The organism is Azotosporobacter soli (genome assembly GCF_030542965.1).
Taxonomy (GTDB): domain Bacteria; phylum Bacillota; class Negativicutes; order SG130; family SG130; genus Azotosporobacter; species Azotosporobacter soli.
The window spans coordinates 1-57,671 of the sequence record NZ_JAUAOA010000021.1 but is presented as its reverse complement, the minus strand read 5'-3'; the positions used below and the strand labels follow the sequence as shown (position 1 = coordinate 57,671).

General features: G+C 50.5%; 54 protein-coding genes and 6 tRNA genes (1 of these 60 running past the window's edge). 3 read left to right on the top strand and 57 right to left on the bottom strand.

Translation table 11 applies throughout. The features are described from left to right. The 5 genes from QTL79_RS14910 to QTL79_RS14890 all read right to left on the bottom strand — a co-directional run. Positions 1–479, bottom strand: partial view of an amino acid adenylation domain-containing protein gene (locus QTL79_RS14910; protein ID WP_346355761.1) — the beginning only. 7,369 nt of this gene lie to the left of the window's left edge; only the first 479 of its 7,848 coding nucleotides appear in the window; it begins with the start codon at positions 477–479; its stop codon lies off the left edge, out of view. Between the two features lie 350 nt (positions 480–829). Next, entirely contained in the window at positions 830–2,212 is a 1,383-nt protein-coding gene (locus QTL79_RS14905) for a mannose-1-phosphate guanylyltransferase/mannose-6-phosphate isomerase (RefSeq protein WP_346355760.1), read from the bottom strand. Then, positions 2,209–3,279 carry a glycosyltransferase gene (locus QTL79_RS14900; protein ID WP_346355759.1) on the bottom strand — a complete coding sequence of 357 codons (1,071 nt, stop codon included), beginning with the start codon at positions 3,277–3,279 and terminating at the stop codon, positions 2,209–2,211. Before QTL79_RS14900 ends, QTL79_RS14905 begins: the two co-directional genes overlap by 4 nt. Further along, on the bottom strand, positions 3,276–4,601 hold the full coding sequence (locus QTL79_RS14895; RefSeq protein WP_346355758.1) for a glycosyltransferase family 4 protein: 1,326 nt from the start codon (positions 4,599–4,601) through the stop codon (positions 3,276–3,278). The genes QTL79_RS14900 and QTL79_RS14895 overlap by 4 nt, the downstream gene beginning before the upstream one ends. 92 nt (positions 4,602–4,693) lie before the next feature. Continuing rightward, positions 4,694–5,701: a glycoside hydrolase family 130 protein gene (locus QTL79_RS14890; protein WP_346355757.1), complete on the bottom strand. Its 1,008-nt coding sequence runs from the start codon at positions 5,699–5,701 to the stop codon at positions 4,694–4,696. Positions 5,702–5,963: 262 nt separating this feature from the next. On the opposite strand from QTL79_RS14890, the gene QTL79_RS14885 reads away from it, so the two are divergent. Beyond that, the gene (locus QTL79_RS14885) at positions 5,964–6,902 is read left to right on the top strand and encodes a glycoside hydrolase family 130 protein (protein ID WP_346355756.1); all 939 of its coding nucleotides are present in this window, start codon (positions 5,964–5,966) and stop codon (positions 6,900–6,902) included. A 12-nt stretch (positions 6,903–6,914) separates the two neighbouring features. Here QTL79_RS14885 and QTL79_RS14880 read toward each other — a convergent pair whose 3' ends face one another. The 16 genes from QTL79_RS14880 to QTL79_RS14805 all read right to left on the bottom strand — a co-directional run bounded on the left by QTL79_RS14880 (position 6,915) and on the right by QTL79_RS14805 (position 23,673). Beyond that, on the bottom strand, positions 6,915–8,294 hold the full coding sequence (locus QTL79_RS14880) for a phosphohexomutase domain-containing protein (protein WP_346355755.1): 1,380 nt from the start codon (positions 8,292–8,294) through the stop codon (positions 6,915–6,917). After that, positions 8,291–9,307 carry a glycosyltransferase family 4 protein gene (locus tag QTL79_RS14875; protein ID WP_346355754.1) on the bottom strand — a complete coding sequence of 339 codons (1,017 nt, stop codon included), beginning with the start codon at positions 9,305–9,307 and terminating at the stop codon, positions 8,291–8,293. The genes QTL79_RS14880 and QTL79_RS14875 overlap by 4 nt, the downstream gene beginning before the upstream one ends. A 224-nt stretch (positions 9,308–9,531) precedes the next feature. Next, positions 9,532–9,648 carry a hypothetical protein gene (locus tag QTL79_RS14870; protein WP_346355753.1) on the bottom strand — a complete coding sequence of 39 codons (117 nt, stop codon included), beginning with the start codon at positions 9,646–9,648 and terminating at the stop codon, positions 9,532–9,534. Positions 9,649–9,736: 88 nt separating this feature from the next. Then, positions 9,737–10,366 (bottom strand): RNA polymerase sigma factor, encoded by a 630-nt coding sequence (locus tag QTL79_RS14865; RefSeq protein ID WP_346355752.1) that lies wholly within the window; start codon positions 10,364–10,366, stop codon positions 9,737–9,739. Between the two features lie 20 nt (positions 10,367–10,386). Continuing rightward, on the bottom strand, positions 10,387–11,232 hold the full coding sequence (locus QTL79_RS14860; protein WP_346355751.1) for a dioxygenase family protein: 846 nt from the start codon (positions 11,230–11,232) through the stop codon (positions 10,387–10,389). Positions 11,233–11,361: 129 nt separating this feature from the next. Next, positions 11,362–12,021 carry an inorganic diphosphatase gene (locus QTL79_RS14855; protein WP_346355750.1) on the bottom strand — a complete coding sequence of 220 codons (660 nt, stop codon included), beginning with the start codon at positions 12,019–12,021 and terminating at the stop codon, positions 11,362–11,364. 164 nt (positions 12,022–12,185) lie between these two features. After that, a complete protein-coding gene (locus QTL79_RS14850) occupies positions 12,186–13,862 on the bottom strand; it encodes a hybrid sensor histidine kinase/response regulator (protein ID WP_346355749.1) in 1,677 nt (558 codons plus the stop codon). Positions 13,863–13,921: 59 nt separating this feature from the next. After that, on the bottom strand, positions 13,922–15,319 hold the full coding sequence (locus QTL79_RS14845) for an HD domain-containing phosphohydrolase (protein ID WP_346355748.1): 1,398 nt from the start codon (positions 15,317–15,319) through the stop codon (positions 13,922–13,924). A 56-nt stretch (positions 15,320–15,375) separates the two neighbouring features. Beyond that, complete coding sequence (locus QTL79_RS14840) at positions 15,376–17,202, bottom strand: ATP-binding protein (protein ID WP_346355747.1); 1,827 nt, start codon at positions 17,200–17,202, stop codon at positions 15,376–15,378. Further along, positions 17,189–18,250 carry a uroporphyrinogen decarboxylase family protein gene (locus QTL79_RS14835; RefSeq protein ID WP_346355746.1) on the bottom strand — a complete coding sequence of 354 codons (1,062 nt, stop codon included), beginning with the start codon at positions 18,248–18,250 and terminating at the stop codon, positions 17,189–17,191. Before QTL79_RS14835 ends, QTL79_RS14840 begins: the two co-directional genes overlap by 14 nt. Next, positions 18,247–18,921: a cobalamin B12-binding domain-containing protein gene (locus QTL79_RS14830; RefSeq protein ID WP_346355745.1), complete on the bottom strand. Its 675-nt coding sequence runs from the start codon at positions 18,919–18,921 to the stop codon at positions 18,247–18,249. The genes QTL79_RS14835 and QTL79_RS14830 overlap by 4 nt, the downstream gene beginning before the upstream one ends. 195 nt (positions 18,922–19,116) lie before the next feature. Next, entirely contained in the window at positions 19,117–19,968 is an 852-nt protein-coding gene (locus tag QTL79_RS14825) for a patatin-like phospholipase family protein (RefSeq protein WP_346355744.1), read from the bottom strand. 29 nt (positions 19,969–19,997) lie between these two features. Then, complete coding sequence (gene larB / locus QTL79_RS14820; protein ID WP_346355743.1) at positions 19,998–20,744, bottom strand: nickel pincer cofactor biosynthesis protein LarB; 747 nt, start codon at positions 20,742–20,744, stop codon at positions 19,998–20,000. After that, positions 20,737–21,561: an ATP-dependent sacrificial sulfur transferase LarE gene (gene larE, locus QTL79_RS14815; RefSeq protein ID WP_346355742.1), complete on the bottom strand. Its 825-nt coding sequence runs from the start codon at positions 21,559–21,561 to the stop codon at positions 20,737–20,739. The genes larB and larE overlap by 8 nt, the downstream gene beginning before the upstream one ends. Further along, positions 21,542–22,831, bottom strand: a complete 1,290-nt coding sequence (gene larC / locus QTL79_RS14810; protein ID WP_346355741.1) for a nickel pincer cofactor biosynthesis protein LarC — start codon at positions 22,829–22,831, stop codon at positions 21,542–21,544. The genes larE and larC overlap by 20 nt, the downstream gene beginning before the upstream one ends. Before the next feature lie 236 nt (positions 22,832–23,067). Continuing rightward, a complete protein-coding gene (locus QTL79_RS14805; RefSeq protein ID WP_346355740.1) occupies positions 23,068–23,673 on the bottom strand; it encodes a GGDEF domain-containing protein in 606 nt (201 codons plus the stop codon). A gap of 209 nt (positions 23,674–23,882) precedes the next feature. Between QTL79_RS14805 and QTL79_RS14800 the strand changes: the two genes are divergently transcribed. Further along, positions 23,883–24,824, top strand: coding sequence for an aromatic acid exporter family protein (locus QTL79_RS14800; protein ID WP_346355739.1), 942 nt, complete (start codon positions 23,883–23,885; stop codon positions 24,822–24,824). Positions 24,825–24,923: 99 nt separating this feature from the next. Here the strand turns inward: QTL79_RS14800 and QTL79_RS14795 are convergent, their stop codons facing one another. From QTL79_RS14795 to QTL79_RS14645, 31 genes are all read right to left on the bottom strand, one after another. Next, positions 24,924–25,313, bottom strand: a complete 390-nt coding sequence (locus tag QTL79_RS14795) for a secondary thiamine-phosphate synthase enzyme YjbQ (protein ID WP_346355738.1) — start codon at positions 25,311–25,313, stop codon at positions 24,924–24,926. A gap of 15 nt (positions 25,314–25,328) precedes the next feature. Then, positions 25,329–25,883 (bottom strand): 3'-5' exonuclease, encoded by a 555-nt coding sequence (locus QTL79_RS14790; protein WP_346355737.1) that lies wholly within the window; start codon positions 25,881–25,883, stop codon positions 25,329–25,331. Further along, complete coding sequence (locus QTL79_RS14785) at positions 25,871–26,728, bottom strand: aminotransferase class IV (protein ID WP_346355736.1); 858 nt, start codon at positions 26,726–26,728, stop codon at positions 25,871–25,873. The genes QTL79_RS14790 and QTL79_RS14785 overlap by 13 nt, the downstream gene beginning before the upstream one ends. Positions 26,729–26,740: 12 nt before the next feature. After that, on the bottom strand, positions 26,741–28,138 hold the full coding sequence (gene pabB / locus QTL79_RS14780) for an aminodeoxychorismate synthase component I (RefSeq protein ID WP_346355735.1): 1,398 nt from the start codon (positions 28,136–28,138) through the stop codon (positions 26,741–26,743). Between the two features lie 71 nt (positions 28,139–28,209). After that, complete coding sequence (locus tag QTL79_RS14775; RefSeq protein ID WP_346355734.1) at positions 28,210–28,776, bottom strand: anthranilate synthase component II; 567 nt, start codon at positions 28,774–28,776, stop codon at positions 28,210–28,212. 185 nt (positions 28,777–28,961) lie between these two features. Then, positions 28,962–30,362 (bottom strand): NADPH-dependent glutamate synthase, encoded by a 1,401-nt coding sequence (gene gltA, locus QTL79_RS14770; RefSeq protein ID WP_346355733.1) that lies wholly within the window; start codon positions 30,360–30,362, stop codon positions 28,962–28,964. Further along, the gene (locus QTL79_RS14765) at positions 30,347–31,192 is read right to left on the bottom strand and encodes a sulfide/dihydroorotate dehydrogenase-like FAD/NAD-binding protein (protein WP_346355732.1); all 846 of its coding nucleotides are present in this window, start codon (positions 31,190–31,192) and stop codon (positions 30,347–30,349) included. The genes gltA and QTL79_RS14765 overlap by 16 nt, the downstream gene beginning before the upstream one ends. A gap of 14 nt (positions 31,193–31,206) precedes the next feature. Further along, on the bottom strand, positions 31,207–31,962 hold the full coding sequence (locus QTL79_RS14760) for a methylenetetrahydrofolate reductase (protein ID WP_346355731.1): 756 nt from the start codon (positions 31,960–31,962) through the stop codon (positions 31,207–31,209). Between the two features lie 24 nt (positions 31,963–31,986). Then, complete coding sequence (locus QTL79_RS14755) at positions 31,987–33,654, bottom strand: formate--tetrahydrofolate ligase (protein WP_346355730.1); 1,668 nt, start codon at positions 33,652–33,654, stop codon at positions 31,987–31,989. Positions 33,655–33,673: 19 nt separating this feature from the next. Beyond that, positions 33,674–34,537 carry a bifunctional methylenetetrahydrofolate dehydrogenase/methenyltetrahydrofolate cyclohydrolase FolD gene (gene folD, locus QTL79_RS14750; protein ID WP_346355729.1) on the bottom strand — a complete coding sequence of 288 codons (864 nt, stop codon included), beginning with the start codon at positions 34,535–34,537 and terminating at the stop codon, positions 33,674–33,676. A 49-nt stretch (positions 34,538–34,586) separates the two neighbouring features. Beyond that, complete coding sequence (locus QTL79_RS14745) at positions 34,587–35,435, bottom strand: UbiA-like polyprenyltransferase (RefSeq protein ID WP_346355728.1); 849 nt, start codon at positions 35,433–35,435, stop codon at positions 34,587–34,589. After that, entirely contained in the window at positions 35,428–36,888 is a 1,461-nt protein-coding gene (locus QTL79_RS14740) for a menaquinone biosynthesis decarboxylase (protein ID WP_346355727.1), read from the bottom strand. The genes QTL79_RS14745 and QTL79_RS14740 overlap by 8 nt, the downstream gene beginning before the upstream one ends. A 22-nt stretch (positions 36,889–36,910) precedes the next feature. Continuing rightward, positions 36,911–37,684, bottom strand: coding sequence for a twin-arginine translocase subunit TatC (gene tatC / locus QTL79_RS14735; RefSeq protein WP_346355726.1), 774 nt, complete (start codon positions 37,682–37,684; stop codon positions 36,911–36,913). Positions 37,685–37,693: 9 nt separating this feature from the next. Then, the gene (tatA, locus tag QTL79_RS14730) at positions 37,694–37,897 is read right to left on the bottom strand and encodes a twin-arginine translocase TatA/TatE family subunit (protein WP_346355725.1); all 204 of its coding nucleotides are present in this window, start codon (positions 37,895–37,897) and stop codon (positions 37,694–37,696) included. A gap of 146 nt (positions 37,898–38,043) precedes the next feature. Continuing rightward, complete coding sequence (locus QTL79_RS14725; RefSeq protein ID WP_346355724.1) at positions 38,044–38,901, bottom strand: CoB--CoM heterodisulfide reductase iron-sulfur subunit B family protein; 858 nt, start codon at positions 38,899–38,901, stop codon at positions 38,044–38,046. After that, positions 38,898–39,842: a succinate dehydrogenase/fumarate reductase iron-sulfur subunit gene (locus QTL79_RS14720; RefSeq protein ID WP_346355723.1), complete on the bottom strand. Its 945-nt coding sequence runs from the start codon at positions 39,840–39,842 to the stop codon at positions 38,898–38,900. Before QTL79_RS14720 ends, QTL79_RS14725 begins: the two co-directional genes overlap by 4 nt. A gap of 1 nt (position 39,843) precedes the next feature. Further along, positions 39,844–41,667 (bottom strand): FAD-dependent oxidoreductase, encoded by a 1,824-nt coding sequence (locus tag QTL79_RS14715; protein ID WP_346355765.1) that lies wholly within the window; start codon positions 41,665–41,667, stop codon positions 39,844–39,846. 77 nt (positions 41,668–41,744) lie between these two features. Further along, positions 41,745–41,903: a twin-arginine translocase TatA/TatE family subunit gene (gene tatA / locus QTL79_RS14710; RefSeq protein ID WP_346355722.1), complete on the bottom strand. Its 159-nt coding sequence runs from the start codon at positions 41,901–41,903 to the stop codon at positions 41,745–41,747. Between the two features lie 175 nt (positions 41,904–42,078). Then, complete coding sequence (locus QTL79_RS14705) at positions 42,079–43,047, bottom strand: polyprenyl synthetase family protein (RefSeq protein ID WP_346355721.1); 969 nt, start codon at positions 43,045–43,047, stop codon at positions 42,079–42,081. 124 nt (positions 43,048–43,171) lie between these two features. Further along, positions 43,172–44,806 carry an L-lactate permease gene (locus QTL79_RS14700; protein WP_346355720.1) on the bottom strand — a complete coding sequence of 545 codons (1,635 nt, stop codon included), beginning with the start codon at positions 44,804–44,806 and terminating at the stop codon, positions 43,172–43,174. Positions 44,807–45,204: 398 nt separating this feature from the next. Beyond that, positions 45,205–46,095: a phosphate butyryltransferase gene (locus QTL79_RS14695; RefSeq protein ID WP_346355719.1), complete on the bottom strand. Its 891-nt coding sequence runs from the start codon at positions 46,093–46,095 to the stop codon at positions 45,205–45,207. Next, a complete protein-coding gene (ahbB, locus tag QTL79_RS14690) occupies positions 46,092–46,577 on the bottom strand; it encodes a siroheme decarboxylase subunit beta (protein WP_346355718.1) in 486 nt (161 codons plus the stop codon). Before ahbB ends, QTL79_RS14695 begins: the two co-directional genes overlap by 4 nt. 9 nt (positions 46,578–46,586) lie before the next feature. Beyond that, complete coding sequence (gene ahbA / locus QTL79_RS14685; protein WP_346355717.1) at positions 46,587–47,036, bottom strand: siroheme decarboxylase subunit alpha; 450 nt, start codon at positions 47,034–47,036, stop codon at positions 46,587–46,589. Between the two features lie 105 nt (positions 47,037–47,141). Then, the gene (gene yihA / locus QTL79_RS14680) at positions 47,142–47,765 is read right to left on the bottom strand and encodes a ribosome biogenesis GTP-binding protein YihA/YsxC (RefSeq protein WP_346355716.1); all 624 of its coding nucleotides are present in this window, start codon (positions 47,763–47,765) and stop codon (positions 47,142–47,144) included. Beyond that, a complete protein-coding gene (lon, locus tag QTL79_RS14675) occupies positions 47,758–50,079 on the bottom strand; it encodes an endopeptidase La (protein WP_346355715.1) in 2,322 nt (773 codons plus the stop codon). The genes yihA and lon overlap by 8 nt, the downstream gene beginning before the upstream one ends. A gap of 119 nt (positions 50,080–50,198) precedes the next feature. Then, positions 50,199–51,515, bottom strand: a complete 1,317-nt coding sequence (gene clpX, locus QTL79_RS14670; protein ID WP_346355714.1) for an ATP-dependent Clp protease ATP-binding subunit ClpX — start codon at positions 51,513–51,515, stop codon at positions 50,199–50,201. A gap of 16 nt (positions 51,516–51,531) precedes the next feature. Then, entirely contained in the window at positions 51,532–52,137 is a 606-nt protein-coding gene (gene clpP / locus QTL79_RS14665) for an ATP-dependent Clp endopeptidase proteolytic subunit ClpP (RefSeq protein WP_346355713.1), read from the bottom strand. Positions 52,138–52,166: 29 nt separating this feature from the next. Next, positions 52,167–53,456, bottom strand: a complete 1,290-nt coding sequence (gene tig / locus QTL79_RS14660) for a trigger factor (RefSeq protein WP_346355712.1) — start codon at positions 53,454–53,456, stop codon at positions 52,167–52,169. A 160-nt stretch (positions 53,457–53,616) separates the two neighbouring features. Next, a tRNA-Gly gene (locus tag QTL79_RS14655) sits at positions 53,617–53,691 on the bottom strand. A gap of 23 nt (positions 53,692–53,714) precedes the next feature. Continuing rightward, a tRNA-Gly gene (locus tag QTL79_RS14650) sits at positions 53,715–53,789 on the bottom strand. Positions 53,790–53,810: 21 nt separating this feature from the next. After that, positions 53,811–53,966: a hypothetical protein gene (locus tag QTL79_RS14645; RefSeq protein ID WP_346355711.1), complete on the bottom strand. Its 156-nt coding sequence runs from the start codon at positions 53,964–53,966 to the stop codon at positions 53,811–53,813. 267 nt (positions 53,967–54,233) lie between these two features. Here QTL79_RS14645 and QTL79_RS14640 point away from each other — a divergent pair, with 267 nt between their 5' ends. Next, complete coding sequence (locus QTL79_RS14640; protein WP_346355710.1) at positions 54,234–56,078, top strand: APC family permease; 1,845 nt, start codon at positions 54,234–54,236, stop codon at positions 56,076–56,078. 404 nt (positions 56,079–56,482) lie between these two features. On the opposite strand, the gene QTL79_RS14635 is transcribed toward QTL79_RS14640, so the two are convergent. The 5 genes from QTL79_RS14635 to tnpA all read right to left on the bottom strand — a co-directional run bounded on the left by QTL79_RS14635 (position 56,483) and on the right by tnpA (position 57,557). Continuing rightward, a tRNA-Leu gene (locus tag QTL79_RS14635) sits at positions 56,483–56,564 on the bottom strand. A gap of 19 nt (positions 56,565–56,583) precedes the next feature. Further along, positions 56,584–56,659: transfer RNA gene (locus QTL79_RS14630), tRNA-Lys, on the bottom strand. A 4-nt stretch (positions 56,660–56,663) separates the two neighbouring features. Beyond that, positions 56,664–56,739, bottom strand: a tRNA-Gln gene (locus QTL79_RS14625). Between the two features lie 24 nt (positions 56,740–56,763). Beyond that, positions 56,764–56,839, bottom strand: a tRNA-His gene (locus QTL79_RS14620). A 247-nt stretch (positions 56,840–57,086) separates the two neighbouring features. Next, the gene (gene tnpA, locus QTL79_RS14615) at positions 57,087–57,557 is read right to left on the bottom strand and encodes an IS200/IS605 family transposase (RefSeq protein ID WP_346353254.1); all 471 of its coding nucleotides are present in this window, start codon (positions 57,555–57,557) and stop codon (positions 57,087–57,089) included. Positions 57,558–57,671: the final 114 nt, after the last annotated feature.

The window sequence follows — 57,671 nt, the reverse complement described above, 5'->3', positions numbered from 1 at the left end:
TCTTGCCCTGTATACCGCTCCTGCACCTGTCGAATAAAATTATATAGCGAACCATTGTCGCAGATCACATGATGCGCAACGAGTAACAGTACAAGCCGCCCCTGGCAGCGCGCCAACAGGATGCGGTACAACTTCTGATCATACAGGTAAAACGGCGTTTCAACCGCCGTATGGATCCAGTCGTCCAACTGCGCCTGCGTCGCAAGCTCGGTAACTTGAAACGATTGAACGCTGCCCGACGCAACATACTGGAGCGTTTCACCACTTACTGCATCACGCTTCAGTCGCAAACGAAAAGCATCATTACAGTCCAGTACCGCATTGATGCTTTCTTTTAAGCGCTCTATCTCCCAATCGCCCGGCAAATCAAAAGCCGCCGCCAAATTGGCGAAATTAGTTCCTGGATGAAATTCTTCGCCATACATGATTCGTCGCTGGGCATGCGTCAGCGTTACTAACTGTTCGGATTGAGCTTTCATCACTCAGGCACCTCCACGTAATTTTATCACTCTTCCGTATTCCAATACGAGACTATCCTTCTTTGCTAAAATAGACGGGTTTTTCATAAAAACCGCAAGATTACTCTGCATTGCTTGTCCAAGCTCCGCTGACGCCTCTGAAACGATTGCTCGCAGCGCGGAACAATTCCACCCGTGCAGATCATAAAACAGCGTCAGAATGCTCCTTGTATTTGCGCTCTTGTAACTTACGTTATTCCATGGGGATTTCCCCCACTCCTGCCTTTTTACAAAATTTTCTGCCATTCATTCTAATAACCTAAGCTAAGAAAAAGCAGTTGAAGACGCACTGCGTCTCCAACTGCTTTTTCCTAGTTTCTTCCGTAGCGATCCTCATAACGGACAATGTCGTCCTCGTCCAGATAGCTGCCGTTTTGCACCTCGATAATTTGCAGCGGCAATCTGCCGGGATTTTCAAGCCGATGCTTCGTCGTCTGCGGCACAAAAACGCTTTCGTTTTCATGCACCATCTGTTCTTTTTCGCCAATCGTCACCTTAGCCGTACCGCCGATCACGATCCAATGTTCGCTGCGATGATAATGCATTTGTAGGCTAAGGATTTCATCGGGATTTACTACGATCTTCTTCATTTTGTAGCCTGGCCCGGAACCAAGCACGGTATAATAGCCCCACGGTCGATAAATCGTCGTATGCTGATCGGCCTCGATCCGGCCGCGCGCTTTCAAGTCAGACACCAGCTCTTTGACTTTTTGCGACTCGCCTTTCTTTGCGACGACGATCACGTCATCCGTTTCGACAACCAGGATATCCTCAAGACCGATTCCGGCGATCAGGCGACTGTGCGCCAGAATCAACGAGTTACTGCACTCAATTGGCAGGCAATCTCCTTTTAATGCATTGCCGTTCTCATCTTTAGCCAACGCATCGTAGATGGCGTCCCATGAGCCGATATCATTCCAGCGCGCTGTGATCGGCAGCATCACCATCGATGTTGATTTTTCCGCAATCGCATAGTCAAAGGAAATATTGGGCAGTTCGGCAAAAATTTCCGTCATCGCCGCCAGGCCGCTCTCCGTCGCTTCATAAAGTTCCGTTTGATACGCTTTTAGTTCCGTCATAAAACGCTGCATCGTAAAGGCGAACATGCCCGCATTCCAATAATAGTTGCCTGCCGCAAGATACGACTCTGCCGTTGTTTGATCCGGCTTCTCACGAAACGATTGTACCGTAAAACCGTTCTCAAATGCCGGCCCGGCCTGAATATAACCATACCCCGTTTCCGGATGGTCCGGCCGTATGCCGAGCGTGACGATCTTGTCGAGCTTTGCCAGTTCGACTGCTTGCCGGACATTGACAATAAACAGGTCCACCGGTTCGATCAGATGATCGGCCGGCGTCACATATAAAATCTCGTCGTCTGCGCAGCCCAATTCTTCTCTGCAGTACTGAACGGCAAACGCGATCGCCGGCGCGGTATTTCGCGCCACGGGTTCGAGCAGGATGTGCGCTTCCGGCGCACCAACGGCAATCAATTCCGTTTTCACCAGATGGATGTATTCCTGATTGGTCACGACGATCATATCCGCCGCTTTGACCACTGGAAGAAAGCGGGCTATCGTCTGCGCGAGCAGCGACGTATCACCGTTCAGTTTTAAAAATTGCTTGGGAAATAAACTGCGCGACAGCGGGAAAAGGCGGCTGCCGCCGCCGCCTGCGAGAATGATGATTTTCATCGACTGCTTCCTCCTTTTCTCAGCCGGGCCGAAGCATGGCGCAACGTTTTATCCAGCGACAATCCGGCGATACAATAGCCGACAATGCTTTCCGCGCCCTGATTGCGATTTATGCCCTCTGCCATAATGCCGTCATAGCAGCCGCCTGTTTCAGGATTTATCATGCTCTCGCCGCAGGAATTCGCTCCCGCATACCAGGCGAAGCTCCGTTTGGCCGCTGCCAATAAACTGACCTCGCCGGTAACGTCGTATGCGGCCAAATGAGCCAGAGTAGACATTGACGCCTCCAGCGGCTGTTGGTCGTATAACGCAGGTTTCGCACCGCGCTGCCACCACCCCTGACAGCCAACCGGACGATAAAAGTCGTCCCGGAACGCATCCTGATCAAGAAAATTTAAGCTTTGCTGCGCGATTGTCAGAAAGCGCGGCTCGCCGGTTCGTCGGGCCGCCACGAACATCGCCCATGGCAAGAGCGCATTGTCATACGTCAGACTGTTTTCAAACCAGCGCCACTCGCTGTCTGCGGCGCATTGCTCAAAGCATACGGCAATCGCATTCGCAATTTTGCCGCTGCATTCTTCACTCATGCTTCTGCTGATCAGATCAAGACCAAGCAAGGCGTAGGCCTGTCCACGCAGGTGCTGAAGTAAGGCTGCTTGCGGCAGAGCAAGGCGAATTGCGCTGGCACAGGCGGCTTTTACTCCGTTTGGCATCAGAGAAGAAGCCAACGTATAGCCAAGCGCCCAAAGACAGCGCCCAAAACATTCTTCCGAACCTTGTTTTTCAGTAAACTGCCGTCCGTAAGTCATGAAGTTGCGAAAATGGCCGCTTTCCGTCTGCGCATGCAGAAGGAATGCCAGGTAACGGTAAATCAGCGTAAGATAGGCCGGTTTCGGCTCCGTTTCATAGAGCATAACGGCCATGATCAGCGCGCGTGCGTTGTCGTCGGTCGTATACCCTTTTGCCAAGTCCGGCACATCATAGCGTGTATGCTGAAACATACCGGTATCGTCGGTCATGCGAAAAATATGGGCGTCATCAAAGCGAGAGCTGAATTTAGCCTTCATTCGCTTTTCATCGCCTTACAGCTCAGCAGCGCAGGATAGTCTCGCATCATGACTTCCGCGTCGTTTCTTTTTGGCACGCGCTGCGCCGCAACGGCAATACGCTCCGGCACTTTCGTCAGCGACGGCCGAAGAATCCGACTCGTGTCTTCACGCAACATCTTAGCCTCGTCCTCGATGATCCGCTTACTCAATTGCGCATACTGCGCAGCTACTTTCGCCCAAGTCATCGTTTCGCCGACTGCCAGCGTCCGCGCCTCCATCGCCTGCTTACGCTTTGCATCGCCGAGTACGATCCGGATACAGCTTGCGATTGAATCGGCATCCTTGAATTCGGCGAGCAGACCGCGCCCCTCGCCCAGCATTTCTTCGGCATAGCGGTAAGGCGTCGATATGATGACCCGCCCGCAGCCGACCGCGTAGGCCAGCGTTCCGCTGACCGCCTGTTCCTTCGAAAGATACGGCGTCAGGTACATATCCGACAAGTGCAGGTACGTCATCACTTCTTCCTTGCTGAGATACTTGTCGATAAAGCGAATATTATCCTGCACGCCAAGGCTGGTCGCTAAATCGATCAGGCTTTGCCGATATGTCTCACCCATTGCATCCTTGACGCAAGGGTGCGTCTTGCCAAGGATCAGGTAGACGAGATCCGGATGCTCGGCTGCCGCTTTTGCCACTGCTTCAATGCCGTATTCAAGCCCTTTGGCCGGACTGATAAGGCCAAAACTGCTGATGACCTGCTTGTCCGCCAAACCGTATTCCTCTTTCAGTGTTTCGCGCGCTTTGACCTGCATATCCGGTACGCCATGCGGAATGAAAACGATCTTCTCCGCTGCAATCTCATACATATTCTCCAATATTGCGATCGAACTTTCCGCCATCGTCACCACTTTCGCGCTGAGATCGCCCAAATCGCGCAAAACTCTTCGCTGCTTGGCGGACGGTTCCAAGAGTACCGTATGCGTCGTAACGATAAAGGGAATTCGTAATTCCCTTGCCAAGTCAAGAATGTATTCGCCGCACTCGCCGCCGAAGATGCCGTATTCATGTTCGATGACCAGCAGATCGACATTGTCGTTCGCCCAAAGCGCCGCCAACTGGTAACTCGCTCGATCATGTTGGTTCAGCTTATATTTTACCTGGGTATTCGAATGCGGTTTGGCATAAGCGTCTTTATCGACTACCGCGATGACGCTGGGCCTGATCCAGGTTAACTTATCAATTTCAGTCAGCAAATCTTCGGTAAAGGTGGCTAAACCGCACTCACGCGGCGGATAGGTGCTTAAAAAAGCAATCTTTCTTATTTTCGTTGTTGTAATCATTTTATCTCTCCTTCTTTCTCTCAACGCTTCCGCTGCTTCAAGTTCTGCTGTTTATTGCCTGCCGGCAGAATCTTTTCCTGACAGCGGTTGTCCTAATAAAGCGTCGCATCGATCGCTTCCGGACAGCGTTTGAGATACTCCAGCAACTCGCTTACATTGGCGGTTGCCAGTGCGATGCAGGAATCTGCGCCGCCATAATACATCTTCAGCACACCCGTCTTTTCATCGACGACGCAGCCGCTGGGAAAAACGACATCGTCAACATCGCCTTCGCGCTCGTACCACTCGGTTGGCCCAAAGACCCATTCATCACTGCGGTGCAGCACCTTCAGCGGATTATCAAGATCGAGCAGCGCCATGCCAAGGCGATAGATCGATCCGGAAGCCGTCAGGCGCACACCATGGTAAAGTAGAATCCAACCTTCGGACGTTTCGATCGGCGGCGCAGCCAGACCGATTTTTCCGCCATCCCACCAGCCGCCGCGACGCGCATGCATCAATACCTGGCGTTCTCCCCACTGGGAAAAGTCATCGGTGACAGAAAGCCAAATATGAGCGCCCGGCACATAGTTTGCTGTAATCGGTCGATGAATTAACGCCCATTTCCCATTAATCCGGCGCGGAAAAAGCGCCGCATCCTTATCTTCCGGCGGCATAATCGGGCCGTAGCGCTCAAATTTGATGAAATCGCTCGTCAGCGCCATTGCCACGAGCGGTCCGCCGCGCGAATAGGCCGTGTAAACAATGGCCCATTTCTCTAATTCAGCCAGCCAAGTAATCCGCGGATCTTCAATGCCCCACTGCTCTTCCGGGTAGTGCTCCGGATCCGGTTCAAGCGTCGGCACACGTTCAATCTGCCAATTGCTCACGCCATCATCACTGATCGCCTTCGTCAGATGTGAAAAACCCCGCCGGTCTTCGACCCGGGCCAACAGCAACACCTTGCCGTGAAACATCGTTGCCGCCGGGTTGAACACGGTATTTGCCGGGTAAGGCCAGCCTTTGGCTGTCAGGATCGGATTATTGGGATAACGCTGAAACAACTCTTTATATGTATTGTTTTCGCTCTTTAACTTTGATTCAAACCTGTTTTTGCCCATAAAAAAAAACCTCCTACGTCTGGGTATTCGGCGGATGCCGGCAAGTGTGATAGGTCACACCAATCCCTATATTCCGTGGCGGTTATGCATAGTATTGATTTGTCGCTGCTACCGATAGCGTCTAACGAGCCGTAGTTAATTATACACCATTTTTTTCCATTCGTCAAATCGGTGTTTTCTCGTTGTAAACAATTGTATATTTAAATTAGACATTGTAGTATGATGAGCCAAATAACAAGCAAGCAGAAGGAGGGCATCCATCATGCATGATCCGATCGTAACACGCTATCCCGGCAACCCGATATTGACTAGGCAAGATGTTCCTTACGACGTCCACACCGTACATAACGCCGGCGTTGCCAAATACCGCTCCGTGTATTACATGCTTTTCCGTTCGCATCTTGCAACCGGTCGTTCGATTATCGGCTTGGCGGAAAGCAGGGACGGTTATTCGTTTACGGTGCGGCCTGAGCCATTCATTGTCCCTGCAAGCGAAGGAATTTTCCAAAAATATGAAGCGTTCGGCGTGGAAGACCCCCGCATTTCATGCATTGACGGCGAACACTACATCACCTACAGCGCCTATTCCAAATACGGCGTACGCATCGTACTGGCAAAAACTTCTGACTTCACTTCATTGGAGCGCATCGCGCTGATTACTGAGGCGGATTATCGCAACATCGTCTTGTTTCCAGAAAAAATAAACGGCCGCTACGTGCGTCTCGACCGTCCTCATTCTGAAATTTCGCCCTGGGCGATTTGGATCAGCTATTCGCCTGACCTCGTCTATTGGGGCGAAGCGGAATTGATCATGCTGCCGGAGGCGTATCACTGGGATGAAATGAAGATCGGCCCCGGAGCGCCGCCGATCAAGACAGAGCAGGGCTGGCTGTCGATCTATCACGGCGTTTTTCCTACCATGGCCGGCGCCGTATACCGGCTTGGAGTCGCCTTGCATCAGCTCGATGATCCGTCTGTCATTCTCGGCGTCAGCGATCGTTGGATTTTGCAGCCGGAAGATGCTTGGGAAGTGACCGGCTATGTGCCAAACGTCGTATTCAGCTGCGGCGCCGTCGCGGAAGACGACGGCAGCGTCAAAATCTACTGGGGGGCCGCCGATTCTGTAATGTGCGTAGGTACCGCCAAGCTTAACGATCTAGTGGATCTTTGTCTTAACCACAGTCGAGCCGCGCTTCCCTGAGCAACGCTTTCGCTATTCGCCGCGAATCACGCGCAGCAATTCCGCTGTTTTTTCCGTCACCAGGGCTTTATCGCCGCGACTTTCCACATTGAGACGCAGCAGTGGTTCCGTATTGGATGTGCGAAGGTTGAAGCGCCACTGTTCATATTCCACGCTAAGGCCATCGGTACGATCCACGTTAAGCGCCTTGGGAATGTAGCTTTCTTCAATTTTCCGCATGACTTGCTCCGCATCCTGCACCGTACTGTTGATCTCACCGCTGACCGGAAAGGCAGCCATCCGTGCGGCCACCAATTGCGACAGCGTTTTTCCGCTTGCGCTGATAAGCCCGGCCACCAGCAGCCAGGGTATCATACCGCTGTCGCAATAGGCAAAGTCTTTGAAATAGTGATGCGCAGACATTTCGCCGCCATAGACCGCGTCTTCCTGACGCATGCGTTCCTTGATAAATGCATGACCGGTCTTGCTCTGAATCGCCTGTCCGCCCGCCGCCTTCACCATTTCAATCGTATTCCAGGTCAGGCGCGGGTCATGGATGATTTTTGCGCCAGGCTGGTGCTGTAAAAACGCTTCTGCCAACAGACCAACCATGTAGTAGCCCTCGATGAATTCCCCCTGTTCATCAAATAGGAAACAGCGGTCAAAATCACCGTCCCAGGCAATACCAAAATCAGCGTTCGCTTCCCGTACGGCGTTAGCTGTCGCCGCACGATTTTCAGGCAGCAACGGATTGGGAATGCCATTGGGAAACGTGCCGTCCGGTTCATGGTTCAATTTGACGAAATGAAACGGCAAGTGTCTTTCCAGCGCGTCCAGCGCCGGTCCGGCGCAGCCGTTGCCGGCATTGACGACGATTTTCAGCGGTTTTAGCCGTTCAACATTGACATAGCGCAGCAAATGCGCAATATAGTCCGGCATGATGTCAAAAGCGTCAACCATTCCCGGAAGTGTATGTGCGTCAAGCGGCCAGACGTGCGCCGCATCGACAACGAACTCCTCTAACTTGCGCAAACCGGTATCGCCGCTAACGGGCCTTGCTCCGGCACGCACCAGTTTCAGTCCGTTGTAATCGATCGGATTATGGCTTGCCGTAACCATGATGCCGCCGTCCAGCTCCAGATGCTGCGCGGCAAAATAGATCATTTCCGTACCGCAAAGCCCTAAGTCAAGTACCTGGCAGCCCATCGCCTGCAAACCGCGAATCAGCGATTGCGTCAACGCTTCGCTCGACAAACGAATATCGCGTCCAACCGCCACGCGTTTTGCCGCAAAGAGTTCTGCGAAAGCCTGTCCAATCCGGTACGTCATCGCCTCATTCAGCTCATCTGGAACCCGCCCCCGGATATCGTACGCTTTAAACGCGTCGCGCTTCATGCGCTGCGCCGCCTTCATCGCCCACGCTCCTGTAGAATTTCTTTATAGACGTCGATATAGTCTTTCACCATGCGCGTTTGCGAAAAATTGTCTTGCACTGTTTTGCGGCAGTCTTCCCGTTTCAGCGCGCCGACCGCTTTGCACTTTTCCGCCATCTCCGACACATTATCGACGAGAAAGCCATTGACGCCGTTTTGGATAATTTCCGGCATTGAGCCTTTTTTGAACGCCAGTACCGGCGTACCGCAGGCCATCGCCTCAACGACGCTGAGGCCGAACGGCTCGGCAAAATGAATCGGATGCAGAAGCGCACAGGCATGGCCCAGTACTTCATTGCGTTGCTCCGGTCCGACAGAACCGATATAGCGAATATCTTCATTCAGCTGTGGTTTGACCTGCGTCTCATAATATTCATGGTCTTGAACGATGCCGGCAAGTACCAGTTTCATCTTCGCCCGTTTAGCGACTTCGATCGCCTCTCTTGTTCCCTTATCCTTATGGATTCTGCCGAAGTAGACTAAATAATCGCCGCGTTCTTTCTGAAAATCAAATTCCGCCAGATCGATGCCGTGGTGCACGGTTCGTACATAATCAAGCGTCGGACTGCGGTCGGCATCGCTGATTGAAACATAATGCGTCTTTTTATTGTACCGCTCATAGACCGGCATAATCTTCGTCGAAGAAAAGCCGTGTATCGTCGTAAGCAGCGGCGTTTTGATCAGTCCGCTGTAAGTCAGCGGCAGAAAATCATAATGGTTGTGAATGAGGTCAAATTCAGTGGCGTGTTCCATGATTGACGCAATATGCAACGCCTCCCATACTTTCGCGTCAATCTTCCGGTTTTCCTCATACGGCGTTTCGCATACGCTGCGCAGCGTCGCAGATGTCAGGGAATCTCCTGTGGCATAGAGCGTCACATCGATTCCTTCCTGGACAAGCCCTTCCGTCAATAAGGAAACAACCCTTTCCCACGGTCCATAATGTCGCGGCGGCGTACGCCACGCAATCGGTGATAGAATCGCGATTTTCATAAACGCCTCAATTCAGGCAAAACATTTGGCAACTTTTTTCTCTTTTTCCATGTTCTGCATTTTTATTACTTCGACACCGCCCTCCCCTATGCCTCTATAATAAAAAGCACGCTCGGCGTCCAAAGGCAGACTGATCATATTTGCTCAGCTAAAAGCAAGTTAAAACAGCGCAAAGAAAAACAGCCGGGCGTTTACTATGCCCCGGCTGTTTTTCTCTTTGTGCGTTACTTTTTCTGCATTGCCTGCCCGCAGCAATGAATCTCTGGATTGCCGCCAGCCTTCGTCACCGTGACTTCATTGCCGCAGAGCGGACAAATAAAAACTTCTCCTGCTTGTGCCATTATCGCTAACCTCCCCTCTGTTATGTTTAAAGGGCCATATCCGTTCCTATCATTAGTCTTCATCCTCAGAGCAAAGGATACGGCCTGTTCACATTATTTTTCCGTTTTCCGTTTCGGAGTAGACACCGACGCCGACGCCTTCCATTCCTTTGACTACGAAACCGCTGCTGATAACCCGGCGCAAAGCGGCGCGGCCGCGCTGCAGCCTGGCTTTGGCGGCGCTGAGCGGAATAGCGAGAATTTTAGCGGCATCAGGCACGGAAAGGCCTTCGAGATCATGCAGCACTAAAATAATTCGCTGCGTATCCGGCAATTTCAAAATGGCCTGCTGAATTAAAAATTGGTTGTATTTTGTCTCGCACATTTTGTCAGGATCTTCATTCGGTCGTTCGAGCGGCAGCAGCGCCGACTGAAGCGCGTCATTCCATTCCACCTGGTTTTGGCTGAGGCTGCGTTTCTTGCGAAAATTCAGGCAGACATTGGTGCTTAAGCGATAAGCCCAAGTGTAGAGCGACGCCTCGCCTTTGAAATTTTTCAACGAACGATGTACCTGCAGCAAAATGTCCTGCAGTGCATCGACCGCATCATCATGGTTGCCCAGCATCCGGTAAGCCAGTGAATAGAGCCTGGATTGGTATTGGTCGGCAAACAAGCGCAAAGCGCGCTCGCTGTCGGCAGCATTATATGCATCAAGAATTTTTTTATCTTCTTCACTCATCTCATTCACCTCTTGCTTCTTCAATGAACGATGCCGCGCGGCATTCGCTTCAGCACCTCTTCCTCGCTTTCACTATACCCCGAATCGTCAAATTCGACAACGCCCAATCCGACGCCCGGCATTGCTTCATACGCTTTGACTTCGCCTTTGGCGGTGGAGCCAAGTGCGCCAAGCAGGATATAAAGATCACGGAATGCGCCTTCGGGTTTGGCGAGTTCGACCAGTTTTTCATCCAGTTCCAATACCGCCATGCCGTTACCGGAGCTCAATAGGTCGAGCACCTGACGATCAAATTCGCCGTGTTCGCGTCGGCTGCGTCCGGTCATGAGCGTACGCAGATCATGCGATAGCGAGCCGGATACGAGCAGCAGCGTCTTGCCGCCCCATTCGCGCAGTGCGCCGCCCAAAGCGCGCCCCCAGCGAAACGCATCAATTGGCGAGCCGGCAACCGACAGCGGCACGACAGGCACATCCCGCTCGGGAAACATGAAATGAAGCGGAATGGTCACTGCGTGGTCAACGCCGTGCTTCGCATTTTGCGGAAACACTAAACTTTTCGCTCCGGCAGCCAGCAGCCGGTTCGCAAGCTCCCTCTGCCCGGCGACATCATATTCCACTTCGCTGCGAAAGCCGTAGTAATCGGTCACGGTCTTATGCGCATCCGCTGCATCGAGCGCAAAGTTTGCGCCGGTCTGCCAATGCGTCGTAACGGCGATAACCGCTTCGACGCCCCACTCTTTCAAACGTTTGCCGCTGTCGCGCAGGGCATTGACCACCGCATTGTCCTTGCCGTCGAGTTCGTCTTCGAGCAGCGTTGGTGCATGCGGCACAATCATGCCATATAGGTTCGAATTTAATTTCATCATATTCGTTCATCCCTTTCAAACAACCTTTAGCAACTTAGTACACCGTTGTCGCGAAAAGGATACTGGCACCGCAAAAAATAGACCGCCCCGCAAAAAACGGTTCGGTCTATTTTATAATTGGGAGTTACCTTATCTTTTAAAATTTAAGATTCCGTTTGCCAGAATTTCTTGCGCTCTGCCAACGTCATCAAAGCCGTTCGATTTCATTTTACCGATGCCGTTGTAGTTCGTGAACCACGTTTCGATAATCGTCGTTACGCCGGGAAATTTTTTATCAAGTTCCGTCAGGCTGTTCACCTGATAGAGGGGGCTACCTTCCTGAACGGCAATCAATTTGTCTGTTTCAACGTTCTTGGTGTTGATCAGCTTAATGCTGCCGATGATCTTAGCCTTAACCACAGCGCCGCGTTGCACCGAGTCGCCGAGAACCAGCACAGCCAGAACCTCTTTATCGTTTCCGACGGTTCTAGGCACGATGCCGAAGTTTCCCGGATAGCCAAGATAATTGATCACGCGCGGTTTGCCGTCGCGCAGTTCAATGCTAAGTCCGCCAGTCCTCTCATCCACTTCCCACTTCGGCGTCGTTCCGGCTGGGATCGCGATCACGGCATTGATCGTGCCGCCTTCATTCAGCGGTAAAACTCCCGTGTACAGGTTTTTTTCACTGACGATGGTATACGCGTCTTTGAATTTCAGACCGGACGCCAAATTGTCCTTGGGTGCGTCGGCGGCAAAAGCCGTTGCGAGAAAACAGAACGACAGGGCTAAAAGCAAACTGATTTTTTTCATTGAAAATCCCCCTCTACTTTTTTACTATTTCGAATATTCCGCAACAAAATAGTATCATAATAAAGGAGGCCTAAACAATAGTTCGGCAGGGATTATGGTTATCATATTAATGGATTGACGTCAATCAATTTGCCTGATGGCAGCATACCTTCATGCGCAACCACTTAAGAAAACTCCTTATCTGTGGCATCTATGGGCAATTGAATCGTAAATGTCGTTCCTTCGCCAAGCACAGAATCGACATCGATTATACCTTTGTGTAAGTTTACAATAATATCATTGCAAATACTCAACCCCAGACCGGTTCCTTTTCCCGCCGGTTTTGTGGTGAAAAACGGATCGAAAATAGCTTTGCGAATCTGTTCGGGAATGCCGGTACCATTATCTTGTATCGAACAGTAGACAAAGCTGTCGTCATGCCAGGTCGTAATCGAGATGCAGCCGCCGGAGGAGCGCTCGCTCTCTTCAACGGCATGCACGGCATTTACGATGAGATTTAATAAAACTTGGTTAATCTTATTGGCAATCGCCTGGATCAACGGCAGCGGTACGAGACTTGTTTTTACCTCGATCGAATATTTTGTTTCATTTCTGGTCATGATCAAAGTGTTTTCAATCCCCTGATTCAGATCATAGTCGCTGAAAGCAGCATCGTCTTTACGGGAAAAGAGCCGCAACGCCTTAACGATGCTCAAAATCCGCTCAAAACCATCTTTGGATTCCTTAAAAAGATCATCAATATCTTCCATAAGCGTATTCACATGCGCCCGTTGACACAGCCTTTCGACATCATCACATTCTTCGAGCAACGCCGCCGGATAGTTTTCTTTCAGTTTAGCAAATAATTGTTGATAAGCTCGCAGTATCTCGGTAAAGGTCGTAAAGTAATCCTGCAACACAGAAAAGTTGCTGTTAACAAAGCCAAGCGGCGTATTTATTTCATGAGCAACGCCTGCGGCCAGCTGACCGAGCGCCGCCATTTTTTCCTGTTGAAGCAAACTTTCCTGCGTTTGCTTTAAAGCCTGCAACGCACTTGCCAGTTCTTCATTGTTTGCGCGCAATTGCAGTTCCACTTCTTTCAACGTGGTTATATCTTGTTGCGTAACAACATAGCCGGAAATTTCGCCTTCTGCGCCATGTAGCGGCACTGCGGAAGACAGGGCCCAATACGTTTGGCCGTCTCCTCTCTTGTTTTGAATTTCTCCCCGCCAAATCTGATCGCTGGTGACAGCCGCCCAAAGCGCATTGCAGTCCGTTTCGGAATATAACGCTAAATCCTCTAAATTGAGCTCATAGCCGATAATTTCTTCCGACGTTTGTCCGCTAAAAGAAGCGATGCATTTATTCACATACTGTACACGCCCCTGCCTGTCTATGATCAGGACAAGAATCGGGCTCTGCTCAATAATGCCGGACAGCGTGTTGACTTTTTCAATATAACTTTGAATTTTTTTCGCCTCACGCCGCACCTTTACTTCATACAATTCCCTTTCAATTGCAGGTGCAAGACGTTGTAAACGATCTTTCATTACATAGTCATTTGCGCCTGCTTTCATCGCGCTTACCGCAATTTCTTCGCTAATCGTTCCGGTCACTATGATAAACGGCAGATCGAGACCGGACGCATGCAAAATGCGTAGCGCGGCAATGGCATTGAAACCAGGTAACGTATAATCGGACAATACCAAATCCCATTTCCGCTCAGAAAGCGCTGCCGTTAACGCAGCCGCATTGTCAACGCGCGTCTGGCTGACGCTGTAGCCCGCATTTTCCAATTCGTAGAGAATGACGGCCGCATCGTCTTCGGAATCTTCCACAAGCAGTACGCGAAGCTCCCTCATTTCCATCCCCCTCATTCGGCCAATATTTCCGAATGGCTTTTTCAGCCTCTCTTTCAGGCTTAGGAATTCGACTCATCTGTGGGAAAAGAAAACGACTTTTCTTCAAACAGTTTCAGACAAGCCGCCACGACATCATGGTCATAACGTTTTCCCTTCCCCTGTCTTATTTCATCCAGCGCTTTATCAATGCCGAGTGCAGCACGGTAAGGTCGGTGTCCTGACATGGCTTCTACGACATCCGCAACCGCAATGATCTTTGCTTCCAGAAGAATTTCTCCATCGACTAGTTTGCGCGGATAACCGGAGCCATCGATTCGTTCATGGTGCTGGTAGATGATCTCCGCGATATTCCATGGGAGCTCGGCATTTCGCAATATTTCATAACCGGCTTCGGCATGGGTTTTGATCAACTCAAACTCCGCCGTCGACAATTTGCCGCTTTTGCTCAGTATTTCTCCCGGAATCTTCAGCTTGCCAATATCGTGAATAAACGAAGCCATCTTAAGTCCCATCAACGCATCGCCGGACATTGCCAGTTTTTCGCCGATCGCCCCAGATAGCGCAGCCACTCTTTTTTGATGTCCGGAGGTATATACGTCTTTCGCCTCAACAGCATCGGATAATACCTTAATCGTCTGCTCCCAGGCAAATTGCAGCTGCGTTAAGCGCTTTTCCAATTCCAGTTCGATTTTCTTTTTTTCCGTAATATCGCGACTGAGACCGACAATACCTACGACTTCGCCGCTTTTAGACAAGAGCGGTACTTTTATTGTATCAAAGTAAGAACTTGCGCCATTCTTACAGATAAACCGTTCTTCACGCCTCAACAATCCCGACTCTATTGTGTTACGATCGGTTTGCTGGACTTCAGCAGCTAATGAGGGCTCAACCAATAGGTAATCCGTTTGATTAATGATTTCTGTACGAAGCAGGCCAACAAATTTTTCGAATGCCGAATTCACCATCTGATAACGCCCATTCAAATCTTTAACAAAAAAGATATCCGGCAGCATCTCAACAACCGTCTCCAGTTTAGTCGCTGCCAGTTCCATTTCCGTTTCTGCCTGCACCCGCTCATACCGCGTCGCCGCTTCACGCAGTTCGCGTTCAATCGCCGGCGCCAGGCGGCGTAATTTGTCTTTCATGATGTAGTCGCTGGCGCCCGCTTTCATTGCGGCCACCGCCGTTTCGTCATCAATCGATCCAGTTACAATGATAAATGGAATGTCCAGTCCTTTGGATTTTAGCAGGGCCAGCGCCGGAATCGCCCCAAATCCAGGCACCGTATAATCCGCCAAAATCAAATCCCACTTTTCTTCCTGCAGCGCCAATTCCATTTGTAGCGCCGTCTCAATCCGTCTTCCTTTTATGGAAAAACCGCCTTTTTCCAATTCTAACATGATTACAGTAGCGTCATCTTCCGAGTCTTCAATAATCATCACTTTTAGCTCCAGCATAACGGATACCTCCTTTCCTCTGATTTTTCAAATGACGCGTAACTCATTGCGCCAAACTAATTTGCACCCAGGTGAAAGTAAAAGGTAGCTCCTTCTTCTAACGCCGCTACGGCCCAGATTTCGCCGCCATGGCGGCGAATGACGCGCAATGCCGTCGCTAATCCAATCCCCGTTCCAGGATAATCCGCCGCCGCATGCAAACGCTGAAACGGCGCAAAAAGTTTATCGGCCAGCGTCATGTCAAAGCCGGCTCCATTGTCGCGTATAAAGAAAGCAAGCTTTCCGTTTATTTCCGTCTGCCCAAACGCAATCATGGCATTCGGATTCTTCGCGCTAAATTTCCACGCGTTGCCAAGCAAGTTTTGCAGCATAATTCGAAGCAACGCTGGATCGCCCTTAACAAAGAGACCTTCTTGGACGCACAAGCTGATGCTGCGTTCTGGCTCGCTTTCCTGCAACTCGCGCAAAAGTGCTTCCACGATTTCACTGAGATTGACTTCGCGCAGATTAAGCGCGGTACGCCCGACGCGCGACAAGGTCAACATGTCACGAATAAGCACGCCCATTTTTTGCGAGCAAGCTTGTACGCGCAGCAGATAATAGGCGCCTTTTTCATCCAACTTGGGCGCATAACGCTCCAGAAGAATCTGCGTAAAAACGTCCATGTTTCTAAGCGGCGCGCACAAATCATGCGAAACCGAGTAGCTGAACGACTCCAAGTCTCCATTCACGACGGCTAGATTTTGATTCGCCAAAAACAATTCTTGCGACTGCTCTTCCAACTGAAAAACACTATTTTGCAATGCTTCATTGAGATCTCTGTTCTTTTTGTACGCCCTAGCAATCGCGATGGCCATAGAGCACACTTTGCCCAAATTCAAGGCAAGATTGAAATAATATTGACGATACTGCGGAAAATCAAACTGCCCCAATTCAATACTTCCTATCGTATTTTCCTTCTCGCCAATGCGCATACGAAAGCCGTCATCGCCATTAATCCACTCATATTCAGCCGGAATTTCAAGCAAATGCGGCACTATCTTCGTCACAATCGTCTCGTCGCTGTTCAACGTGTAAATCAAGGTATCGGCATCATTCAACAGCAAGAAACGAATTGTCGCAGCGCCGAACAACTGATGAAACAGGCGCATGATGTTTTCGACGACTACCGCTTCCTCGCTTAATTGCGTCCATGTTCCCACGACGTCAAGCGCCATTGCATAATCGGCAGCTTGCTGTTCTAATTTCCCTCTTTCCTCCCGCCTATATGTTAGGGATTCTTCACTGAATCTCGCAGTTACAATCCGACTGACAAATAAACGAATAAAGTCGAGTCCAATCGGGATTATCTCAAATGGCCGATCAATCCATTCTGCCATTTGCCTCAGTTTTTCGCCGCTTTTCACACTGACAGCCGTATCAATCAACACCAACTTCGTACAAGATTCGGCAAAAAATTCACGGATACCACTGCCGTCAAAGCCCAGTTGCTGCAAATGCGTTTGCCAATGATCGAGCCAGCCGGAACTTAATAAATAGGCTCCTTGTTGTAAATAATGATCGGTAAGAGTCTTGCCGATCAATGGATAAAAACACTGCCCTTGTTCATGAAACACGATATTCTTCATCGTCGTTTCTTCTTTTGCTCTTGTAATTGCCCTAAGGCATCCCCCGCCAATGACTTCGATCCGCTCATATTCGCGGGACAATTTCGCCAAAAAATCATCCGGCCAGCAGCGTTTGCCGAACGCCAATTGACAGAACACAGGAAATGGAATTACGTCTATGTCTGTCAACCCTTCCAACTTGACGGCCGCAACAATTTCTTTTTCAAAATTCTTGCAGACCAAGAGGCAATGTCGCGCTTTTTTATTCCTCATCATCGTTGCACCAAGTCAGAGGATACTTTCCCCAGCGATAAACAGCCTCGGAAATTGCCATGAGAATATCTTCCGTCACCGCAGCCGGAATTTCGCCATGATGATCCGCTAAGACAAAACCGCCGCCGCGCGCACCGTGCGCAATCGCCTCTTTCACTTTCTCCTCTGCACTAGCATTCGTCCAATTGCGCATCTCAATGCCGTTCAAATTTCCAATCATTGTTATGCGTCCTCGACAGACTTTCTTAAGCGCACGTAAATCCTCCAAGGCGCTGACGCTTAGCGCAACAGCCCCTGTTTTAACAATGTCGTCCACGCTGCCAAAACTTCGCGCGGATGCAAGTGTCGTCGCCACAGGCCCTTTTATCTTGGCAATAACCTTTTGCGCTACGCCAAAACCGGTTTGCCGAAAGAGTTCCGCCGGAATCAGGTCGGTGGAAGCAAGCGGATCGGCATACGAAATCGCCGACGCTCCCGCCGCCAATTGTGCATTAGCCCAAGCAATGCAAAATTGCGCATTGACGTCCATCAATCGTTCCCATAAATCGCGTCGTTCATACAAAAGATCGAGATAATGTTCAAAGCCCATCTGAATGATTGGCAGTGAAAAAGGAGAAATGACGGAACCAAGAACAGGTACGCTCTCGCCGACTTTCGTTTTGAGAATACGAATTGTTTCCAAACAGCGCTGTAGCATTGACGCTGTTTTTAGCTCAGGACAACGCAATTTCAGAATCTCCTCCGCTTTGTTGATAATCGGTGCACCGGCATTAGGCGGAAATGCATCGTAAAAGATGGTTTCACCGCCCCAAGCTTCCAACTCCAGCGAAGCGTAATACGCCGCGATGACGCCGTCATGACGATACTTTGCCAATGCTCGCAGTTGTCCTTCAGCCACATAGTCCGCACGGGAGAAATAATCACGCAGCGTCAAACCAAGCTCGTTTGCACAATGCATGGTTAGCGGCAAGATAAATGGTATGCGATCCGCTTCTCGGTGCGACATAATCATCGCCAGTCGTTCGCTCGAAGTCAGCGCCGCTTTCATCATATTGCCGCCTCCTGTTTTAATTTTTGAATCAGGATGATCGTCTCAGCCGCAGAATGCGCCATGGCATCAGCGCCGACTTCGCGCCACAATGCATGATCCATTAAATACGGCGCCCCGCCGACAACAATTTTAAAAGCCCCTTCTGTGCAATCACGTTGCAATCGCACCTTTTTTACTTCCTGCACCGCATGCAGCATTAGTGTCGAAATAAATAGAATGTCCAGTCTATCCTTCTTTGCCAACCTTGCCAGACTATTGCCCTCTGCTACCTGCCCATAGTCAATTACGTTAAAACCGCTGGCCTTCAGCACAGTTGTCACAATTCGCTTGCCGAGCATATGATGGTCGGCAAGCACGGCAATACCGAGTTTCGGGCCAGACTGTTCGGATTCAGAAGCCTGCGGTAAAAATTTATGAATGACATCTTCGCAGATTCGACTGCTCATATATACCTGCGATAGTGACACATTCCCCTCTTCCCACGCCTTACCGATAGAGACCAATGCGGGAACAATCAAAACATCCAGTGCATTCATGATTCCGGCTGTCTGGCACCTCTCCATTACAAATTCCTGCACTTTTATCCGATCCAGCGCCAGCAGGGCGTCCGTTATAACCCCTATTTGCTGCATCTGCTCTACGGAAAACTGATGCAAAAACACATCGGGCATAAGGTCCACCTCCTAATAACACTACTCTATATTTTGCATTAATGGAAATTCATGGTTATAGCTATATTTCTCATTTCATCTGTAAAAAACCTGCAAAAAGCATTTTTTTCCTTGTAATAAATAAAAAAAACGTCTTTTCGCCGCATCACGGTTAAAGACGCCTTTGCTATTATTTTCCCTAAGTTTGTCGTCTGTCTAATTTGCCTTTACTCTCTTGCCCAGTTTAAGCGCAGCATCCTGATATCCTTGTTCAAACAATGCTCCGAGCAGCTCGATATTTTTTTCAAAGCGCTGCAGTTTAAGGCTGCCGTCTGGACGAATGATCGTGGCTTTGCCCTGCCGTTCCAACTCTTCGACGAATAGAACGGTTTCATTATAATGCGTGTGTCGGTTTTCCAATGCCCGTACCAGAGCAGGATATTTTCTAAACACCGTGCGGTAAATCATTTTCGCTTTGCGCGAGATCGATTCTTTCCGATAACCCGGCGGCTGCGTGAGCACGACGACGACATGTTCACAGCCGTCCGCCAGCGCTTTGCACACCGGAATCGGGTTGGCGATGCCGCCATCGAGATATGGAGTTTCGTTAATCATAACGATGGGCGATAAGAGCGGCAACGAGCAGGAAGCCTTGATGTGCAACAAGCCTGACGCCAGTTGCTCCTTGTCGAAATAATCGGTTCGTCCCGTACGGCAATTGGTCGCTCCGATCCGAAATACGCCAGGCGTACGATAAAAAGTCTCAAAATCGAACGGATCGATGCGATTCGGAATATCGTTGAACAAAAAATCAAGACCGAAATAAGAACCGTTAACGACCAGACTGCGCAATCCCATATAGCGCCAGTCGTTCAAGTAGTCAAGATTGACGCGCCGCCCTCTGCCTTTCTGCCGCGCCACATAATTGCAAGAATTGCTGGCTCCCGCCGATACGCCAACCACATACGGGTAATAGATTTCCTGTTCGAGCAAATATTCGTGCACGCCCGCCGTATATACGCCGCGCATGCCGCCGCCTTCCAATACAATTCCTGTTTTCTCCAACATATGTTCACCATTCCTATCTATGACAACACTCAAAGTTTGTTGATCATGCTTGCATTATACGCCGCGCCAAAGCCGTTATCAATATTGACCACGCTGACGCCGCTCGCACAGCTGTTCATCATGGAAAGCAGTGCGGACAGTCCACCGAAATTGGCTCCATAGCCGACGCTGGTCGGTACCGCAATAATTGGTTTGTCGACCAGTCCGCCGACTACGCTGGCCAGAGCCCCTTCCATTCCGGCAATGACAATGATCACTTTCGCGCCGCGAATCACATCCAACTTCGCAAAGAGACGATGAATGCCGGCGACGCCGACATCAATAATTTTTTCCACTCTGTTGCCAAGCAGCACGGCCGTCTCAGCCGCTTCTTCGACAACCGGCAAATCGGATGTGCCCGCGGCAACAATCGCGATATAGCTGTCGCTCATTTTTTCTTCGCGCCGCTTGATCGTGATTGTCCGACCAAGCGGATTATAGACGGCATCGCTACAAATTTGACAAACCGCCTCATATACGGCTTCATTCGCACGCGTCGCCAAGATATTATTCCCTTTGCTCAGCATAAAAGCGATGATTTCCGTCACTTGTTCGGCCGTCTTGCCTTCGCAGTAGATCACTTCAGGATAGCCAACGCGCAGCGCGCGGTGATTATCGATTTGCGCAAAGCCTAAATCTTTAAACGGCAGATCCTCAAGCTGCTTTAGCGCGGTTGCAACATCGAGTTCATTATCGTGCAGCCGCTGCAACATTTTTTGCAAATCAGCCTTATTCATGCTGGCCTCCTTTCGGATCATTCAGCTGATTCGCATTAAAACTCCCCATTCGATAGCCGTCCAGATCCAGCGTCACATAGCGAAAACCAAGCTGCTTGAATACAGCGGAAATTTCCGCCGCTATCTCTTCATTGAAAAGTTTTTTTCGTTCCTGCCGGTCCACTTCGATGCGCGCCAGTTCGTCATGACAGCGAACGCGCACAGCCGCAAAGCCAAGCTGCATCATGTAACGCTCGGCCGCTTCAATCCTTGTCAGAAGTTCCTGCGTAACTTCCTGCCCATAGGGCAGACGCGTCAAAAGGCAAGCATAGGCAGGCTTATCCCATGTCGCCAGTCCTTTTTCTTTGGATAACGCTCTGATTTCATCCTTCGTCAGGCAACATGCGAGCAGCGGACTCTTGACTCCCAGTTCCGCGAGCGCTTGACGGCCAGGGCGGTAATCGGACAAATCGTCAAAATTCGTCCCATCGCTGACATGTTGAAAGCCTTGCCGCTCTGCCAGCAGCGTAATGCGGGCAAAGAGTTCCTTTTTGCACAGATAGCAACGGTTTTCCGGATTAAAACGGATCGTTTCCGGCATTTCAACTTCGATGATCTCATGTTCCACCTGCAGCGACTGAGCAAACTCTTTCGCCTCGGCCAGTTCCCAGCGCGGCGTATAGATCGTCGCAAGGGTCACCGCCTTGACCTTTTCGCCCAGCGCTTCTTTTGCCGCCCACAGGAGGAAACTACTGTCCACGCCGCCGGAAAAAGCCACGATCGTACTTTTTAATTCTTTCAGATAATGGAGCAGTTCATTATATTTTTTCTGATTCATTTTTTATATCCTCAATTGCTTTATATGCTGCACTGTATACGGTTTTAATCGGCACGTCATGTTCATCGGCTAAGCGCTTGCAATCTTCGTATTCCGGTTTCGCATTCACTCTTTCGCCTTGGTAATAGCTGTTTTTCACACGGATCACGCCAAATTCCGTCTCTGCCTGAGTAAAATCGCGCCGTAATACGTTTCGCTCGACAACATACTTGCGAATGCCGATCGAAGTGGTTTCGCGAAAAATTACGCCCAGCACCGCCGCTTCGCACTCTGCATCAACCAAGACGCTAAGCTGAATACCCGTTCTCCCTTTTTTCATTGCAACGACTGTCTTAAACACGTCAATTGCGCCTTTGGCAAACAATTTCTCTTCAATATGGCTGTACAGTTCCATGTTCATATCATCAATATTCGTTTCCAACATTATTCTCTTTTCGCTCGTCGCGTCGCTTTCAAGCGTGCCGAGATAGACGCGCAGTACATTCGGAACGGCAAGATCACGATGGCCGATACCGTACGCGACTTTTTTAATTGAAAAATCGTTCAATACACCAAAGCCATGCACATTGCTTGCCAGAATGACCGCGCCCGTCGGCGTCGTGGTTTCATAAGCAACGAGTCCGGCCTTAATCGGAATGCCTCTTAAGATTTCAACGGTCGCCGGCGCCGGAACCGGCATCGTTCCATGCGCGCACTTTACAAATCCGCCGCCCACCTGCACCTCCGAGGCCCAAATCTTATCCACTTTTAAATAGTCCAGGCAAATAGCAGCGCCGACAATGTCGACAATCGAATCCGTTGCGCCCACTTCATGAAAATGGACTTCGTAGAGAGTCTTGCCGTGAACTCTGCCCTCGGCTTCAGCCAGTTTCTTAAACATAGCGCAGCTTTTCGCCTTCACTTTTTCCTTTAACTCACTCGCTTGAATCAGTTCTTCAATGTCTTGTAAATTGCGTGAAGCGTGATGCAGATGCTCTTTTTCTTCTCTTTTATGGTGTTTATTGTCATTACCATGGTGATGGTGATGATGATTCTGCTCAAGTAAACTTACTTCAGCGTACTGTGGCGGTGTCGTTAAATGTACATCAACACGCGTGCCGCTAATCCCCATTTTGACGCTACGCGTTATCTGTAGTTCATATTCCGCATCGATCTTTAGTTTTGAAAGTTCCTGCCGCAGATACTCTTCCGGCACGCCCAGATCGAGCAAAGCCGCTAAATTCATATCGCCGCTGATGCCGCAAAAGCAATCATAATATAGTATTTTCATTTTTTTCTCTCCTATCGCACTTTCGCCTCTGTCTCGTTTCTCTATTTCAGTTGCCGTACGCCGAACTTCTTTTTCGCGGCGGCTCAGCGAAGAAAATCCGCCAATGTCATCCATTTCAACAGACAAGCGTCGTTTCCTGTTCTCTCTTTGCTATTTTCTTTATTTTTTCACTTGTGAATGCCTTAACACGACAAAATGAAAGCCTCCGCCGTTTGCAGCGAAAGCTTTCACTTTTCCTATGCATGTTTTTTTATACCGTACATATCCGAATCGGCCCGATGAATCAAATCCTCAATCTTTTTTGCATCTTTCGGATAAGTGGCAATGCCGCACGAAATACGGATATCGATCTGAAGCTCTTGCGAAAGCGACAGTAACGCCGCTTCAACACGCTCCTTTGTTTTTTCTAATTCTTCCCGATCGGCATACGGCGCAATAATGATGAATTCATCGCCGCCCCAGCGCACAACGAGATCTCTTTTCCTCACATTCGCCCTTAACAGCGCCGACAATGCCTGAAGAATCTGGTCACCTTTCTTATGTCCGTAGCTGTCATTTATCGCCTTAAAATTATCACAATCCAGCATCATCAAACTCAGCTGTTCTTTCTTCCTCTTCACTTCGTCCAATAAGCCGGGAAACACCCCGCTGACAAACCTACGGTTATAGCATTTTGTCAGGCTGTCTCTTTCCGCTAAGAATTTCATTCTATCATACTGCCAGCCGATCATAAAGGAAAGCGCGGCGGCCACCACGGCAAAAAAAGGAAACTTGGTAAGCGGATAACCCCAATATACATATGCGTAACTGCGCATCGCAATTGCGAAAATAACAACGAGCAAGACTCCCGTGCACCTTCCCCTACGCCCCACCACGCCACTCATCCTTCCCAGCAAAACACCGCTTCCACGATCGCATTGCCCAAACATTTTACTTCTTGTTTATCTACTATCTTACAATCCTTTCTATATGTCAAATCATTTTCCTTCGGAAAATTGCTTCACCGCGTTCTTTATGGCAAAATAGAGATGACGGAATAAAGGAGGTTCTTATGGGTTTTATCGGTTATCGCACGCTAAAGACGGTCATCGGCACCGTTCTTTCCATGTATATTGCAGCACATTTTGATTTGAAATATGCCTCGGCTGCCGGCATCATTACGATTCTCAGCCTGCAAAGTACGCGCAAACAGTCGCTGCGTTTCGCAGGCAAAATGTTTGGCGCCTTTCTCCTGGCGCTGATTATCGCTACGCTTTTGTTCACGCGCCTCGGTTATACGCCGCTCGTCTTCGGCCTTTTCTTGCTCTTGTTCATTCCACTTTCTGTTCGTTTCAACGTACAGGAAGGGATTGTTGTCAGCGCCGTATTGGTTTCACAGCTTTTAATCGAAAAAACCAATGACGTCGCCTTCATCGTAAACCAAATCTCACTTATGGGTATCGGCGTCAGCATCGCTTTTTTCCTGCATCTTTACGTACCCAGTTTTGAGAGCAAAATAAAAGAAGAGCAGGAAGCGATCGAAAGCATGTTCCGGCAAATCCTTCTCAATATGGCCTACTCACTGCGTGAACAGGTTGTCTCGATCAAAGAACAGGAGCATTTCACTCGCCTCGAAGCCAATTTACAGCAGGGACGTGAATTTGCCAACAAGAACTCCAACAACAGTTTTTCCTCCAATGCCGGCGACTATAGCCGTTATATGAGTATCCGCACGCAACAGTTTTATACGCTGCAGCGCATGCGCAAGCATTTCGAGCGCCTTTCCTTCTCGTATACGCAAACGCATCTGATTGCCGATTTCACCAGCGAAGTCGCAGAAACATTTCTTAGCACGCCCAGTGAAAAAAAACTTATCGCGCTTAATAAACTGCGCGGCGTTTTTCAGGCGATGGACTTGCCGCAAAACCGCGCAGAATTCGAAAATCGCGGCATGCTCTACCAATTCCTAAATGACATGGAAGAATTCCTACGTCTGGAAACCGGCTTGAAATAGAAAAATAAAGTGCCCTTGATGAAAGAGAGCCTTCATCGAGGGCACTTTATTTTTAAAGGCTTGTTCCGGCTTCTTTTGTCTACGAACATCCCGCCTTTTTTAGTCGCCTACAATCTGAATGCAGAATTTACGATCGCGTGGACCATCAAATTCGCAAAAATATATCCCCTGCCAGGTTCCCAGCGCCAAGCGTCCTTCAAGAATCGGCAGAGAAACCGACGCTCCTAAGAGCGAGCTTTTCAGATGCGCGCGTGAATTGCCTTCCCGATGCCGGTAGGCCAGCTTCGGCACCATCGCGTTTAAGGCTGTCAGCATATCGGTCACCACATCCGGATCGGCATTTTCATTGATCGTCACCGCCGCTGTCGTATGCGGCACAAAAACCTGGCATAAGCCTTTGCGTGTCCCCGCTTCCAATACCGCTTTCTCCACCTGCTTTGTGATGTCGATAAAACCTTCGCGTGGTGTGGACAATTTGATTTCCCGCATCATCATTCCTCCTCTTTAGTTAAAAGCTTTCGGTTTTACGCCTGTGCAGCGGCTCAACTCGGGCAAGGTCGCCACACCGGCTTCCTGCTGCGCGAGCAGCACAATCTGGGCGCACGTCCTCGCATCTTGGAGCGCATTATGATGGCAAAACTGAATGCCGAACTGATCGGCCAGCGCCGACAGCCGATAACTGGCAAGTCCCGGCCAAACACGCCGCGCCAATTTCACCGTACACAAGTGCTGCATCTGGGGCAACGGCAGCGCATACGTTTCCAGCATATTGCGCAGTACGCTAATATCAAACGCCGCATTGTGCGCAAGCACCCACTGCCCTTCTAAATGAAGTCTGATTCTGTCCCACAGTTGATCAAACGTCGGTTTTTCCGCGACCATTTGCGGCGTGATGCCATGGATATCAATATTTTTCGCATCGAAACGCATTTCCGGCGGTCGAATCAACGAATACGCTTCGCGGGCGATCGTACCGTCGGCGACGCTGATCGCCGCCAGACTGCACGCACTATTGCGTTTTGCATTCGCCGTTTCAAAGTCAATGGCTACAAAATCCAATCGCGTCCCTCCTTCTCCAACCATTCAGCATAAGCAGTCGACAATCGTTTTGTCAGCGGAGCTTCTGCAGCACCGACCGCGATATTGTCGATATGGCTCACACGCTGCAAGCGAAGTAGTGAACTAGTCAAAAATACTTCTTCAGCTTCCTGCAATTCTTCCGGCCATACATTCCGCTCTTCGATATGAATGCCGAGACAATCGGCCAGCTGCAGGATGCGCTGCCGAACGACGCCCGGCAAAATGCCGCTTGAACGGTCCGGCGTAAGCAGATTGCCGCCTTTAACAAAAAACAAATTAGCGGTGCTGCACTCGGCAACCAAACCGAACGTATTGAGCATCAGCGCCTCGTCGCTGCCCTTGGCTTTCGCTTCTTTGCGCGCCAGAATGCTTTCCAAATAGTTAGCCGACTTGATCTGCGACAGCGGTGAAGTTTCATTGCGCCGAATCGACACCGTAGACAAACTCCAAGGCTCCGCATCGGCAGTCCGCTTGATCGTATCGGCAAAACACCAGACCTGAACCGGACCGCAGATCGAGTCATTCGGACGCGTCGGCCCAATGCCGCGCGACAACGTCAGCCGGACATAACCAAAACGCACCTGATTCGCGGCAATCGCGCCACGTAAACTTTGCCGGATATCTTCCAGCGGTAAGTCCGGCCAGCCGAGAACCTTCGCTCCATGACGCAAGCGTTCGATGTGCGCGGCCAGATCGACCGGCCGACCGCCCCAAACTTCCATTGTTTCAAAGAGACCGTTCCCATATAAGAAGCCATGGTCAAAAGGAGAAGCTGCCGCTTTTGCTAATGTCACAATACTTTGCTTCTGGTATAGATATCGCATCCTTTTTCCCCCTCATGTCTCATACCCTAAAGCCCATAACAACGCCTTCGCTTTATCCAAGGTTTCCTGATATTCCGCCGCCGGCTGCGAATCGGCGACAATGCCGCCGCCGACTTGAAACCAAGCCTCCTGAGCCTGAAAAACCAAACTGCGGATTGCAACGTTCCAGTCAGCCTTGCCGCAAAATGACAAGTATCCGATCGATCCGGTATAGACATTGCGGCGAACCGGCTCTAATTCATCAATAATTTCCATCGCCCGCACCTTGGGCGCGCCGGTGATCGATCCCGGCGGAAAAGCGGCTGCCAGTTGATCCACTGCCGTGCATTCCTGACGCAAGCGCCCCTGCACCGTGGATACCAGATGGAAAACTGTGGCATATTCTTCACAGCAAAAAACTTCCGGCACCTTGACGCTGCCGAAGCGGCATACCTTGCCCAAATCATTGCGCATCAGATCAATGATCATTACGAGCTCAGCCTGATCTTTTTCGCTGTGCAACAATTCGCGGCGCAACCGCGAATCTTCCGTTGCAGTACCGCCGCGCGGCCTTGTGCCTTTAATCGGACGCGTCTCGACGTTATCGGCTTCTATTTTTAAAAACCGCTCCGGTGACGCACTGGCCACCACGCATTCTCCCAGTTGCAGGTATGCGGCAAACGGCGCCGGGTTAATTTCCCGCAAATAGCGATAGACGGCAAACGGATCACCTTCATACGGCGCTGTAAAACGCTGTGATAGGTTGACTTGAAAAATATCGCCTTGATATATATATTCTATGGCTTTTGCCAGTTGCCTGCAATATTGCGTTTTCTTAAAGTTCGTTCGATAAGGCCCGACCGGCTGCGGACGGACAAGCAGCGGCAATGGGCTGCATGCAATGCAGGCCTCTTCCCACGCTGCCAAACTTTCTTCTGCGCGCCGGTTGCGCCGCGTTTCCGTTTCCTCCGGCCAACCGCTGGCCAGGATGAAACAGCGTTCCGTTTCATGATCATATGCGACAACGCTGTCATAAAACCCCAGACTGCAATCCGCCAGTTCACGGTCAGCTGCACTTGCGCCGGGCAGACTTTCCTGCTCATAAGCCAAATCATATGCAAAATAACCGACCGCACCGCCGACGAATGGAATCTGCGTCTGGAAAACAGGATACGCCGCCACGCGCTTCTTCAGTTCCGGCCATAGCGGCCCGGTAAAATTTTCAATCCTGCCGTCTGCCCAGATCCAGCAACCCCGTCCGCCCTTATAACGTAAGCGCAAAAAAGGCTGACGCATCACGAAAGAAAAACGCCCCATTTCATAAGCATTGCGCGCGCTATCCAGAAAGATACTGTACGGTTCCGCAGCATAGCGGCCGTATAAGTCCGCCAGCGAAGCGGACAACCGGACTTCACGTATGAGAGGCTGCATTGCTCCCCCTCCTCTTATTCGACAGTCAAACTCACTCTTGTTAAAGCCTGTACTGCAGTGCTTTTTTGTTTTTAAAAGGATTGCTCAAGAAAATTTTGCAACATTCGATGGCCGTATTGCGTCAATACCGCTTCCGGATGAAACTGGACTCCCTCGATAGGGTATTCTCTGTGCCGCAGTCCCATAATTACGCCCTCGGCGGTTTCTGACGTCACCTGCAGGCAGCCTGGCAGACTCAGCCGTTCTACCGCCAGCGAATGATAACGCGTTACCTTGATCGTTTCCGGCAGTCCAGCATACACACCTTGACCGTCGTGACGAATCAGAGTCGTCTTGCCATGACAGGGTGGTGTACGGACAACGCATCCGCCAAAAAGTTGGCCGATCGCCTGATGCCCAAGGCAAATGCCGAGAATCGGAATCCGTCCGGCAAACGCCTCAATCAGCGCCAGCGTATTGCCGGCCTGATCCGGCGTGCAAGGCCCCGGTGAGAGGAGCAAATGCGTCGCGCTAAGCTTTAGCGCTTCTTGCACGCTTATCGCATCATTGCGCACCACTTTGCTTTCCGCGCCCAGTTCGCCCAAATATTGCACGATGTTATAGACGAACGAATCATAATTATCGATCACCAGAATCACGGCAGTTCCTCCCCGCACAAGCTGCAATATGAAGATTTTATCAGACCGCGATGTTTTTTTCAAACTTCCTTTTCTTAAAAAACTCCCGCTCTTTTTTTACCTGAAGAAAAAAGAAAGAAGGGATGGTTTCAATACCGTTTCCCTTCTTCCTATACTTAGTGCCTTTTTATTTAAAACTTCAGTTGCTATTTTTTCGTTTTTTCGTTCAGATAGTCGGCAATCGCGACAGCCGCCTTTTTCCCTGCCCCCATCGCCAAGATCACGGTCGCCGCACCGGTGACAATGTCGCCGCCCGCAAACACGCCCGGTTTCGTCGTTGCGCCGGTCTGTTCGTCCGCTACGATATTGCCTTTGCGGTTCGTTTCCATGCCTTTGGTCGTCGACTGTACCAACGGATTTGGTCCCTGGCCGATCGCAATGATTACTGTATCGACGTCGAGCGTAAAGTCCGATCCCGGCACTTCGACCGGACGACGGCGGCCGGAATCATCCGGTTCGCCCAGTTCCATCCGAATACAGGTCAGACCACTGACCCAGCCGTCTTTGCCTTCGACGGCCAGCGGCGCCGTGAGGAATTGGAAATCGATGCCTTCCTCTTTGGCGTGGTGGATTTCTTCGAGTCGCGCCGGCAATTCCTTGTCGGAACGCCGATAGACGATGTAGACTTTTTCTGCGCCGAGACGCAGCGCCGTGCGCGCCGCATCCATGGCCACATTGCCGCCGCCGACGACCGCAACTTTTTCTCCGACATGGATCGGCGTACCGCTGGTGGGGAATTGATACGCCTTCATCAAATTGCAGCGCGTCAAAAATTCATTGGCCGAATACACGCCATTGAGATTTTCGCCCTCAATGCCCATAAAGTAAGGTAAACCCGCGCCGGTACCGATGAACGCGGCGTCAAAACCTTCTTCTTCCAGCAGTTCATCGACGGTAAACGTACGCCCGATTACGGCGTTGACTTCAAATTGAACGCCGAGTTTGCGCAAAACGTCAATTTCCGCCTGTACGACTTCTTTCGGCAAACGGAATTGAGGAATGCCGTACATCAATACGCCGCCCGGCAAATGCAGCGCTTCAAACACGGTTACCCGAAAGCCCTTCTTGGCCAAATCGCCCGCGACGCTGAGTCCTGCCGGACCGGAACCGATCACCGCAACTTTGGGCGCATCCTCGCGCACAACGGAGACAGGATCTTCGCCGCCTTGTTCACGCGCCAAATCGGCTGCATAACGCTCCAAACGGCCAATCGCAACCGCTTCGCCTTTTTTAGCCAGCACGCAATATTTCTCGCATTGGTCTTCTTGCGGGCAAACGCGGCCGCATACGGCAGGCAGACTGTTTACCTGCTGGATCGTACGGATAGCGCCTGCTGGGTCGCCCTCTTTAAGTTGAGCGATGAAGGCAGGAATATCGATTTCGACCGGGCAGCCCTGACGGCATGGCGCCGCCTTGCATTGCAGGCAACGCGCAGCTTCCGCCGTTGCCAGTTCTGCTGTATAGCCGAGCGCGACTTCTTCAAAATTTCCCGCTCTGACTTTCGGATCCTGTTCCGGCATCGGATGTTTCTTTAATGAGATTGACATTTGCAGCTGCCTCCCTCGCAATGATCGCTGTGATCCTTTTCCTGGCGCTTATACATTCTCTGGCGCGCCATCAGATTATCAAAGTCTACCAAGTGCGCGTCGAATTCCGGGCCGTCAACGCAGGCAAACTTGTTTTCTTTGCCGACCGCCACGCGACAGCCGCCGCACATGCCGGTACCGTCAACCATGATCGGGTTAAGGCTGGCTACCGTGTGTACGCCGTACGGGCGCGTCGTTTCCGCAACGAACTTCATCATGATGACCGGACCGATCGCCACGACCAGATTGACCGGCGCGCTGCCGTCGAGCAATTCTTTGAGCGGCTCGGTCACCAGTGCCTTGCGACCTTTTGTGCCGTCATCAGTCGTGATGATCAGTTCATCGCTGACCGAAGCCATTTCCTCTTCATAGATCAAAATGTCTTTCGAACGTGCGCCGATAATCGAAATGACCTTGTTGCCCGCTTCTTTCATCGCGCGGGCAATCGGATAGACCGGTGCAATGCCGATGCCGCCGCCTACGCAAACAACTGTGCCGAAGTTTTCTACATGCGTCGGCTGGCCGAGCGGACCGACAAAATCGTGCAACGCATCCCCCACTTCAAGTTGGCCGAGCAGTTTCGTCGATGCGCCGACTTCTTGGAAAATGATTGTGATGCTTCCCGTTTCGCGATTAAAATCGGCAATCGTCAGCGGCACGCGCTCGCCTTCCGCATCAACACGTAAGATGACAAACTGCCCCGCCTGCGCCTTACGTGCAATCTGCGGCGCCGCTACCTCAAACAACTTGACGCTGGGCGCCAATTCTTTTTTTACTAATATTTCATACATATAAATAGCCTCCCTTACTCACTTTGCCCGGGAAATATTCCCGCCAAATATTTCTGAATATCCGTGCGGATCGGCATAAAATAGATATTGCTGTCGATGCGCCGGACATAATCGAGGACCTGCCGGGCAAAATTCTGGTTCCACTCTTGCGTCGGCTGAAACTGTTTCGGAAATACCGCATGATTCTTTGCTTCCCAATAGCGAAAACTGCGGTCGGAGGTGACCGGAGAAACACCCCAGAACACTTCGCGCTCTTCCAATAATTCGGCGTAAATTTCAAGCAGGCGAAAATCAAAGAACGGCTGCGTGAAAAATCCATCCGCGCCTGCATATTCTTTGCGCCGCAAATAATCATACTCGCTGCGGATGCTCGTCCGATATTGATCGATTCCTGCATACACCTTGATATGCGGAAGTTCTTTTTTGAATTTGGCAATCAGTTCTACGCTGGTCGTCGGATAAATCAGTCGCGACATATCCTGCGGTGGATCACCGGTGATGACCAAGACTTCACGAATCCCGTTCTCAACGAGAAAATCCGCCATCGGCAGCGGCTGCTGCGGATCGATGTCAATCGCCCGGATGTGCGGAATCACCTGACGAAAATAAGGTTTCGCCTGCGCGCACCCTTCCCAGCTGCGCATATCGTAGCGCAGCAAATCCGGAATATTGATCATATCAATCGCCGGAAAAAAGTCTTTTACGATTTCAAGTTCCCGGACCAGTTCCTGGCACTCGCGCGGAACCAACTCGATAGCGATTCGGGTCATGCTACTCCTCCTACGACGACTTGCTTAAAACAAACCGATAATTTTTCCGCTGTTGTCAATATCCATCTTTTCCGCTGCCGGTCGTTTGGGCAAACCGGGCATCGTCATGATCTCACCGGTCAATGCCACCAAAAAACCGGCTCCAGCCGCAACGCGAAGCTCCTTGACCGTTACCGTAAAGCCATCCGGACGCCCGAGCTTGCTTGCATCATCACTCAGAGAGTACTGCGTTTTGGCCATACAGATCGGCGTCTTGTCAAAGCCGAGCGCGGTCAGTTCCGCAATCGTCTTTTCCACCGCCGGCGTATACGCAACATCCGCCGCACCGTAGACCTGCTTGGCAATCACCGCAATCTTCTCCTTGATCGGAGCTTTCACATCATATAATTGTTGGAAGGTATTTTTCTTCTCACAGGCAGCCAAGACTTTTTCCGCCAATTCACGGCCGCCTTCGCCGCCCTTGGCCCACACTTCGGACAGAGCGACTTCCGCGCCGAGCGTATTGCAGCGTTCTCTGACAAATTCCAGTTCCGCCGCCGTATCGGTCGGGAATGCGTTGATGGCAACGACCGCAGGCAAGCCGAATTTTTGAATGTTCTCGATGTGTTTCTCAAGATTCGCCAAACCAGCGCCGAGCGCCGTCATGTTTTCACCGACCAATTCGGTCTTTGGCACGCCGCCGTGCATCTTGAGCGCACGGACGGTGGCTACGATAACTACCGCCGCCGGACGCAGGCCAGCAAAACGGCACTTGATATTAAGAAATTTTTCCGCGCCCAGATCCGCGCCGAAGCCGGCTTCCGTCACACAGACATCCGCCATCTTCAAAGCAAATTTTGTCGCCATCACGCTGTTGCAACCATGCGCGATATTCGCAAACGGACCGCCATGCACGAAAGCCGGCGTGTTTTCAAGCGTCTGTACCAGATTCGGTTTGATCGCATCCTTGAACAAGAGCGTCAATGCGCCGGTCGCCTTAAGATCGTTGGCCGTCACCGGACGATTGTCATAAGTATAGGCCACGATGATCCGGCCGATGCGTTCCTTCATATCTTCGAGATCGCCTGCCAGACAAAGAATCGCCATCATTTCCGAGGCGACCGTGATATCAAAGCCGCTTTCCCGCGGTACGCCGTTGATCTTGCCGCCCAAACCGCAGACGATGTTCCTTAGCGCCCGTTCGTTAAGATCCATGACCCGTCGCCAGGTGATGCGACGCGGATCGATGCCTAGGTCATTGCCCTGATGGATGTGATTGTCAAGCATCGCTGCAAGCAAGTTATGCGCCGAAGTGATCGCATGAAAATCACCGGTAAAATGCAGGTTGATGTCTTCCATCGGCACGACCTGCGCATAACCGCCGCCAGCTGCGCCGCCTTTCAGTCCAAAACAGGGGCCGAGCGACGGCTCACGCAATGCGATTGCCACCTTTTTGCCCATTTTGCGCAGCGCATCGCCAAGGCCTACCGTCGTCGTTGTCTTGCCTTCGCCGGCCGGCGTCGGGTTGATCGCCGTGACTAAAACCAGTTTGCCGTCCGGTTGCGTCTTCAGACGTTCCCAAGCCGGCAGAGCAACCTTTGCCTTATATTTTCCGTACAGTTCCAGATCATCTTCCGTGAGTCCCATTTCAGCCGCCACTTGGACGACCGGTTTCATTTGCGCCGCTTGGGCAATTTCCACATCACTTTTCACGTTCTGACCCCCTCGAAATTTATCGCTTCTGCAAGGCACGCGCCGCCGTCACCGCATTTTGCAGCAAGACAGCAATCGTCAACAATCCGACGCCGCCGGGCACCGGAGTAATCGCTCCGGCGACTTCCTTGACCGTTTCAAAGTCAACGTCGCCAACGAGTTTACGGTCAGGCAGCCGGTTAATGCCGACATCAATCACGACTGCACCGGGTTTGACCATGTCGGCAGTAAGAAACTTGGCTTTGCCGATCGCCACAATCAAGATATCGGCCTCTTTCGTCACTTCGGACAAATTCTTGGTCCGCGAGTGGCAGATCGTAACGGTGGCATTACGCGCAAGCAACAGCTGCGCCATTGGCTTGCCGACAATATTGCTGCGACCGACAATGACCGCCCGGCTTCCTTCCAGCGGAATTCCGGCCAGCTCCAACATTCGGATGCAGCCATACGGCGTACACGGCACCAAATATTCCTGGCCGATGCTGAGGCGTCCGACATTGACCGGATGGAATCCATCCACATCCTTGTCCGGCGAAATCGCATAAAGAAATTCCGCTTCGTCAGCCTTTAAAGCATCCGGCAACGGTAGCTGCAGCAATATGCCGTGAATATCCTTGCGCAGGTTAAGCTGTTCAATCTGCGCCAATAACTGTGACTTGCTGGTATGCTCCGACATGCGGATCACCTCGGAGTAAATCCCTAACTCTTCACAGGCCTTGTGCTTATTAGCCACATACACCTGCGATGCCGGATTATCGCCGACAATAATCACCGCCAAGCCCGGCGTCACTCCGGTCTTAGCCTTCAATTGCAAAGCATCGGCTTTTGCCTGCTCTTTCAATTGCGCTGCAAACACTTTACCTTCTAACAGTCTTGCCGTCATGGATATTCATTCCCCCTAGGCATATTATGTCGAAAACATTTATCAACCATTATAACACAATGCTCAGCACTGTAAACACCAGCAAGGCAATTCCCACGATACCATTGCGCATGAAATAGTCCTGCCTGACACGGCTCAAATCGTCTGCGGACACAATGCTGTGTTGGTAGACGAGTACGATGCCGGCCAGCGAAACGCCAAGATAATAGAGCGCCGGCAAAGCAAACAGTTGTCCAACCCAAAAGAAAAGTCCCACACTCACCAAGTGCATCAGCCTCGATAAGCGGAGCGCACCTGCCACGCCAAATCGAACCGGCATCGAATGCAAACCATGCTTGCGGTCAAACTCGACATCCTGGCAGCCATAAATAACGTCAAAACCGGCGATCCAAACACAGACCGCCAAAGCAAGACAAAGAATCGGCCAGCCGATCACGCCCTGTATCGCAACCCAGGCTCCGATTGGCGCTACGCCAAGAGCCACGCCCAATACCAAGTGGCATGTCCAGGAAAAACGCTTCATATAAGGATAAATCGAAAGCGGCACCAGTGCCAACGGCGCCAATTTGAGGCAAAGCGGCTGCAGATTCGCGGCCGCCCAAATAAAAAGAGCTAGGCTAAAAGCGATGAACAACACCGCCTCTTTAGGCTTGACTTCCCCGGTAACCATCGGGCGCTGCGTGAAGCGCGGATGCAATTTGTCATATTTGAGATCAATGAAATTATTAAGGGCCATGGCTGCACTACGCGCGCCAACCATGGCCATGGTAATCCAAAACAGGTCATGGCCGGTGGGCATCCCACCGGCCGCCAAAATAGCTCCCATATAAGCGAAAGGCAAAGCAAAAACAGAATGCGAAAAAACGATATTATCCAAGTGCGCTTTCAGTTTACTCAAGACCTAGTTCCTTCCATTTCTTGTCGACGATTGCTTTCACATCATCCGACATGGTGATTTCATCCGGCCACTCTCGGCTATAACCTTCCTGCGGCCATGCTTTCGTGGCATCGATGCCCACTTTGGTTCCCCAATTCGGCATCGGCGACGAGTGATCCAAGACGTCAAGCGGTCCGTCAACCATGACCACATCCCGCCGCGCGTCGATATTATTATAGACCCGCCACCATACTTCATTCATATCCTGCACATTGACATGTTCATCCACGACGATAATCATCTTGGTAAACATCATCTGCCCCATGCCCCAAATCGAGTGCATGACTTTTTTCGCCTGCTGCGGATACGACTTTTTGATCGATACGACCGCGCAGTTATGGAACACGCCTTCGAGCGGCAAATTCATATCGATGATTTCCGGAATGCTCATTTGCAAAAGAGGCAGGAAAATCCGTTCCGTCGCCTTGGCCATATAGCAATCTTCCATCGGCGGTTTGCCAACCACGGTCGCCGGATAAATCGGATTCTTGCGATGCGTAATGCAGGTAATATGAAAAACAGGATAGTCGTCGGCCAGCGAGTAATAGCCGGTATGATCGCCAAACGGACCTTCACGCCGCAGTTCGTCCATCAGCACATAGCCTTCGAGAACGATTTCCGACTGCGCAGGGACCTCGACATCAACGGTCTGGCATTTTACCAGTTCCACTGCTTTTTTGCGCAGGAAACCGGCAAAAATCATTTCATCGATATCTTTCGGCAGCGGCGCAGTCGCCGCATAGGTCACCGCCGGGTCGCCGCCAATTGCAACCGCTACTTCGATGCGATCCCTGCCGAGTTCTCGATGCGCCCGGAAATTTTCCGCGCCGTTCTTATGAATATGCCAATGCATGCCGGTCGTCTGGCCGTCAAATACCTGCAGCCGATACATGCCGACATTCCGCTTGCCGTTTAACGGATTTTTAGTGAATACGAGCGGCAGCGTAATGAACTTGCCGGCATCGCCCGGCCAGCATTTGAGAATCGGAAAAGCGTCAAGCGACGGCTGATCTTTGATCACCACTTCCTGACACGGTGCATTTCTGACGTATTTGGGAAAATGAATCGCCCGTTTCGCCTGCGGCACCAACTTAATCAAGTCTAATTTATTTTGAATCGAAATATACGGAATCTTGAGCAGTGAGCGAATTTCTTCCGCCACATCGTCGAGTTTTTCAACGCCGAGCGCCATCGCCATGCGCTCCATACTGCCGAACGCATTCATCAGCACCGGCGTCGTATGGCCTTCAACATTTTCGAATAACAAGGCAACATTTTTGTCGCCGGTCATTTTGGAAACCCGATCCGTTATCTCGGTGATTTCCAGCTCACAACTAACCCGTTGGGTAATACGCTTCAACAGGCCGCGACTTTCCAGCGCCTGAATAAATTCTCGCAAATCATTAAATGCCACGAACGAAACTCCTCTCAACCCTTTACTTCTTCATAATAAAACGTACGATCCAATAACTGATTTCATATAAGACAATCATCGGCACCGCCACCATCGTCTGCGAAAAAACATCCGGCGTAGGCGACAATACCGCGCCAATCACAAAAGACAAGACCAGAACATGCTTGCGTTTGCTCTTCAAAAAAGCTGATCCGACAAAGCCCACCTTGGCCAAGACTAATATGAATAGCGGCAGTTCAAACACGATGCCGAACGGCAGCAAAAAGGAAATGACAAACGATAAATATTCGCCGAGCGACAGCAACGGCTGCAAGTCTTCCGTTGCAAAGCCCATGAAAAATTTGATGCCCGCCGGCAATGCCAGCAGGTAGCCAAAGGCCAAACCGATAAAAAACAATAAAACCGAGGCCGGAACCAAAAACAAACCGGTTCCCCGCTCCTTCTTGCTGAGCGCAGGTACAATAAACGCCCACATTTGGTAGAGAACAATCGGCAGCGCCAGTAAAAACCCGGCAAAAAAAGAAACCTTCAGATAAGTGAAAAAGGCTTCACCCGGACTCATATAATATAATTTTCCCGCCGGAGCCGTGATGATATGCACCAGCTGCGCGGCATAAAAATAACAGCCGGTACTGCCTACCGCAATAGCGGCCAAACAAATCAACAAACGACGGCGAAACTCTTCCAGATGGCCAACCAGCGACATATCGCCTGCCCCAGCTTCCTGCTCCGCTTCAGCTTCAGCCTCCGGTCGTTTCGTTTCTTCTTCCGCTTCCTGATGGATCAAATCAGACATTGGTCACCCTCACTTTTTCTCCTCGGTCTTTACTTCTTCCGTTTTCTTAGCCTCCACCTTTTGTTCCGCTTCCGGTTCTACTGTGGTAGCCTTGCGAAATTCCTGGAGGCTCTTGCCGATCGCCTTACCCACTTCCGGTAATTTTCCCGGTCCAAAGACAACTAATGCTATAACAAGAACGAGTACCAATTCAGGCATACTAAAGCTAAACATATGAAATAAGCCCCTTTCTTTACTCTGCTGCTATTATTATACCTATTCCCCGCAGAAAATACAATTTACCCTTTTCAGTTGCGACGCCATCTGATTTAAAAAACCGCCGTTCCTTTTTCGGAAGCGGCGGTTTTTCTTTCCACACTTTAGAAACGAATTTTATCGACTGCGGATATATGACGCTGTATGCCAAGCTCCTCTTTCTTCATGCCAAGCGCGAGGCCGATGAGCTGCGGCAAATGCAAAATGGGCAGTTCCGCCTTGCTGTTGGCGGCTTCCCGCCCTTCCGGCTGATACATGTCAAGCTGCATCTGACAAAGCGGGCAAGGCGTAACCAGCAGATCTGCACCGGCTTTAGCCGCATTATCAACCGTTTTTCCCGTCACCTGCATGACATCTTTTTCTGCCGTCCAAAACGCATGGAAACCGCAGCATTTAAGTTTGTAATCAAAATCAACTGCTTGCGCGCCTAACAATCCAATTATTTTCTCCAGCGAGCGCGGATTCAGCGCGTCTTCATAATTCATCACGGTTGGCGGACGCAACAAGTGACACCCGTAATAACCGGCCACTTTCAGTCCATTGAGCGGCTGCGCCACTTTGCCATCCAACAAGCCGGGGTTGGAAGCCAAAACCCAGAGCAAGTGAGTTACTTCACTGGTTCCTTTATATTCATAACCGCCAGCGGCAAGGATTTCATTGACCTTGGCTTTTAATTCCGGATCACTATCCAGTGCAGCCTTGGCACGCCGCAATTGCAGCGTGCAAGTATTGCAGACGGTCATGACCGGCAAACCCATGCTTTCCGCAATCGCCAAGTTTCTCGCATTAATCGCCAGCGAGGTCAGTTCATCAACATCCTGCATATGCGAAGCGCCGCAGCAGGTCCACTCGGGAATCTCTACCAAGTCGATACCCAACGCTTCCGTTACTTTTACCGTGGCAAGAAAGGCTTCGCTTGCGGCGCCGCGCAGGACGCAGCCAGGAAATAACGCATATCTCATAATTTCTTCTCCTTTGCCGCCTTCATGATAGCCCGTACTTTTTCAATATCGCCAATCGGCTTTGCCTGCTCAAGCGGGTTAAGCTTGCCGGAGCGCATCAGACGATAGGCCACCGGCACACGCAACGCCGATTTCAGACCTTCGGTCTTTAAAGCCAGTTTCGCTTCATCCAACCGCCCCAGTTCTTTGACGTCATCATAAAAGGCCATCGCATGATCCGATCCCTCGTTGCTGGACATTTTCTTCTCAAACGTTGCAATCCTCATCTTCTCGATATCTTCTGCCGGGCTCAGCCCTTTCGGGCATTTCGCAGCGCACTCCTGACAATTCAGGCATTTCCACAAACCATCCTTTACTGCCGGCTCCAAATGCGCAACAGCATCCTTATCACGTGAATCAGCTACAAATTTAGCCGCCTTACTGAAAATAAACGGATCAAGAAAATCCTTGCTGTTTAGATTGCTCTTGTTGCATTCCGACACGCAGGAACCGCACAAAATGCACTCCGAGTTTTTGCTGTATTTTTTAAACTCATCTTTCGACTGCCGACAACCTTCACTGGCGCTGAATTCCGTTTTAGGCTGCAATGCCGGTTTTATTTTTTTCAGCCGGTCATACTTAGGCTGCCAGTCAACCATCAAATCACGCAGCACCGTAAAATTCCCTAACGGAGCAATCGTTAACGTGTCAGAAGCATAACGCTTCAACAGATCAGCCAGCAACGTCTCACACGCCAGTACCGCATTATCATTGACTTTCACCGCACAAGCGCCGCAGATGCTGGAGCGGCACGATGCGGTAAACGTCAGTGTAGGATCCATGGTTTCTTTGATCTTTATTAAGGCTCCGAGGACGGTCATCCCCGTTTCCACTTCCAGCCGATATTCTTGTTCCCATTTTTTCTCGCCCAAAAACCGTTGGATCTTTAATGTAATAGCCATTTTAATACTTCCTTTCCACCGGTTTGTACTGTCCAATCATCACAGGACGATATTCCGTCTTAAAGCCATCGCCTTCTTTGCTGATCAGCGTATGCTGCAAGAAGTTTTTGTCATCACGCTGCGGAAAGTCGGTGCGCGAATGACTGCCGCGACTTTCTTTGCGGGCTAAGCCGCCATAAATAATCCCTTTGCCAAGCCGCAGCAAATTACCCAGCTCAATATAATTCATAAATGCAGTATTGCAGGTACGGCTGGAATCGCCAACCTGACAAGTATTATACATCGCCTGCAGTTCTTGCATGTCGCCCATCGCCTGACGCAAGCCTTTTTCATTGCGGAAAATCCCGGCATTATTCCACATCGTCATTGCCATTTTATCGCGAATCATCGCAACTGATGCTCCTTGGCTTCGCTTCGTCGTTTCATCAAATTTGCGGTTCCATGCTGCGACAGCCGCTTTTAGTTTTTCTTTGTCGCCTTCGTATCCGGCGCCTTTTGCATAAGCCGCAGCCGCCGCGCCCGCCGTCTTGCCAAATACCAAGACCTCGCTCAAAGAGTTTGCTCCTAAGCGGTTCGCGCCATGCACCGAAATGCAGGAACATTCCCCGGCCGCATAAATGCCCGCGATCTTCGTCGCACAGGTCTTATAATCGACCACATCGATGCCGCCCATCGAATAATGGCAGGTTCCCCGAATCGGCGCCGGTGCGTCGAAAATATCCACTCCTTCAAATTGCAAGGCCAGCTGCCGAACTTGGAATAGACGTTCCTGAATGATCGCCTTCGGAATATGACGGAAATCGAGATAGACCGCTGCTTTCAACCCTTCACCGATTCCGCGGCCGGCTAAGATTTCTTTTTCAACGGACTGACACACAAGGTCACGCGGCCCGAGTTCCATCGCCTTCGGTGCATACCGTGCCATGAAGCGCTCGCCACTGCTGTTAAGCAGATGAGCGCCTTCACTGCGACTTGACTCCGATAGCAGTACGCCATTGCTGGCCAGACCGGTAGGGTGGAACTGCACCATTTCAGGATCCTTAAACGGAATGCCGATGTTTAAACAAGCGGCAATGCCATCGCCGGTCGAGCTGTAAGGATTGCTGGTGCGCACCCAATACGCCCGTCCGTAACCGCCAGTCGCGACGATGACCGTCTTAGCAGGAACCGAGAGCATCTCGCCGCTGCGCATATCGACCGCGACGACGCCGCTCAGTTTGCCGTTCATTGCGACAATTTCAAGCAACTGGCACTCGGAAATAAAATCAATATTCTCTTTCAAACACTGTTCAAACATGGTGTGCAGTACTGCATGGCCCGAAATATCCGCTGAATAGGCGGCGCGTGCATAACTGCTGCCGCCCATCTTACGCTGGTGGAAACGCCCATCTTCTTGTCGATTGAAGGCAATGCCCGAATAATCAAGTTCGAACAGCATCTTTGCCGATTCTTCCGTATAATACGCCACCGCATCCTGGTCACAAAGATAGTCGGCGCCCTTGACGGTATCAAAAGCATGAATCTCCGGCGAATCCTTCGTATCCGTGTTGCGCGCCGCACCATTGATGCCGCCTTGCGCCATCGTCGTCGCCGAACGGGTCGGGGCCATCTTCGTCATCACGGCGACCTTGATCCCTTTTTGCTTGCTGGCCTCCAGCGCCGCTCTCATACCTGCGCCGCCGCTGCCGATGATCAATACGTCATATAATGCGCTACCGCTCCGTACCGCTTCCGGTATGTTGCTGCCCGGCCAGGCAAAGTACGCGCCGGCAACAACAGCGGCTCCCGCCGCAGCGCCTACTTTCAGGAATGTCCGTCTGCTCATCTTATCCACGCTATTCGCACCTGCTTTTCATATATTTTGAACTGCTTTTTCTGTTTTTAAAGCAGCTCATGCTCTCATCAACCTTGCTTTTTTTCGCTTTCGCTGCTTACGGCCTGGCGCATTTCTCGTATTCCCTTTCCTAGCGCCTTGCCGACCTCCGGCAGTTTTCCCGGGCCGAAAACGACCAGTGCGATAACCAGTATCATCGCTAACTCTGCCATACTGAAGCTGAACATATCCATCCCTCCTTCCTGAGAATCACGTTTTCTTCAACTATTTATTTTACTCCGTACAAAAACACGCCATTATTTTTTAAAGTTTTTTCAGCATTGATTGCAATTAACTCATTCTCTATGGGCATAAAAAAGACTGTCCGGTTCGTTGCCGAAACCGGGACAGTTTTTTCATTTCCTAATACTCGCGTTTTGCGACAAAGTCGGCAATTTCCTGAAAAGCCTCTTGAAACTCTTGCGGCACATGCGCCGCCAAGATGTGACGCGCCTTCTCCAGATACTCGTCCACTTTCTTATAACTGTATTCCAGCGCGCCCGATTCGCGGATAATCGTCAGGCCACGCTCCGCTTTCGCATCGCTCATCGCGCGGTCAGTCACAATCTGCACCAGTTCATCCTTCGCCAAACTTTGCTGCAGCGCATAAATCACCGGCATCGTAATCATGCCCTGACGCAGGTCATGCCCTGCCGGTTTTCCCAGTTGCTCGCTGGTAGCGGTCATATCCAGAATATCGTCTGTGATTTGAAACGCCATACCGAGGCAGTAGCCGTACTCGCGAAAATCATCTACAGCCGTGGGGCTCATTCTCGCCGACATTGCACCCAGCTTGCAACTGGCGGCGATGAAGTCAGCCGTCTTTTGCGCAATCCGCACCAAATATTCTTCTTCGGTCTGGTTCGCGTCATAGGCACTGGCGCTTTGGTTGATCTCGCCCTCGCTCATCGCACAGATCAATTCGGCCAGCACGCCCAAGCGGGCGCTATCGACCGTATTGGCGATAAGAGAAAAAGCACGGGCAAAGAGATAGTCGCCGGTCAAAACAGAAGAATGTCCGCCCCACAATGCATTTGCCGTTGCAATGCCGCGCCGAGTCTCCGCATGATCGACAACATCGTCATGCACCAACGTTGCCATGTGGATCAATTCCAAGGCTGCCGCCATCGGCATCATTTCCGCCATTTCATGGCAACCGCCGCTGCGCGCAGACAAAAAATATAAAGCCGGACGCAAGCGCTTGCCTCCCGCCTGTACCAAATGGCTGCTGATTTCACGAATTAACTCTTCCTGTGATTTAGTTACCGTAATCAGCTCATCTTCCAAATGCTCTAAGTCGTTGCTTATCAAATCAAACATGGAATTTTTCACTATCGTAATCACCCACATGTAAAGTCTCTGTCTATCATACACTATCGATCAGACTTTCGTCCATGCCTTTTTACAGAATCGAAAGAAAAAACGGGCGGCCGCAGCCGCCCGTCAATGCATCGTCTTAGGGTATCATCCAGGTCAAATAGTAGGATTGAACATAGGTCATGACCCCGACGATAACCACCAAAATTAAGGAATGGATTACCGTAAAGTTGAAGAGATCGCCTTCCTTACCGACCAAGCCGGTAGCAGCCGTAGCGACGGCAATACTTTGCGGTGAAATCATCTTGCCGGTTACGCCGCCGGAAGAGTTGGCAGCCACTGACAGGATTGGATCCATACCGACCTGCTGCGCCGTAACCGACTGCAGATTGCCGAACAGTGCGTTGGCTGAGGTATCGGAGCCGGTCAGGAACACGCCCAGCCAGCCAAGGAATGGCGAGAAGAACGGGAAGAAGTTTCCGGTGTGAGCGAGGAACAAGCCCAACGTGGAGCTCATGCCGGAGAAGTTCATGATATACGCCAGACCCAATACGCTCGGGATCGTGATCAACGGTTTTTTCAACTGGGAAAAGGTTTTGCTGAAGATGGCGATGAAACGGCTGGGACCAACACCCAGGATCATGGCCGAGAAAATGCTGCCGATGAACAGCGAAGTGCCTGCGGCGCTCAGCCAGTTCACTTTGTAAAGAGCTGCCATGCCGGTCGGCACCTTAACGATCGGCGCCACTTGGATGACCATTTTATCAAGGCCAGGTACAAGCCATTTGTAGGTCACGCTGTCCAAAACCGCTTGAACCGGTTTGAGACCCCAGAGGATAACCATAACCGTCAGTATGATGAACGGGGACCAGGCTTTAAGAACCGAACCGAAAGTCAATTCACTTTTAACCGCTTTCTTGACTTCCGCCGCACTTGTCTCACCAGGGAAACGCCAAATGTTTTTCGGTTTCCAGACTTTCAGGAAAATCGCCAGCGAAATGATCGCCGCCAAGGAGGAGAGAATGTCGGGAAGTTCTGGGCCTAAGAAGTTAGAGGAAAACCACTGCAGGGTAGCGAACGAAACCCCAGCTACCAGGCAAGCCGGCAGTACTTCGATCGTGGATTTCCAACCGGACATCAGTACGATCAGCCAGATCGGAATGATCACCGACAGGAACGGCAATTGACGGCCGACCATGGCGCTGATCTTCATCGTATCAAGACCGGTAACCTGTCCTGCTACGATGATAGGAATACCGATGCCGCCAAACGCTACCGGCGCAGTATTGGCGATCAGGCACAAACCTGCTGCATAAAGCGGATTGAAGCCGAGGCCCACCAGCATACCGGCGGAAATGGCAACCGGGGCGCCAAATCCTGCAGCGCCTTCTAAAAACGCGCCAAATGCGAAAGCAATCAACAATGCTTGTAATCGACGATCGTCTGTTATCGTCGCGATAGAATCCTTGATGACGTCAAATTGTCCCGTCTCCACCGTCATATTATAGATGAAGATTGCAGTAACTACGATCCAGAAGATCGGGAATATTCCGTACAAGGCGCCCATGCCCGACGCCGTCAAAGCGAGATTCACAGGCATTTTGTAAACAAAAATCGAAACCAAAATTGCTGAAGTTAACGCGATTACACCTGCGATTTGTCCGGGCGTCCGCCGAACCGCCAACAAATAAAATACTACAATGATTGGAATCGCAGCCATAAAGGACGACAATGCCATGTTGCCCATGGGATCATAAATCTGAGTCCAGGTCATTGAATGCACCCCTTCCATCTACTCTTTTTTCTCTTTCGTATTTCGTGTGCATGATTTTAGCTATTCACTTCCGCCTACTGTTTCTCGTCCTCCTTTCAACACTTTAGGCGTCGCCAAACGCGTTGTTCATTTGTCGATTCCCATTCTTTTTCTTCTTTTTTCGACTTTTTCTTCTACATTTTTTTGACACTCTTTGTCGGTTATTGTAGAATCTCGTCTTGGCAATATAATACCATATTTGGATTCTTCCGCGCAATACAAATTTTCAGAGTAAAAAGACAAATCTCTCATTTACCGTTAGGCAAACGAGAGATTTGTCTTTTGCTACGAGCTAAAAATTGGCTGGGGAACAACGAAAACAAGGCCTGTCACGTCTCAGTTTACGTTCGAGACGCCGCCTACATCAGCGTGCTGAACGCAATCGACATCAGCTTCGTGTCATGCGTATCGGCGCGCGAAGTCAAGACGATCGGTTTTGCCGCACCCAGCACGAGACCAGCGATTCGACCGCCGCCATAATGCGTCAGCGCCTTGGCCATCATATTGCCGGCTTCGATATCCGGCACCATGATAATGTCGGCAACGCCGGCTACCGGGCTTTCGATGCCTTTATGCCGGGCCGCTTCCAAATTGACCGCGTTGTCAAACGCCAACGGGCCGTCAATGATCGCGCCTTTGATTTGGCCGCGATCTCCCATTTTTGCTAAAGCCGCGGCGTCAAGCGTCGCCGGCATGTTCGGGTTCACCACTTCGACGGCAGCTAATGCCGCCACTTTGGCAGGCTTAATGCCAAGCGCATGCGCCAAACCAACGCTATTTTGAATGATATCCGCTTTTTCCTTCAATTGCGGCGCAATATTAACCGCCGCATCGGTCACCAACAAGAGGCGCTGCATGCCCGGCAGTTCAAAGACATACGCATGGCTGAGCACGCGACCGGTACGCAGACCGACTTCTTTGTCGAGGACCGCTTTCAGCAGATCCGCCGTGCTCAAAAGCCCTTTCATCAAAACATCGCCCTTGCCGCTCGATACCATGCTGACCGCCAGATAGGCAGCCTTGCGGTCATTCGCTTCTTCAATAAGTTCGCAGCCCTCGAGGCTCATCTCCAACTGTGCGGCAAGCTGCTTGATCTTCGCGCAATCGCCGATCAGGATGAATTCGGCAATTCCCTGCACTCTGGCATCCTTCACCGCCTCCAAAACCGGTTCGTCATGCGCTGCCGCAACAACGACTTTTTTAGCCGGGCGGCCTTTCACTGCTTCCAGGACTTCGGAAAAACTTTTCATATGGTTTCTTCACCCTCCCTGAAATACTGCATGCTATTTTTTTTCCATTCCCGCGTACTGTACAGCATGATGTATTGCTGCAAACCCGACAATGTTGAAAGGCGGGCGGCAATTTTGTTGCACTCTTCACGGTCATGAGCATGAACCATCGTGTAAAAATTATACGGCCAATCCGGCGGCGCAATTCTCGAGTAGCAGTGCGTCACGGCCGCTTCCGCCGCAAAAAGCTTGCCGATCCTGCCTATTTCTTCTTCCGGCACAATCCAGGCGCACAATGCGTTTGCCGCATAGCCGACCTCGCGATGTCGCAGTACCGCACCCATCTTTCTTATTTTTCCGCTTTCCACATAAGAAGCCAAACGACGCAAAAGTTCGTCCTGACTGATTCCCAAACCAGCCGCAATTTGCTGATAGGGTTCAGGTACAAGCGGAAAATCATCCTGCATCGCTGCAATGATTTTTTTATCCAACTGATCCAGCATCTTACCACCTCATAGCGTAAATTGAACGCTCACTTTGAATTTTTCCGTTGCCGGCAGACTGATCAAACGTGAGACGCCCGGCAAAGCCGCCACCGTTGCCAGTATTTTCTCCAGCGCCGCCTGATTCGGCGCCATCAAGGTAAACCAGAGATTAAATTCGCCTTCGCGCTCATAATTATGCGTGACGCCCGGATAGCCGTTGATATGCGTCGCTACGTCAGCCATCGCTTCCGGCAAGACTTTTAGCGCGACCAAGGTTCCCGCATAGCCCATCTTAGCCGAATCAAAGAACGGCCCGATCCGACGGATAAAGCCGCCGTCTTTCAACGCCTGTATTCTCTCCAGCACGGTCGCTTCATCCGATCCCAACTCTTCGGCCAACACGGCAAAAGGCCGAGTCGCCAGCGGCAAATGCGTTTGGATGCGATTTAACAATCGTTTATCAAAATCAGTCAGCATGCCATCTCTCCAACGTTCAAAATTCTTTATTCTTTCGCTCTTTAGCGCGAAAACCACTAGAAAAAGGAGAACAGATTCGCTGTCCTCCTTTTCAAAATCACAATGTCATTGTAACAAAAGCGGGCATATCACGTCAAGCAACTCTGCTCGACCCGTTCCCTTAACCGCAGAATAGGGGATAAAATCACTGCTCTTGACGCCAAAGCCTCGCGCCAAGACCGCCAATTGCTTCTGAATCGCAGTCTTCGACAATTTATCCGTTTTCGTCAGGATCAGCTGTACCGGCAGTTTGTTTTGACGCAGCCATTCCAGCATCGCCAAATCGCCTGCCTGCGGCGTATGGCGAATATCGATCAGCTGGCAGATCAACTTCAAATGCGGCGCTTTCTTCAAGTATTCCTCGATAAACTTGCTCCAGGAGCGACGATTGGCGACGCCGGTCTTCGCATAGCCATAGCCTGGCAAATCGACCAGGAAGAACTCCTGGCGCGCTTCTTCCGACAGCTTGGCGGTCAAACGATAAAAATTGATCGTTTGCGTCTTGCCCGGCTGCCCGCTGATGCGCGCCAAACCATGATGGCGGCACAGCGAGTTAATCAGCGAGGATTTCCCTACGTTGGAGCGGCCGATAAAAGCCACTTCCGTTAAACCGTCTTGTGGATACTGATCCATCCGAACCGCCGATGCTTCATAGCTGGCCTTGATGATATTTGCCGCCGTCTCACTCATTCGGCTTCACCAACGCGCTTTCCAGCACTTCATCCATGTGTTCCACCAGGATAAATTCAATCGCTTTTTTCACGTTTGCCGGCAATTCCTCGAGATCCCGCTTATTTTCTTTCGGCATCAGTATCGTCTTGATGCCGATGCGATGCGCGGCCAGCATCTTTTCTTTAATGCCGCCAACTGGCAATACACGCCCCCGCAAAGTGATTTCTCCGGTCATCGCCAAATCGCTGCGCACGGCACGGCCGGTAAGCGCGGAAACGACCGCGGTTGCCATCGTGATGCCGGCCGAAGGACCATCTTTCGGAATCGCCCCTTCCGGCAAATGAATGTGAATATCCGTTTTCTCCTGAAAATCGGCTTCAATCCCCAGTTCTGCAGCGCGCGAGCGAATATAACTGAATCCGGCCTGAGCCGACTCGCGCATGACCTCGCCCAACTGTCCGGTTAAGAGCAGCGTTCCTTTGCCTTTCATCACGGTCACTTCCGTCGCCAAAACATCTCCGCCGACCTCCGTCCAAGCCAGTCCTGTGCTGACGCCGACCTGGTCTTCGAGTTCCGCTTGGCGATTACGGTATTTTTGCGTCCCCAGGAACGTATGCAAATTTTGCGCCGTCACTCTTACGCTTTTCTTCTTGTTCTGTACGATTTGCCGCGCCACCTTGCGGCAGATCGCTGCAATATTGCGTTCCAAACCGCGTACGCCAGCCTCGCGCGTATACTCACGAATCACTTTTTGCAGCGTTCCTTCGGAAAATACGATCTGTTTATTCGTCAAACCATGGTCTTTGATTTGTTTGTCGACCAGGTAACGCTTGGCGATTTGCACTTTTTCTTCTTCCGTATAGCCGGGAATATTGATGATTTCCATGCGATCGAGGAGCGGCCGGGGAATGTTATGCATGACATTGGCCGTAACGATCCAAAGCACGCGCGACAAGTCGAACGGCAATTCCACATAATGGTCACTAAAGGTATTGTTTTGCTCCGGGTCTAAGACCTCCAGCAATGCCGAGGAGGGATCGCCACGGAAATCCGCGCTCATCTTATCGATCTCATCCAATAAAAAGACCGGATTTTTCGAACCCGCCGTACGCATGCCCTGTACAATCCGTCCCGGCAATGCGCCGACGTAAGTACGGCGATGCCCGCGGATCTCCGCTTCATCCCGTACGCCGCCAAGCGAGACCCGGACAAATTTACGTTCCATCGCCCGCGCCACCGAACGCGCCAACGACGTCTTGCCGACACCGGGCGGTCCAACCAGGCAAAGTATCGGTCCTTTCATTTGCGCCGTCAGTTTGCGGATCGAAAGATACTCCAAGATCCGTTCCTTGACTTTTTCCAGCCCATAATGATCTTCTTCGAGCGTACCTTCGGCCACGTCAATGTCGAGACGATCTTCGCTTTCCTTCGACCACGGCAACGCCAAGAGCCAGTCCAGATAGGTACGGATAACGGCGCTTTCCGCAACCATGGGCGGCATTTTTTCCAAGCGTTCGATTTCTTTTTGAATTTTTTCCAGTACGTCTTTGGGAAACTCCTGTTCCTTCATGCGTTCGCGATATTCATCGACTTCCGCCGTACGGTCATCTTTGTCGCCCAATTCTTTTTGAATCGCCTTCAGCTGTTCGCGCAGATAGTATTCTTTTTGCGTTTTTTCCATCTGCTTGCGTACTCGAACATTGATCTTTTTTTCCAGTTCGAGAATTTCCATTTCCCGGCCCAGTATTTCACACAGCTTTTCCAAGCGTTCCTGCACGTCGATGGCGTCCAACAAAGCCTGCTTGTCTTCGACTTTTAACGAGAGATGACTGGCGATCAAATCGGTCAGGCGGCCCGGTTCTTCGACCACGACAACAGAAACCAAGGTTTCCGGCGGAATTTTTTTGCTTAGCTTGACCCACTGCTCAAATTGGTTCACCGCCGTACGCGTCAGCGCTTCGACTTCCGCGGTCTTGCCCTGCGGTTCTTCAAATTCGCGGATTTCAACCTGATAATAAGGTTCCATGTCGCTATAACCAACAATTTCAGCGCGGTGCAGTCCCTCAACCAAAACGCGAATCGTACCGCCCGGCAGTTTGAGCAGTTGTTTTATTTCAGCAACCGTACCGACAGTAAAAATATCATCCGGCTCCGGGTTGTCATTTTGCGCATCCTTTTGCGCCGCCAGCATGATCATTCTGTCGTCGACCATCGCTTCTTCCAGCGCGCTAATCGATTTTTCGCGCCCCACATCCAAATGGATAATCATATATGGAAACACCAAAATTCCGCGTAGCGGCAATAGCGGTATTGTACGTTTCTTGCTTTCCATATCCACCCCTCCTTACACTTGCAACGTTTGCAAGAATCATCCTTGCTTTATAATAATTCGTAGTAAAACGATAAACACCTTCAAAAAAACAAGAGAGTAAACTCTCTTGTTTTTTTATCTTATGCCGATTCTTCTTTCTTCTTCGCTTTAGCAACCTCACTGGTAACAAGCAAAGGCTCTTCCTTATTCAGGATCACTTCTTTGGTCACCGTGCAGCTGACGACATCGCCGCGCGAGGGGACATCATACATCACGTTGCGCATGATCGCTTCAATAATGGAACGCAATCCGCGTGCGCCGGTATTTCGTTTCATCGCTTCCTGCGCAATAGCCTGCAGCGAATCTTCTTTGAATTCCAATTGGACATTGTCCATCTCGAGGAATTTTTGGTATTGCTTTACCAAAGCGTTTTTCGGCTCTTTTAAAATGCGCACCAATGCAGTCTCATCGAGTGCATCGAGCGTCACAATGACCGGTAAACGTCCGACAAATTCCGGAATCAAGCCAAATTTCAGCAGATCCTCCGGCAGAATTTTCTTCAGCAGCTCGCCCATCATTTTCTTTTCTTTGCTGCGGATCTCAGCGCCGAAGCCAAGGCCTTTTTGACCAGTTCGGGAGTTGATGATCTTATCGATGCCGTCAAAAGCACCGCCGCAAATAAAGAGGATGTTCGTGGTGTCGATCTGAATGAATTCCTGATGCGGATGTTTGCGCCCGCCTTGCGGCGGTACGCTGGCAACCGTGCCTTCGAGGATTTTCAGCAAAGCCTGCTGCACACCCTCGCCGGATACGTCTCTGGTAATCGACGGATTTTCCGATTTACGGGCGATCTTATCGATCTCATCGATATAGACAATCCCTTTTTCGGCTTTTTCCACATCATAATCAGCCGCCTGAATCAGCTTCAGCAAGATGTTTTCCACATCTTCGCCCACATAACCGGCCTCGGTCAATGAAGTCGCGTCTGCAATCGCAAACGGAACATTGAGGATTTTAGCCAGTGTCTGCGCCAACAACGTCTTGCCGCTGCCCGTCGGGCCGAGCATGATGATGTTGGATTTTTGCAATTCTACTTCCTCATGATGATGCGTGCCTGTACCTTGGCGATGGCCTGGCGCAGGGTGAGCCACATGACTGTTCAAATTGATCCGTTTGTAGTGGTTATACACTGCGACCGCCAGACTTTTTTTCGCTTCATCCTGACCAATGACATACTGGTCGAGAATGCCGCGAATTTCTTGCGGTTTCGGAATGTCGCGAAGCTCGAGTTCGACTTCTTCGCCACTCAGTTCCTCTGCAATGATCTCGTTGCATAACTCGATGCATTCATCGCAGATATAAACTCCGGGTCCGGCCACCAATTTCTTAACCTGTTCCTGCATTTTACCGCAAAAAGAACATTTCAACTGGCCTTTGTCATCCCCAAATTTCAACATAATCTATTTCACCTCGCTATTTGGGACTTTCCTGACGTTTTTCCCCGCGTACCACCACTGCGTCGATCAGGCCGTATTCCTTAGCCTGTTCGGCCGACATGAAAAAGTCGCGTTCCGTATCTTGTTGAATCTTTTCCATCGACTGTCCGGTATGTTTAACCAGCGCTTCATTAAGCAGTTCCCGCAAGCGGAGAATTTCGCGCGCTTGTATTTCAATGTCCGAAGCCTGTCCCCGAGCGCCGCCAAGTGGCTGATGAATCATGATCCGAGAGTTCGGCAACGCGAAGCGTTTGCCTTTCGCGCCGGCGCTCAAAAGAAACGCGCCCATGCTGGCGGCCGAGCCCATGCAGATCGTCGAGACATCCGGCTTGATGTACTGCATCGTGTCATAAATGGCAAGACCTGCCGTCACTACACCGCCCGGGCTGTTGATATAGAGATGGATATCCTTTTCCGGATCCTCCGCTTCTAAAAACAGCAACTGTGCAATAATCAAGTTGGCCACATGGTCATCGATCGGGCCGCCGATAAAGACAATCCGGTCTTTTAAAAGACGGGAATAAATATCATAGGATCGTTCTCCACGATTGGATTGTTCTACTACGATTGGCACAAAGCTCATACGTATCACCCCTGTCCGAGAAGTAAATTTTAGGCTTGGGCTACGCTTTCAATGATGAGGTTTGCAGCTTTGCGGCGCAGAATCGATTCAAGCAGCATACCCATGCGGCCCTGCGCCAGGAAAACTTTTTGCACCTGCTCCACTGAAGCGCCATAATGTTTGGAGATTTCCTCCAGCTCTTCTTTAATGTCAGCTTCACCGGCTTCCAATGCTTCCGCTTTCGCAATCGCATCGAGCGTCAGGTCGGTTTTAACATTAACTTCGGCAGATTCCCGGTATTTTCCTTTTAAATCTTCCAAGGAACTGCTCATGAATTGTAAATAGTGTTCCAGTTTCATGCCGCGGCTTTCGAGGTTGGATTTCAGATCTTCCATCATGCTGTCAACGCGGGCATCTACCATTACAGCAGGAATATCGGTCGTCGCATTGTCGACCGCTTGCTTGATGGCTTCATTCTTGAAATCTTTGTCGGCTTTTTCTACGGCAGCCGCTTCCATCTTGCTGCGCAGATCCTCTTTCATTTCTTCAACGGTATTGAACTCGCTGGCTTCTTTCACGAACTCGTCGTCAAGCACCGGCAGTTCTTTACGTTTCACGTCTTGAACCGTCACCTTGAACATTGCTTCTTTTCCGGCTAACTCTTCGGAATGGTATTCCGCCGGGAACGTTACTTTCACTTCTTTGGCTTCGCCGGCTTTCGATCCGATCAACTGCTCTTCAAAGCCCGGAATGAAGGTGTTCGATCCGATTTGCAGCGGATAGCCTTTGCCTTCGCCGCCCGGGAATGCCACGCCGTCTACAAAGCCTTCAAAGTCGATGATGGCAAAATCGCCGTCAGCTAACGTCGCGCCTTCTACAACTACCAGTTTCGATTGGCGTTCACGCAAGGCATCGATTTGCTTGGTGATTTCCGCTTCATCTACCGCTTCCACGGTTTTGCTCACAGTCAGACCTTTATATTGTCCCAATTGAACTTCCGGTTTTACGGTCACTTTCGCTTTGAAAACGACGTCTTTGTCAGCTTCCAGCGTAACGACTTCGATCGAAGGACGGCTAACCGGTTCTACCTTATGCTCATCCAGCGCCTTGTTGTACGCCGGCGTTGCTACCAATTCAAATGCTTCATCTAAAATAGCTTCTTTTCCGATACGCTTTTCTAAAACATTGCGCGGAACCTTTCCTTTACGAAACCCGGGAATATTGACTTTGCTCGCCAGACTCTGATAAGCGCGCTCCATGCCTTTCGTCAGTTCCGCCGCCGGAACTTCGACCTCGAACACCACTGTATGGTTGTCTATCTTCTCCATCGTTGCTTTCATTATACCGTTGCCTCCTGTATTGTGTTTAAAATTTTATACGCAAAATGCTGTTTTAGCGCGACATTCCTCACGCCATGATATATATCATAACATAACCCATTGCCAAGTACAAGGCGAACGAAAAAAAGGCCCGGCATAACGCCGAGCCTTGGATGTCTTCTGGAGCGGAAAAGGAGATTCGAACTCCCGACCCTCGCCTTGGCAAGGCGATGCTCTACCGCTGAGCTATTTCCGCAAGGATTTGCCGCATGAATTGTTTGGAGCGGAAAAGGAGATTCGAACTCCCGACCCTCGCCTTGGCAAGGCGATGCTCTACCGCTGAGCTATTTCCGCATCATTTCAACTCGCTATCGTTTAACGACAAAATTGATTATACCGATTTTCGCCATTATTGTCAACACCATTTCTTTGTTTTTTTCTTAGTTTTACAAGGCCATCCTTTTCTTCGTCTAAATTATCCTTAGCGACAAAACGCCGCCCTCTTACTTCGCTGTAAAAAAGCATTGCCATCCCGTCACTTTCTCCGTCTCTTTTTTCCTATTATAATGAAGCTTAATATTTAAGCTCATGTCAAAAACGTCGCTAAAGCTCGCAAACAGGCATGCGCCTATGGGGAAACATAATATTTAGCACTTTTCTCTCTGCGGCCTGCCTTTAATCCGCTTTTTCCCGCATAATCACCCCTTTCATTTTAACCGTCGCACAGGCTATAATGGATTCTATCCGCAATTTTATAAAAACATTATAAACGTACAGATTGGAGGTTGAGCTCAACCTATGATGCGAATCCTGCGTCGCCTGCTGATTGGCAGACCGCTTCACAACCAGGAAATGGCTCACGAAAAACTTCCCAAGTGGAAGGCATTAGCTATTTTTTCTTCGGACGCCCTTTCCTCCGTCGCGTATGGTCCAGAACAGATCATGCTGGTTTTGGCACTGCCCGGTCTTATCGCTTACGGTTTTCTGGCGCCTGTTTCGATAGCCATCCTTATCTTATTGGCTATCGTCACGATTTCTTACGTTCAGGTTGCCAATGCTAACCCCGGAGGTGGAGGCTCCTATGCCGTCGCGATCAAGAATCTGGGCGAAAAACCGGCGCTTGTCGCCGCCGCCGCCTTGTTCGCCGACTATACGCTCACTGTCGCAGTAAGCGTATCCGCCGGTACCGTCGCCATCATCTCAGCTTTTCCCGAACTGCTGCAGTATGAAGTCGTTATCGACTTAGCCGTACTGTTCGGCCTGCTGATGTTGATTAACCTGCGCGGCGTACGCGAATCGGCAACCGCCTTCGTTTATCCGACCTACGCGTTTATTTTCGGCATCGTCGCTTTAATCATTTGCGGCCTCTTTCAGGCGTTTACGCAAACTGCGCCGGTCATTCCGCCTGAGTCGCTGCAGCGCGAATGGCACTGGTCAATGCTCTTCGTTCTGCTGCGGGCATTTGCCAACGGCTGTAGCTCTATGACCGGGGTAGAAGCAATCTCGAACGGCGTTCCGATGTTTCGCAAACCGGAAGTAAAGAACGCCGCCGCGACGACCTACTGGATGTCCGGCATTCTGGCCTTTATGTTTGCCGGCATCGGATTTATGATGATGCATTTTCATGTGATGCCGCTTGAGGGCATCACCGCCTTATCGCAATTGGCGGAAAACACCTTCGGGCGCGGCTGGCTCTACTATTATATTCAGATCACCACGATGGTAGTCCTTTATTTGGCTGCCAACACCTCATTCAACGGATTGCCGCCCCTCTTGTCGATTCTGGCTAAGGACGGCTATATGCCGCGCTATCTTGGAACGCGAGGCGAACGCCTCAGTTTTTCCAACGGCATTGTCCTTTTAAGCCTGGTAGCCGGCGCTCTTATCGTCATTTACCAGGGTAACACCGATGATTTGATTTCCTTGTACGCGATCGGCGTATTCCTCTCTTTCACGATTGCGCAATGGGGCATGATCATCCATTGGCGGCGCGAAAAAGGCGAGCATTGGCAAACCCGTGCCTGCATCAATGCCGCCGGTATGCTGGTAACCGGATTGGTCGTTTTAGTCATCGCCGTATCTAAGTTCTTTTACGGCGCCTGGATGGTAATGGTCTTCATTCCGGCAATGATGATCATTTTCCTCAAAATCCGCAAGCATTACCGCGATATGTCAGAACAACTCCATCTGCCGATGGATGAATTGCGTTTGCAGGAAAATGCCGACAGCATCATCGGACGCAACCTGGTTATTGTACCGATCTCTACTCCGACAGGCGTCGTAGCGCAAACACTGCGTTACGCAAAGGTCATCAGTCAGGACATTGTCGCGCTGCATATTGCAACCGATGAAGAAGTCGGCCACCGTGTAGCGGAAAAATGGCAGGCCTGGGATCCCGGCGTTGAATTGGTTACCGTATATTCTCCATACCGGCTCGTCGTTCAGCCGCTCCTGGATTATATCAGCCAATTGGAGGCGCAAAAAAATCCTGAGGATTATATCACGGTTTTGATTCCCGAATTTGAAACAAAAAAACTCTGGCACCGTCTGCTGCACAATCAAACCGGTTGGATCCTTAGAACGTTGCTGATTTTACGTGAAAACGTCATCGTCACTACGATTCCCTACCATCTGACCAAATAAGAAAAGGCCTGAACAAATTGTTCAGGCCTTTTTGCTCGCCATTTTCCGTTTTAAAGCTTCAATGTTATGGTAACACAGTTTTATTTCTCCGTCGTCCTTTCATGCCGCAAATCGCTCGTTACAAGCATCATAACGCATTTGCACGTCAAGACAGCACCGTCCGGTGGAATTGCATCATAATTCCTGCTCAAAAAACCGGCAATTAGGCACAGATCGCTCTTTCAGCACCTCATACCGAAAACCTGAGCGCCTGCTCAAAAAGTGTCAGCCGCTAGGCACGACGAGGGTAAAGTACGCAAGCCAGGAACCGCAGGAGTAACGACGCAGATGACGCTTTTTCAGCAGGCGCGAAAAGAAAAGACCTTTGGAGCTATTACTCTCCAAAGGTCTAATTTGCAAGTATATGGTGCGGGCGAGAGGACTTGAACCTCCACGGTCTCCCGCCAGATCCTAAATCTGGTGCGTCTGCCATTCCGCCACGCCCGCACAACATTGTTTCAAAAAGTGGTGACCCACGATGGACTCGAACCATCGACACCCTGATTAAAAGTCAGGTGCTCTACCAACTGAGCTAGTAGGTCACATTGGCAGGGGCGGCTGGACTCGAACCAACGCATGCGGGAGTCAAAGTCCCGTGCCTTACCGACTTGGCGACGCCCCTACAAGTTTGTTTTTTAAAAAAGAATGGGGTGACTGAAGGGGTTCGAACCCTCGAATAACGGAGCCACAATCCGCCGTGTTAACCACTTCACCACAGCCACCATTTGTTCGACGCTGTTCACCAGCGACGAAATTTATTTTAGCACATCCTATTCATTATGTCAAACCCTTAACTGTATTTTTTTAAAACTTTTTCACAAAAACAGCGCCGTAAAGCGTCTAATCAGGACCACCCGTCTAACGGGTGGTTTGCTTTAGCCCTATAAGGGCATAATACTGGCTGAGTCTCAAGACTCGCTGAATAGTCCGCCAACCGCATAGCCTTTTCAGTCTACCCCTAAAGGGGTCTTATTTCGACTTTTTTGCTGGCTCACCCGTGAACGGGTCAACTAGCTCTTTCAAAGTAAGTTGCTCGGCGATCACATCGTCTTTTAACTGATTTTTGATATACTCTTCAATTGCTTTTTTATTTCGACCTACTGTATCTACATAGTATCCTTTACACCAAAACTGTCGATTGCCATATCGATATTTCAAGTTCGCATGCCTATCAAATATCATTAATGAACTCTTTCCTTTTAGATACCCCACAAAACTTGACACGCTTATTTTCGGCGGTATGCTTACCAACATGTGAACGTGATCCGGGCAAGCACTTGCTTCTATAATTTCAACACCTTTATGTTCGCATAGCTTTCTCAGTATAACTCCGATATCACTTTTTATTTTCCCATATATGATTTGTCTTCTGTATTTCGGTGCGAAAACTATATGGTATTTGCATTTCCATTTTGTGTGTGCTAAACTGCTGTTATCCATTTTGGATACTCCTCCTTTGTTAGTTTATGCGGTCGGCAAACCTGCATTTATTCTAGCAAAGGAGGCTTTTCTTTTCTACTTATAGCTATAAGCTTTCCGGAACCACACGCCTAG

Excerpts from the sequence above, each read along its gene's own strand:
- QTL79_RS14845 (WP_346355748.1), bottom strand. The coding sequence starts at position 15,319 with ATGCTGGAGCTAAAAGTGATGATTATTGAAGACTCGGAAGATGACGCT.
- QTL79_RS14825 (WP_346355744.1), bottom strand. The coding sequence starts at position 19,968 with ATGTTGGAGAAAACAGGAATTGTATTGGAAGGCGGCGGCATGCGCGGC.
- QTL79_RS14695 (WP_346355719.1), bottom strand. The coding sequence starts at position 46,095 with ATGAAAAGTTTTTCCGAAGTCCTGGAAGCAGTGAAAGGCCGCCCGGCT.
- ahbB (WP_346355718.1), bottom strand. The coding sequence starts at position 46,577 with ATGCTGGATCAGTTGGATAAAAAAATCATTGCAGCGATGCAGGATGAT.
- tnpA (WP_346353254.1), bottom strand. The coding sequence starts at position 57,557 with ATGGATAACAGCAGTTTAGCACACACAAAATGGAAATGCAAATACCAT.
- QTL79_RS14905 (WP_346355760.1), bottom strand. The coding sequence starts at position 2,212 with ATGAAAATCATCATTCTCGCAGGCGGCGGCGGCAGCCGCCTTTTCCCG.
- QTL79_RS14795 (WP_346355738.1), bottom strand. The coding sequence starts at position 25,313 with ATGCGGGAAATCAAATTGTCCACACCACGCGAAGGTTTTATCGACATC.
- larE (WP_346355742.1), bottom strand. The coding sequence starts at position 21,561 with ATGAATCAGAAAAAATATAATGAACTGCTCCATTATCTGAAAGAATTA.
- QTL79_RS14785 (WP_346355736.1), bottom strand. The coding sequence starts at position 26,728 with ATGCGATATCTATACCAGAAGCAAAGTATTGTGACATTAGCAAAAGCG.
- QTL79_RS14850 (WP_346355749.1), bottom strand. The coding sequence starts at position 13,862 with ATGAGGGAGCTTCGCGTACTGCTTGTGGAAGATTCCGAAGACGATGCG.
- tig (WP_346355712.1), bottom strand. The coding sequence starts at position 53,456 with ATGAAAGCAACGATGGAGAAGATAGACAACCATACAGTGGTGTTCGAG.
- QTL79_RS14715 (WP_346355765.1), bottom strand. The coding sequence starts at position 41,667 with ATGAGCAGACGGACATTCCTGAAAGTAGGCGCTGCGGCGGGAGCCGCT.
- clpX (WP_346355714.1), bottom strand. The coding sequence starts at position 51,515 with ATGTTGAAATTTGGGGATGACAAAGGCCAGTTGAAATGTTCTTTTTGC.
- folD (WP_346355729.1), bottom strand. The coding sequence starts at position 34,537 with ATGACGGCAAGACTGTTAGAAGGTAAAGTGTTTGCAGCGCAATTGAAA.
- QTL79_RS14870 (WP_346355753.1), bottom strand. The coding sequence starts at position 9,648 with ATGGCACAAGCAGGAGAAGTTTTTATTTGTCCGCTCTGCGGCAATGAA.
- QTL79_RS14860 (WP_346355751.1), bottom strand. The coding sequence starts at position 11,232 with ATGATGAAATTAAATTCGAACCTATATGGCATGATTGTGCCGCATGCA.
- QTL79_RS14890 (WP_346355757.1), bottom strand. The coding sequence starts at position 5,701 with ATGGGCAAAAACAGGTTTGAATCAAAGTTAAAGAGCGAAAACAATACA.
- QTL79_RS14830 (WP_346355745.1), bottom strand. The coding sequence starts at position 18,921 with ATGCCCGATGTGTTTTTGCATCAGTTTTCCGTAGAGCAGATGCAGCAA.
- QTL79_RS14865 (WP_346355752.1), bottom strand. The coding sequence starts at position 10,366 with ATGAGTGAAGAAGATAAAAAAATTCTTGATGCATATAATGCTGCCGAC.
- QTL79_RS14895 (WP_346355758.1), bottom strand. The coding sequence starts at position 4,601 with ATGATTACAACAACGAAAATAAGAAAGATTGCTTTTTTAAGCACCTAT.
- QTL79_RS14885 (WP_346355756.1), top strand. The coding sequence starts at position 5,964 with ATGCATGATCCGATCGTAACACGCTATCCCGGCAACCCGATATTGACT.
- tatA (WP_346355722.1), bottom strand. The coding sequence starts at position 41,903 with ATGTTCAGCTTCAGTATGGCAGAGTTAGCGATGATACTGGTTATCGCA.
- pabB (WP_346355735.1), bottom strand. The coding sequence starts at position 28,138 with ATGCAGCCTCTCATACGTGAAGTCCGGTTGTCCGCTTCGCTGGCGGAC.
- larC (WP_346355741.1), bottom strand. The coding sequence starts at position 22,831 with ATGAAAATACTATATTATGATTGCTTTTGCGGCATCAGCGGCGATATG.
- QTL79_RS14875 (WP_346355754.1), bottom strand. The coding sequence starts at position 9,307 with ATGAAAATCGCGATTCTATCACCGATTGCGTGGCGTACGCCGCCGCGA.
- QTL79_RS14640 (WP_346355710.1), top strand. The coding sequence starts at position 54,234 with ATGATGCGAATCCTGCGTCGCCTGCTGATTGGCAGACCGCTTCACAAC.
- QTL79_RS14880 (WP_346355755.1), bottom strand. The coding sequence starts at position 8,294 with ATGAAGGCGGCGCAGCGCATGAAGCGCGACGCGTTTAAAGCGTACGAT.
- gltA (WP_346355733.1), bottom strand. The coding sequence starts at position 30,362 with ATGTCAATCTCATTAAAGAAACATCCGATGCCGGAACAGGATCCGAAA.
- QTL79_RS14765 (WP_346355732.1), bottom strand. The coding sequence starts at position 31,192 with ATGTATGAAATATTAGTAAAAAAAGAATTGGCGCCCAGCGTCAAGTTG.
- QTL79_RS14835 (WP_346355746.1), bottom strand. The coding sequence starts at position 18,250 with ATGATGAAAGCGGCGCTGACTTCGAGCGAACGACTGGCGATGATTATG.
- yihA (WP_346355716.1), bottom strand. The coding sequence starts at position 47,765 with ATGAGTGAGACGGCGGCAAATATCATCAAGGCCAGCTATGAAGCATCG.
- QTL79_RS14725 (WP_346355724.1), bottom strand. The coding sequence starts at position 38,901 with ATGAGATATGCGTTATTTCCTGGCTGCGTCCTGCGCGGCGCCGCAAGC.
- QTL79_RS14720 (WP_346355723.1), bottom strand. The coding sequence starts at position 39,842 with ATGGCTATTACATTAAAGATCCAACGGTTTTTGGGCGAGAAAAAATGG.
- lon (WP_346355715.1), bottom strand. The coding sequence starts at position 50,079 with ATGGAAAGCAAGAAACGTACAATACCGCTATTGCCGCTACGCGGAATT.
- ahbA (WP_346355717.1), bottom strand. The coding sequence starts at position 47,036 with ATGCTGACTGATTTTGATAAACGATTGTTAAATCGCATCCAAACGCAT.
- tatA (WP_346355725.1), bottom strand. The coding sequence starts at position 37,897 with ATGTTTAGCTTTAGTATGCCTGAATTGGTACTCGTTCTTGTTATAGCA.
- QTL79_RS14840 (WP_346355747.1), bottom strand. The coding sequence starts at position 17,202 with ATGATGAGGAATAAAAAAGCGCGACATTGCCTCTTGGTCTGCAAGAAT.
- QTL79_RS14900 (WP_346355759.1), bottom strand. The coding sequence starts at position 3,279 with ATGAAGGCTAAATTCAGCTCTCGCTTTGATGACGCCCATATTTTTCGC.
- QTL79_RS14800 (WP_346355739.1), top strand. The coding sequence starts at position 23,883 with ATGGGTTTTATCGGTTATCGCACGCTAAAGACGGTCATCGGCACCGTT.
- tatC (WP_346355726.1), bottom strand. The coding sequence starts at position 37,684 with ATGTCTGATTTGATCCATCAGGAAGCGGAAGAAGAAACGAAACGACCG.
- QTL79_RS14760 (WP_346355731.1), bottom strand. The coding sequence starts at position 31,962 with ATGACCCGAATCGCTATCGAGTTGGTTCCGCGCGAGTGCCAGGAACTG.
- clpP (WP_346355713.1), bottom strand. The coding sequence starts at position 52,137 with ATGAGCTTTGTGCCAATCGTAGTAGAACAATCCAATCGTGGAGAACGA.
- larB (WP_346355743.1), bottom strand. The coding sequence starts at position 20,744 with ATGAATAAGGCTGATTTGCAAAAAATGTTGCAGCGGCTGCACGATAAT.
- QTL79_RS14700 (WP_346355720.1), bottom strand. The coding sequence starts at position 44,806 with ATGACCTGGACTCAGATTTATGATCCCATGGGCAACATGGCATTGTCG.
- QTL79_RS14855 (WP_346355750.1), bottom strand. The coding sequence starts at position 12,021 with ATGAAAAAAATCAGTTTGCTTTTAGCCCTGTCGTTCTGTTTTCTCGCA.
- QTL79_RS14645 (WP_346355711.1), bottom strand. The coding sequence starts at position 53,966 with ATGGCAATGCTTTTTTACAGCGAAGTAAGAGGGCGGCGTTTTGTCGCT.